Origin of the sequence: Leptospira ilyithenensis (assembly GCF_004771005.1) — a bacterium.
Taxonomy (GTDB): domain Bacteria; phylum Spirochaetota; class Leptospiria; order Leptospirales; family Leptospiraceae; genus Leptospira_A; species Leptospira_A ilyithenensis.
In genome coordinates this window covers 173,015-229,007 of the sequence record NZ_RQHV01000061.1, presented here as the reverse complement: position 1 = coordinate 229,007, position 55,993 = coordinate 173,015, and the positions used below count along the sequence as shown (strand labels likewise).

Genomic DNA, 55,993 nt, shown 5'->3' with positions numbered 1-55,993 from the left:
AGATCGGGGACAAGGAATATCCGGAGATCCTTTGGGGAAAAGACCAGGAATTCGACACTTCCGATTTTCCGAACGGTTCCTTTATCTACCACAAAGAAGATTTTATTTTAGCCAGAGGAAAACTATTTCAAGGCGCTCCTCCTCCTTCCATAGGCAGTTTTACCTACGGTGACCGTACAATCACAAACTCGGGCGAATGGAATAACGAAGCGATCGGGCTTATCTTGAGCGGAAAGGAGAAAGAAAAAACGGAAGGAAAGAAGATGCTGGCTGCCGGTGTCCGTTTTGATCCCCAATTTTTTCCATTTCGTTACAATCTGGGTAGAATGTATTCTTTGGATTTCAATTACGAAGGTGCGCTTGTCCAATTTGAATATGCAAAAGCGGAAGTGCCGGAATATTTCAAAACCTATCTCCATATTGCGATTCTTTCCGAACTGACAAGACAAGTATATTATGCAATTATGAATTACAAACTTGCTGCGGAAAAAAATCCGTACGATACGGAAGCATTGATTCGGATGAGCGATCATTATCTGGCGACAGGATTGAAAAACAGAGCACTTATCTATTTAAACAGGGCGCTTATCATTGATGAAGAGAGTCCGAATGTCAGACTCGGATTCGGAAGACTTGAGATGGAAAAAGGAAATTATCATATAGCTTATAAAATTTTCAATAAGACATCACTTACAACGGGAGAAGGAAAACAAAAACCTTACGATAAAAAATTTCATTATTATTTTGCAGAGACTGCCTCGAAAATTACTGACTACGAGACCGCAGAACAAGAGTATACGAAGATGTTGCAATTCAAGAACGATCCTTTTTTTGCAAGCATCTCCGCAAAAGTAATTATGAGAAGAAGAGATATTGCACGCAAATTTGCAGAAGCCAAACGAACTCAGTTGGACGATACGGAAGAAGTCACTCCGGAAAATTCCGAATAAGCCGACAGTATCAATCCATATCTGAAGAATTTAGGGGTTGTGTGGTATAGATGGGATTCAGGTATCCCCGCCCGATTTGGGAGGGGAACTACACCCGCCGCCCAATGTGTTCCTCTCTATCACACCACCTTTTTCTTGTAAAATGAAGTCGAAGTTTCCCGAATTTTTTTTGAAAAAAAGTTCACCTTTTTGCCATATTTAGCACTACTTTCTATGAATAAAAAAGTCCTGATTCATTTTTATAAACGGAAGATTTTGCTAATAAAAACGATTGCATTCTTATTTAAAATACTTTGAATCGAATCTATGGACAACCAGGTTCAATATTTAAACCAAATCATTGAGATCATCGATACGAAAGCAAGTGTTTTCAAAAAGAACAAAAACAAAATTCCTCAAGCAGCATACCAAGCTGAAAAACAAGTATTGACAAAGACGATTCAAGATGCGATCGCTCTTGCGGAATCAATCAAACCCACACCTTTTTCATTAATCAACGATCTGAAGTCTCTTATCAAACAGTTATAAATATAAATCTTTATGAAACTGCGGATGGATCAGAATTCGATTGTCCCAATCCGCTTTGTTTTCATTACTTAGTTCCGCCGGATAACGCGCGTCACTCCTTTCCCAACGCCCAAGCCATTCCTTTCCAAGGAGTCCCTCTTTTTCTTCGATTCCTTCAGGACATTTTGAATAGGCGATTGTGGTTTCGGATTTCGGTCCGGAACCAACCCCTCTTCCTACCCAAAAACCCACAGAGAGAAGAGCAGCCCGGACTCCAGTTGCGGCAGAATAAGTATAAAGACTTACCGTTTTTTCCCTTGTTTGAAAATAAGAAAATAGCATACTGAAAAATTCAGGTTTCCATAAAATAGAATCCGTTTTAAAAGAAAAAGGATCGTAAAAAACAACATCGGGAGACTCTTCCCGGGAAAAGGTCGTCGCAAAATCACCTAACACGAGTTTCCAGGTAAAGTTCTCCGAATCGGATTTCCAAAATGATTTTTCCAAAACTTCTTTCGGAGCTTTGTGAAACAAGTGAGGAAAACGTCCGTTGTTTTTTAAAGCAAGTCGCAATGGATCCAAATCGGATTCAAAACTGATCAAACGCATCGGTTTAGGATTCGCAAGTTCTTCGAAACAGCCTAATGCCGCCATCGCATTGGTGGCAGCCCCCAAACCGACATCCCAAATAACAATAGGATCTGTTTCATCATTGTATAAAAAAGCAGATTTCTCCGGATCACTCGAATCAGAAGAAATTCGCTGCCTTAGATTTGATTGGTCAATATAAAGCTTCTTCGCTTCTTCAACAGGGGAATTTACTGAATGCATCACTTCACCGGAACTTTTCTGGCGGACACTCCAATATCCCTTTTCTTCATTCTCTATGATTTCATAATCTCCCAAACTTCTTTTGCGAACTGCCTTGGAAGGTTTTAAAATATGATGGGAAGGATTGACATTATCGCTTTGACTTAAGCTATCTTTTTTCTCAGTATAATAAGAAAGAAACTTGCCGTTAAAAATTGAACTTCTCATCTCACTCATCAATCTGTGATAAAAATATAGGTTATGAATGGCAAGCAGCTGCCAACCGAGAACTTCATCTGACTTTATTAGGTGGTGAAGATAGGCTTTGGAATAATCTTTACAACAAATGCAATCACAGTTTTCATCCAGAACGGAATCTTCAAACTTATAAACGGCTCTGTGCAATTGTAATTTTCCGATGCTGGTAAAAGCTACTCCTCTCTGGGCAAGTTCCGTGGGGATGGTGCAGTCAAACATATCCACACCTCGATGTACCGCTTCCAATAAATCCAAAGGTGTACCCACTCCCATCAAGTACCGAGGTAGGTTTTTCGGAAGAAAGGATGCGGACAATTCGCAGAAATCATTTCTTTCTTCTTTTGTTTCGCCGACTGCAAGTCCCCCTATGGCGAAACCATCAAATGGCAATTGAGTCAAAACCTCCGCACTTTGTTTGCGAAGATCTTCAAAACAAGCACCTTGAACAATTCCGAACATAGACTGAAGTGAATCCCCCCTTGCATTCAGACTTCGTTTCGCCCAACGATGTGTGACTTCCATCGCGCGTTTTGCTTCCCAGTGCTCTACGGTGGAAGGAACACATTCATCCAACACCATCATGATATCGGAGCCGATTGCTTTTTGCATTTCAATGCTAATTTCAGGCGAAAGCATCACATTCTGCCCATCCACATAACTTCGAAAAACGGCACCTTCCTCAGTCATCTTTCTCGCGTTGGGAAGACTGAAAATCTGAAATCCGCCGGAGTCGGTGAGAACCGGCCCATCCCAATTCATAAATCTATGAATTCCACCTAACTTTCGAAATACTTCCGCTCCTGGTCGAAGTAGCAAATGATAGGTATTTGCAAGTAAGACCCGGGAGCCTACCGATTTTAAAGTTTCCACATTCTGTGCTTTGACTGTGGCTTGGGTTCCCACTGGCATAAAGATAGGAGTGGATACTTCTCCGTGTAAGGTGGTGAACCTGCCCGCACGTGCTTTGGTCCCCGGCGCTTCGGCTTCTAAGATAAAATTCAATCTGGACATGAATAAAACAAATCCGGGTCGGAGGATTTTTAATTCCTACTCATCCTCGTCCGACCAACCGATATCGGAAAGAAAATCATCATAGGAACCGTCATAGACGGTGATCTGATTATTGTCGAATATGATCAGTTTGGTGGCAACGCTCTTCAAGTGCATCTCATTATGTGTGACCATGACAACAGAACCGTCAAATTCATCAATCGCTTCAATCAATGAGTCGCAAGACTGCATGTCCAAATGGTTTGTAGGTTCATCTAAAAACAAAAGATGGGAAGGAGTCACAAGAATTTTGCCGAGCATCACCCTGCTTTTTTCACCGCCGGACAAAAATTTGATCTTTTTCAGACCGGTATCTCCGGAAAACATAAGTCCACCGGCGATATTTCTTGCCTTACCTTCCGTACAAGATTTGTCAGCACTCATGATCTCTTCCACAACTGTGGCAGTCTCGTTCATACTGAGTTTATTTGTCTGACCGAAATAACCTTCTTTGAGGATAGGATGTTTTGTAACGGTTCCCTTGGTAGTAGCAAGTTCGCCCGCTAGCAGCTTTAACAGAGTGGATTTACCCTTTCCGTTCTTACCGATGATACAGATTCTATCTCTTTTCCCCACACTGATGGAGAAATCATTGATCAGAAGGGGTTCTTTTCCGTCATAAGAAAAGGAAAGGTTCTCGGCAGATAACATCTGATTGGCGCCGAAACCCGCACTGTTAAAATATAATTCCAAATCTTCTATATTTTCCAGCGCCTTCATTTCACCTTGTTTTTCCAGCTTTTTCACTCTGGATTGGGTGCGGCTCGCAAAACTAGCCTTAGCTTTAAATTTTGCTATAAAGATCTCTTCCTGTTTACGCTTTTTAGCTTCATTCAAACGGGTTTTTTCGTAGATCTCTTCTTCCTGATTGATTTGAGTATAAAGTTTTTCAGTATCGCCTTCCACTTTGATGGCTTTGGTTCTATGTATCGCAACGACATGGGTCACAACGCTGTCCATAAAACTTCTATCATGAGTGATGAGTACAATCTCGCCTTCCCAGGTTCTTAAAAAATCTTCAAGCCAACGAATCGTTACAATATCAAGATAATTGTTCGGCTCATCTAACATTAGCATATCGGGACTGGAAACAAGCAGTTTGGCCAGGTTCATCCTGATCTGGTATCCCCCGGAAAACTCGGAAGGATGTCTTTCCATATCCTTTTCGGTAAAGCCCAATCCGAATAAAATCTTTTCCACTTTCCAGGTTTCGTATTCTTCGTCTTCGGGAAGACCAAGTGCACATTCTTCCAGAACTGTATTTTGTGTGAATTGAAGATGTTGTTGTAAATGTCCTATCTTATAATTTTTAGGAACAGACACTGTTCCCGAATCCGCTTCCACGGATCCCAAGATGATTTGAAAAAGACTGGATTTACCATGTCCGTTTCTTCCTACGATTCCGATCTTTTCCCCTCGATTGATGCTTAAATTCAAGTCATCGAAAAGTACTTGTTTCCCATAAGATTTATTTAGGCCTAAAATCTTGATCATCTACTTTGTCCTTACTTCTAATCCAAAGTTTTATATAGGTATGGGAATACTACAAAATTTGTTTCGAATGATTTGTGATTCCGGTTTGTTTTTATAAATCGCTCAGGTTCCTCGCTTCGATCAAAGCCCTTGTGAAATTTTCTTTCGGATTCATAAACACTTCTTTCGCATTTCCGAACTCGATGATTTTTCCCTTTTCCAAAATGTACAAATCATCACATAGATTCTTAACAAGTCCCAGGTCATGCGATACCAATACAAATCCCAAATTATCTTTTTCATTCAACTCTTTGATAAGAGATACGATTTTGATTTGGACAAGAACATCCAAAGCGGTGACTGGTTCATCCAACAAAACTAGTTCCGGTCCGGAAAGTATGGCACGCAGAATTGCAAATCTTTGGAGCTGTCCTCCGCTCAATTCTTTAGTTTTTTTGTTTAGGAGTGATCCATCCAATTGGAAACGATTCAAATAAGATTCGATGTTTTCCAATGCCATCTTACGAGCAGAAGGCGAAAGTAAGATTCCTTTTTTAATTTTAGTCGGTTCCAAAAGAGATTCCAAAATGGAATGGAATGGAGAAAAAAAGGAATAAGGATCTTGAAAGACCGGCTGTATGGGAGGATTCGATTTAAACTTTTTCGATTGTAATGGCTCGCCGTCCCAGAGAATTTCCCCTTCGCATCTGTAGGATTTGACTAACTCGCGGACACCCAAAATGCTTCGAAATAATGTGGATTTCCCTGAGCCCGAACGGCCGACGATCCCCGTGATTTTTCCCCTATTTGCAGTTAGATGAATCCCGGAAAGAATTTCCGATTTCCCAAAATGAACGCGTAAATTTCGAATTTGCAACATTGTATTTTTGATACGAAAAACTATTGCGTTTTGTTTCCCAAAGAAAGATGTTACAGAGAAAGGTCTAAAGGCAAGTGAATTTCGTAAAAATCACAGAAGTTGGTCCGCGAGACGGACTTCAGAATGAAAAGGCGATCGTTCCCACAGACGCCAAATTTGAATTTATCCAAGCATTGGCAAAGACGGGCCTGCAACATATTGAAGCCACTTCTTTCGTAAAAAAAGAATGGGTTCCCCAAATGGGAGATGCGGAAGAACTCACCAAACTAATATTTGGTGGAAATCCGATTGACCCTGAGATTCAGTTATCCTGCCTCACTCCCAATATCAAAGGTTACGAAAAAGCGGTCTCACTCGGATTCAAAGAGGTGGCGGTATTCACGGCTTCCTCCGAATCTTTTACAAAAAAAAATATAAATAAGACGATAGATGAGTCGATCACTGCTTTCCTGGAAATCTTCCAAAGAGCCAAAGAAGACAATGTGAAAGTAAGGGGTTATATTTCCACTGTCATCGCATGTCCTTACGAAGGAAAAATTTCTCCTGACAAAACTCTTACCGTAGCAAAAAAACTTTTGGATGCAGGTGTTTACGAAATTTCTCTCGGAGAAACCATCGGAGTTGCCGTCCCTAGCGAAGTAGAATCCCTTTTAAACGTTCTCTTAAAAGAAATTCCGTCACGCCTGTTGGCTGGCCATTTTCATGATACTTACGGAATGGCGATTTCCAATGTAAAACAATCTTTGAATATGGGACTTAGATCTTTCGATTCCTCCGCGGGGGGACTAGGAGGATGCCCTTATGCCAAAGGAGCTTCGGGAAATTTAGCGACGGAAGATCTGGTTTATTTCCTGGAAAGAGAAGGTTATCATACAGGAGTCGATTTGGATGCGCTTGTAAATGCATCTTCACTTATGGAAAAAGCATTAAACCGTCCTCTTCTTTCCAGAACCTATGTTGCCAAATCCAAAGCAAAAGAATCTTCCTAAGGAATTAAAATCCTCTCTAGACGAAGCAATCCGGGAATACAGTGATATAAAGTATCTCTCTACCGATCCCATTATCTTTGCTCACGGATACAAAGATGCGAAGGACAAAGAAATCATCTCCCTCTTCTCCGCTTTGTATGCATATGGCAACGTAAAGGCGATCAAACAGTTTTTAACTCCCTTGTTTGAAAATCTGGGTCCGCATCCTTACGACTCCATAGACCGGGAAGATTCCTATTTCGAAGATTGCATCAGGAAAATGGGATATTACAGATTCCAAACAAAAGAAGACAACCGGAACTTTCTTAGAGCCATCGCAAAGTTAATCCATAAATTTAAACCATCTAACAGAGACATGGATTCCGGAATTTTAGAAGGATACTTTTTAGATTCGGAAAACAGATTTGATCCGATACCCGGGATCGCCCGGTTCCAAGAGACGTTGCAGAACGAGGTAATTTCCCTTAACAAAACAAATAAGATCGCAAGCGGACTGAAATTTTTAATCGGCGAACCGAATTCCGTATCTGCAAAAAAAAGAATCTGTTTGTTTCTTCGTTGGATGGTAAGATCGCAATTTCCTGACTTTGCAATCTACAAGATCATCCGTGCAAATGAACTCCCCTTTCCTTTGGATGTGCATATCCAAAGACTGATTAAGATTCTGGGGATTTCGGAAAGAAAAACATTCGGGATGAAAGAAGCAATTGATGTTCGGAATTTTTTTAAAAATCTAAATCCGGAAGATCCTCTCTTGTATGATTTTTACCTGACCCGAATCGGGATGATTCAAAAATGCAAAGGAGTAAAGATAGAATCCATATGCTCAGGGTGTAAAATCAGAAAGGTTTGTAAGATTGGTAGTGCCACGGGGAATTGAACCCCGATTGCAAGGATGAAAACCTTGTGTCCTAACCATTAGACGATGGCACCATTACAGGACTAAAACTTGTGAGTCGTCGGGGATTCGAACCCCGGACCCATTCCTTAAAAGGGAATTGCTCTACCAGCTGAGCTAACGACTCGTGCTCTGTTGCCAAGAATAATCGCATAGGGTACTCGGTCAATCAATACTACATAAAATAATCGAAATCCCAAAAGAATTTATTTCATTATAATCGTGTGTTCTCGATCTGGCCCTGTAGAAACAATACCTATTTTTGTTCCCACCAGTTCCTGCAGTTTGTTAATATAACTCTGGCAAGTTGGTGGTAATTTGGCAAAATCACAAATCCCGGAAATATCATCCTTCCAGCCTTTAAAGTCAGCAAACACCGGTTTAACGTCTTCCAGTCCTTGGGATGGAAAATGATCCAATCTTTTGCCTTTTAACTCATAGCCGATCACAACCGGAATAGACTCATAATGAGATAATACGTCGATCTTCGTAAGAACCAAAGAATTGATTCCGTTTACAGTAATGGAATGTTTGATCATTTCTACATCAAACCAACCGCAACGTCTGGGCCTGCCCGTTGTAGAACCGTATTCTCCACCGAGCTTACGAAGCACATCCCCTGCCTCTCCCAAGATCTCGGAAGGAAAAGGCCCTTCCCCCACTCTGGTAGCATAGGCTTTGGTGATCCCAATAACATCTTTTAGGTGACGAAAATTCACCCCCGAACCTGCCAATGCCCCGCCCGTTGTGGGATTGGAGCTTGTTACGTAAGGATAGGTTCCGAAATCAATATCAAGTCCGGTCCCTTGCGCTCCTTCCAAAAGAATTCGTTTCCCTTTTTCCAATTCGGAATTGAGATAATAGATGGTATTGATTATATTTTTACCCATCCTTTCCGCGAAATGGAGCAAATTAGGATAAATTTCATCAAAACGAACCGGTTCCAAATCGTAGTATTTTACCAATTCCTGGTTTTTTACATCAAGAATATGTTCTAATTTTTTCTTGAGTCCTTCTTTATCGAGAAGATCTCCGGCGCGAAGGCCCATACGGAGCATTTTGTCCGCATAACACATACCTATTCCCTTTTTTGTAGTACCAATCTTTCTTTCCGGACTGGAACCAAGCTCTCTTGCTTCATCGATCATTCTATGATAAGGAAGTAAAATATGGCAGGAATCGCTGATTAGAATTTTTTCAGAAACTCTAAATCCACTTTTTTCCAATTCAGCGCATTCTTGTAAAAAATAATCGGGATCAAGCACAACCCCGTTACCAATCACACAAACTGTGTTATCATAAATAATTCCGGAAGGAACCAAGTGAAAAACATATTTTTTTCCACCGACGACAACCGTATGACCCGCGTTAGCGCCACCTTGATAACGTACAATGATATCAGTATCTTTTGATAGATAATCTATTACCTTTGCTTTCCCTTCATCGCCCCATTGGGCACCGACCACTAAATTTGCGGGCATAATCTACCTTACCTTTGCGAAAATACTTCTTCTATTGGATCTATATGTAATGCGAAGCCGCAGGCCTCTTTTTTCAATTCGGTATAAGTTTCATAAAGCCCGTCATAAACTCCCCCGGCAAATACCGGTTCCGAATGACCTTCCCTATATCCTTGAAAAACAATTCCGGTATAGTAATTTACATCCCGAATCAATGCCGGGTCCCAGACCCCAAAAAAGCTAACACTTGCTTTTTGCCATTCCGTAATTAAAGAGGAGACTTCTTTAAGATAATCCTCCGCTTTCCTTTTTTGATCCGAAGGAAAATCAAAGGATAAAATTGTTTTTTTGAACTCTTCAAACCCGGAAAAAGGGACAGGCTTTAAAAATATTTTCAAAATTTCAATGGAATGGGGATCTGTATTCTTACGACTCGCCAAGTTGATGAGTTCCGTATGATTTTTTGTAAATAATAGCTGAGCTGTTATTTCTTCCCATTCTTCTTCCCAACTCAAAATCTCAGTGACAAGAGATAGTAACCCTGCATGACCTAAAGCGAAACTAACAGCTTCTTTTCCGGCAGTGAATGACCAAAGTTTTTCTAAAATTTGAATTTGAGAGATGATGTTTTGAATGCTGCTGTTTCCGATGGACTCCCCTCCGATTTGGAGGATCTCCCTTCTGGAAGCATTTCTTTTTTTATGATCTCGGATCTTACGACCTACGTAATATACGTTCTGATTCTCTTCCCAATGGGAACGGGCAGCCATGCCCTTTACCACCTGCAAGGTGAGATCCACGCTAGGAGAAAGTTCATATCCGTCCCAATCGCGAGCGCGCAAAATAGAGGCGGATTCGGAAGCTCCCAGATGAGAATGAAAGGAGGATGAATAATCAAAAGAGGGTAAAGTAATTTCGGAATAATTATTATTTTCGAATATTTGCATGAGTCCTGCGAGTAGAACTCTTCTATTCTTTGTTTCTTCCGGTCCTAAAAAATGGAATCCGTCCGGAATCCATCTTCTTTCTGCAAGTTTTGATTTTTTTGCTGAATTCATGATTGGGAACTATGCCCAAGAAGACAGATTAGAGAAATACATGATTTATGCAATCACTTGTAAAAATCGGATAGACAAATCAATATCTTTCGTTACATTAATGTCGGTTTAGGGGCAAACATGACAGAAAAAGAAGCCACATTGGGGCGATGGCACAAAGAATTTTTTGAAAATATTCACTTATTTATGAAATCCGGCCTTTCGCAAGCGGAAGCAAAATCCATCTTAGAAGAATTTTTAGTTCTTTCCCAAGCGACTCCAAAGCCTCAGGTGATGGAGATTTTCCAGGAACCGGACAGATTGGAGGAAATCGGAGTCTACACTGACATCAAAAAGGAACCCAGAGATTTTATGCTGAAATTTCTGGATCCGATCATGAAAAAGTTTACCGTAGAAGGAGTCGAAAACCTAAAATTATTGAACGGAGTGATTGGAAAGTTCCCTGTCACGCTCATTTCCAACCACCTGAGCCATCTCGATGCCCCGGCCATTTTTACCCTTCTTTACAACACGGGAGAAGAAGGTAGAAAAATCGCCGAATCCCTGGTTTTCATCGCAGGGCGTCTTGCTTTCGAACCAGACTTCACCCGACTTGGTCTCTATATGTTTGGAACCCTTCTCGTATGTTCCAAAAAGGATATGGCTGACAATCCTTCCCTATCGGACGTGATGACCAAAATCAATATGCGCGCCTTCCGCCATTCTCAAAAACTCAAATCGGAAGGGAAAATCATCTCCATCTTCCCGGAAGGGACCCGTTCCAGAGACGGAAGACTGATGCCATTTGTAGATACGGTATACCATTATGTGGCAAACCAAATAATCCTTCCCATCTCACTGGAAGGCACTGATAAAATCCTACCTATTGAAGGTTTATTATTCAATCAGGCTGTAGGAAAACTGGTAATCGGAAAGCCGGTGTTAGTTGGTGAACTTACAAAAAAGGAAATGGAACATTTTCCGAAACACATCGAACAAATTCAATTTCCGGGTGTAGGTGACAAAAAACAGTTCATCATTGACAATCTCGCGCTTCTCGTCGGTTCCAATTTAAACAAACACAAACATGGAACATATCGGAACTTATACAAAGGAAGCGGAAAATCAAATTCACTGATCAGCCTACCGAAGACACCGGAAGAAAACATTGTGATCATCGGTTCATCCAATATGTCCGTGGCGGTTGCTTGCGTACTTGCCAACAAAAACGTAAAAGTTACAATCTATGATCCGAATTCGGAATTTGTAAAACAAAGTAATGAGGAAAAAAGAGATATCATCCACTACCCGATTTACAAACTGCCGCCAAACATAGATTTTTCGGATGATCCGTCCGTTTTCGAAAAAGCAACTCTTTTCGTTCAGGGAACGAACCCTTGGGAATTCGATTCTATTTTCCCAAAGATCAAACCGTATCTTCAAAACAATAAATCACCCATTGCCAACGTGATCAAAGGATTCACCGGTTCGAAAAAAGGACTCATCTTGGAAGACCTGACTGATTTGTTGGGAATTGAAAGAGATAGATTGGCTGTTGTATCGGGAGCATGTTATCCGGATCAGATTATGGAAAGAAAAATTTCCGGATTCGAAGTTTCGGCTTCGAGCGATGCCCTGATCGAAAAGATACAGTTACTTTTCAATACCAGCTATGTTTTTACAAGGCCAGCCATCAATCCCCACGATACAAAAGGGGTTCAGTTGGGCGGTGCCTTAAAAACAATCTACGCCGTAGCAATGGGGCTTGTGGAAGGTTACTTCAAACGAGAATTAGGTGGGAACGTAGACAATACTTTATTCCATCTTTCAAATCGTTTTTTCAATGAAATGGTATCCATCGGAGTGACTCTTGGTGGCGACCAAGCCACTTTCAACGGACTCTCAGGAATGACAGATTTTATGTTAGCTTGTTTCGGATCGGACACAAGAGACAGAAAATACGGATACGATCTTGCCCATGGAACCAGACCGGAAAAAATCACCAATGGTTTTTACGGCTTAAAGGTTTTACCAAACCTGATTCATTTGGATGAGAGGAAACATCCTATCGTCGCCTCCTCCTATAAAGCAGTGATTCAAAATGAGGATTTTGATAAAATCGCAGAACACCTCCAGTTGCAACTTGCGAGATTGTAACAGTGGTTCGAATCCGAAATTTATTGACTACGCTGTTAAGTGGTAAGAAAAAAAAGTCCGCCATAAAGCGGACTTTTTAGAAAGGAATCAAATAAAGATTTAAATCTTATTTAGTTTTCTTTTCCTTTTTAGGTTTTGCATCTGCTTTTGCTTTCGGAGCTGCCGCCTTTGCACGTTTAGCTACTCTTTCTTCTTTCAATTCATCAGCAGTTTTACGTTCAACTAACTCTAAAATTGCCATTTCTGTATTGTCAGACTGACGATTCACAAGGCGAACAATTCTAGTATATCCCCCCAAACGAGTTGCGTATCGGTTGGAAAGGTCGGTAAGAAGTTTGCTCACGATCTCTTGACTACCTAGATGACTGTAGAGATAACGAGTGTTATGCAGGATTTTCTCCGCTTTTTGTTTCTCATCAAGAGTTCCCAAAGCAGAATCTAAATTTCTTTTTGCACGAGAAATCATTCTCTCTGCATAAGAACGAGCAACTTTCAATTTTGCTACTGAAGACTCAATTCTTTCATAACGAAAGAGAGAGATTACCATATTTTGAATCATAGCTTTTCTATGATCCGCTGATCTATTTAGTTGGCTTACTTTATTACGTTTTCTCATTTTAAAAATCTCTCATTCCGAAAGACAAACCAAGCGATTGTAGTTTGATCTTTAATTCTTGCAAACTTTGTTCACTAAAATGTTTGGATTTTGTCATTTCCTCTTCGCTACGTTTTACAAGCTCGCCGATGAAATCAATTTCAAGGCTTCGTAAAACGTTTGTTGCGCGAACAGACAATTCCAATTCTTCCACATGTTTAGAAAGGGATGCTTTTAATTTTTCGTCTGCTTCATCTAACTCTTCTTCTTCTTCTTCGATTTCTTCTTCGAAGTTGATGAATACGGTTAAATGGTCTTTTAGAATTTTTGCAGCTTGAGCTACCGCATCTTCGGGAGATACGGAACCGTCTGTCCAAACTTCTAAAGTTAATTTTTCATAATCGGATCTTTGCGCTACACGAGTCTCAGACACTTCAAAAAGAACTTTTTGAATCGGTGAAAAGATAGAGTCGATAGGAATCGTTCCCAAAACTTCGATATCTTTCTTTTTGTCTTCTGCAGGAACATACCCTCTTCCTCTTTGGATTTCCAAATCAAGGATAAGGTTTGCGTCTTCATTCAAAGTAGCGATATGAAGATCAGGATTCATGATTTCTATGGAAGAATCAATCGCCAAATCCCCGGCACGGAAATAACCCGCACCTTTCAATTCGATATGAATGACTTTGCTTGCTTCTTTGTCCTCAGGCTCGTATTTGATACGAACTTGTTTGAGGTTGAGGATGATACGAGTCACGTCTTCCGCAACTCCCTCAATATAAGCGAACTCGTGCGTCACACCTTCGATTCGGATCGCGGAAATAGCCGCTCCCTCGATCGAAGACATAAGAGTTCTTCTTAAAGAATTCCCTATGGTTGTACCGATCCCTCTTTCGAAAGGCTCGGCTACAAACTTACCATAATTAGGAGTATTCACATCAGTAGTGAATTCGATTTTTTTTGGTCTTTTAAAACCTTTTAGTAAATTCTTTGGGGACAATGTCGTATCCTTCTTCTCTAGATTCCGTTAGCTTACTTAGAGTACAACTCTACGATTACCTGTTCTTTCACTGGGATATCGATATGATCTCTTGTTGGAAGAGATAAAATTTCCCCGGAAAATTGTGCGTAATCAACCGATACCCAAGATGCGGTTCTGTTGATCGCTTGCGCCAATCTGATATTTTCTTCAATGAAACTGGATTTTTGAAATTTTTCTCGAATTTCAACCTTATCGCCAATATTCACTCTGTAAGAAGGAATATCTACACGAATTCCATTTACGATAACATGTCTGTGAGCGACAAAGTTACGCGCTTGTCTTCTTGTTACCGCATAACCCATGCGGTATAGAACATTGTCCAACCTTCTTTCCAAGAATTGGAGTAAGTTCTCTCCAGGAATCCCTGGAGTATGAGATGCTTCTTCAAAATAACGACGGAATTGTTTTTCTAAAACTCCATACGCTCTTTTTACTTTTTGTTTCTCACGAAGCTGCGCACCGTATTCAGTTATCTTTCCTTTTTTCTTAGGAGGTAAACCCGGTGGGTATTTTCTTTTTTCTAATGATGATTTCTCTTTGTGAAGAGTATGACTGTTTTTAAGAAAGAGGTTTAAACCCTCTCTTCTCATTAACTTTACAACTGGTCCTCTATAACGTGCCATATGTTTTCCTTATCCCCTAACTAAACTCTTCTTCTCTTACGTGGACGGCATCCATTGTGTGGAAGAGGGGTAACATCTTTTATCAATTTAATGAGTAATCCCTTTGTAGTAAGGGAACGAATCGCAGATTCTCTTCCGATACCAGGACCTGAAACCATAACGTCTACTTCGGAAAGTCCGGCAGCTTCAATTGCTTTCTCTGCCGCACTTGTAGCAGCAATTTGTGCCGCATAAGGGGTGGATTTTTTAGAACCACGGAATCCCATCATTCCGGAAGAAGACCAGGAAAGAACATTCCCCGCCATATCTGTAATCGATACGATGGTATTGTTAAAGGAAGCTTGAATGTAAACCTTTCCTCTCGGAACGTTTTTCTTTTCCTTTTTTTTAACTTTCTTGGTATCTTTTTTGCCTTTTGCTTCTTTCTCAGCCATGAATGATTCCTCTATTTACCTGGGGCTTTTTTCTTATTCGCCACTGTCTTTTTAATACCTTTTCTGGTACGAGCATTTGTGCGGGTTCTTTGCCCATTCACTGGAAGTCCTCTTCTGTGACGAAGACCTCTATAACAACCAACATCCATCAAACGTTTGATGTTTAGATTCACTTCAGAACGAAGATCCCCTTCTACTTGGTATCCTTCTTCAATGACCCGACGGATCGCAGCTTCATGTTCGTCCGTTAGATCTTTCACTCTAATGCTTTCATCGATCCCAGCTTTTTTCAGGATCTCTTGAGAAGACGTCTTACCTATTCCGAAGACATAAGTGAGACCGATCACAATTCTTTTGTTTGATGGTAAATCAACACCGGAGATACGTGCCATATATTCTTATCGTTGCCTTTGTTTGTGTTTAGGGTTTGTGCAAATCACTCGGATCACACCTTTTCTGCGAATGACTTTGCACTCAGGACAGATTTTTTTAACTGATGCTCTAACTTTCATTTTCTTTCCTATTTCTTTCTGTAGGTAATTCGGCCTTTCGTTAAATCATACGGAGAAAGTTCCACTGTAACTTTATCACCTGGAAGAATCCGAATATAGTGCATTCTCATCTTACCAGAGATATGCGCTAATACCTTGTGACCATTTTCCAACTCTACACGAAACATAGCGTTCGGTAGTGGTTCCAAAACGGTTCCATCAATGGTTATTGCTTCTTCCTTTGCCAGGGTGATTCTCCTATTGAATCGATTTTAAAATAGAATCGGTGATTTGTTCCATACTTCCCAAGCCATTGATCTGCCGAAGGATACCTGTTCCCTTGTAAAAATCGATCAGGGGCAGAGTCTTTGTGTTGTAAGTATGCAGACGGTTTTTGATGGTCTCTTCGTTGTCATCCGAGCGTCCTTCTTTGATCGCTCTACCTAGCAACCGTTTCACCAACTCTTCATCGGGAACGTCTAGGTTGACAACGGAGTCGAGCTCCATATGAAGCTCTTTGAGGATTTCCGAGAGAGCCTTTGCTTGCTCCACCGTCCTAGGAAATCCATCCAGTATGAATCCATTCGCACAATCAGGTTCGACCAAACGATCCCGGATTATGCCTATAACGACAGCATCCGGAACGAGGTCTCCCGCGTCCATATATTTTTTTGCTTCTACACCCATAGCAGTACCATTTTTTACAGCACTTCTAAGAATATCACCAGTGGAGATTTGGGGAATTTTAAATTTTTCTTTAACGATATCTGCTTGGGTACCTTTTCCAGCTCCTGGAGGTCCCATAAAGATGAGTCTCTTCATTACTATGCCCTACCCTTAATCTTGGTCTTTTTCATGAATCCTTCATAATTTCTCATAAGAAGTTGGGCTTCAATTTGTTTCAATGTTTCCAGAGCCACACCCACCATAATGAGAAGCGAAGTTCCCCCAAAAGTATATACAAGAGTTCCACCACCTGTGTTTGAACCTAGGTTGAGAAATTTGATAATCAAATAGGGAGCAAGAGCAAGACCCGCGAGAAATAACGCGCCGGGTAGAGTGATCCGATTTAATATCTTTTCAATCATTTCTTTTGTTTGTGAACCTGGACGAACACCGGGAATAAACCCGCCGTATTTCTTTAAATTGTCAGCTAACTCTTGTGGGTTGAACTGAATGGCAGTATAGAAATAAGCGAAGAAAATTATGAGAGATGTATAAATGATAAAATAGAATAGTGCGTGATACCAGATTTGAGAGAACGGGTTGAAAAAATCCATAATCACTGCCCAGCCAGCCCATTGACCGCCCTTAGACGATAACCATTGAATGATGGTTTGGGGAAATAAGATCAAAGAAGATGCAAAGATGATAGGCATTACGTTTGCGCTATTCACTTTGAAAGGAATGGACTGGCTACGTGCCTGAACCATCTTTCTTCCTACCATTTGTTTTCCGTAGTTCAACGGAACTCGTCTCACTCCTTGTGTAAGGATGACTGTAAGAGCAATGAGTAAGATAAAAATAATCAAAAGAATCAATACGGAAAGTGCGTCCGAAGTATCGGAAGTAAACATAGAAATCAATGCTTCCGGCATACGGCCGATGATACCTGCAAAAATGATAAGAGAAATTCCGTTACCAATTCCACGCTCAGTAATTTGTTCACCTAACCAAATCAGTAATACCGTTCCGGTTGTAATGGAAAGCATCGCCAAAGGCAAAAAATACGCTTCTACCGAAGGGTTAATGAGACCAGGGTATTTTGCAGGAGAATTTCCCGATCCTGTGGACCAGGAATTTGCAAGTTGAATCACTGCAAGGGATTGAACCGCACATAGAATCAAAGTTCCGTACTTAGTATACTGTTGGATCTTCTTTCTTCCTTCTTCTCCTTCCTTTTGCATCTTTTGCAAAGAAGGAATGAGAACCATCACTAGTTGCATAATGATGGAAGAAGAAATATAAGGCATAATCCCTAAGGCGAAAATAGAAAATTTGAGAAGAGCACCACCCGCAAACAAATCCACCATCCCAAGAAAACCTTCGCTTGGATCTGCTGTAATTCCTGTAACGATCAAACTATTAATTCCAGGAATGGAAACATGAGTTCCCATCCTGAAAAGTAATAACATACCGATTGTAAAAAAAATCTTGGAGCGTAGTTCAGGAATTCTAAAGATGTTTGCTATTGTTTGAAACATTGGTTATGCTTTTTTCTTCTCTTCTTTTTTCTTTTCACGAATCACAACTTTTCCACCTGCTTTTTCAATCTTTGCTTTCGCAGATTCTGAAAAGCCATCAGCAGTGATTGTGATCGCCGCAGTGATTTCTCCCGTTCCAAGAACTTTGATCAGATCAGTTTCGCTTTTGATCAAATTTTTCGCTTTTAGAGCAGCAGGAGTCACTTCACCGGAAAGACCAGCTTTTGTTAGAGCAAGCAGATTGACCGGTTGGAATTCTTCTTTGAAAATATTTGTAAATCCGCGTTTCGGCAAACGTTTGTGAAGTGGCATCTGACCACCTTCAAACCCTCTTTTCATAGAGGACGCACGAGCTCTTTGTCCTTTCGAACCACGAGCAGATGTTTTACCAAGTCCGGAACCAGGACCTTGACCTACTCTTTTCTTAGAGGTCTTAGCACCTTTAGGGATCGGGATTAGGTTTTTATTTCCTAAAGAAGTGGATTTTTTGGCTCTTTTTTTGCCAAATCCTCTTCCTTGTTCAATTTTTTCTGTTTGAGCCATTCAATTATACCTTATCTACTTTCAGTAGGTATCCTACCTGACGAAGCATTCCCTTCAATTGAGGAGTTACTTTGTGCTTTCTAGTTTGGCCTTTTTTCTTAAGACCGAGAGCAATCAAAGTTTTTTTGTGCATCGGAATGATACCGATAGAACTTTTTTCTTGGGTTACCAATACTTCTTCCATATCAATCTTTCCTTTATAGATCTTGACCGAACAAGTGTTTAAGGCTCACACCACGGCGTTTTACCGCCATAGAAGGAGTTTCCAATTGTTGGAGTGCATCCATCGTCGCCTTAACAATGTTCATCGGATTTGAGGATCCCCAGGACTTTGTAAGAACATCTTGGATTCCCGCTCTTTCCAATACGGAACGAACGGATGCTCCGGCAATGATCCCGGTTCCCGGAGTCGCAGGCTTTAAAATCACTCGTGCTGATTTAAAACTTCCGATCGCATCGTGCGGAACGGTATGTCCGATGTAATGAATGGATTTTAAATTCTTTTTAGCTGATTCGATGGATTTGCGGATCGCATCCGGAACTTCGTTAGCTTTTCCAAATCCGATTCCTACTTTTCCTTTGGAATCCCCTACTACAGAAAGTGCGTTGAAGGAGAAACGACGTCCCCCTTTTACTACTTTTGCAACACGGTCGATCTTTACTACTTTCTCAGTAAATTCTTTTGTTTCTTCTTCTAGGATCATATTAGAACTCCAAACCACCTTCACGAGCGGAATCTGCGAAGGCAGCGATACGGCCATGGTAAACCATACCAGAACGATCCAAAACTACCTGGGAAACTCCGGCGGTTTTAGCTTTTTCTGCGATCAGTTTTCCCAATTGCACTGCTGCGGCTTTGCTCTTTTTAGAATTTTCATGTTTCGGAAAATCCTTACTTTGTGTAGTAACAAAAGCAACCGTAACACCTTTCGTGTCATCAATCACTTGAGCAGTCAGATAACGATTGGATTTATTAAAAACCAAACGAGGACGACCAGAGTTTGCTTGCAGTTTATAACGTACTCTTTCTGCCCGTCTTTCTCTTTTAATGTATTTTGCTGTCTTGTTAATCATAACGATTTACTACTTCTTACCAGTTTTTCCAGCTTTTCTACGGATGTATTCATTGCTGTATTTCACACCCTTACCTTTGTAAGGCTCCGGTGGTCTTTTAGAACGAATATCAGCGGCAACTTGGCCAACTAATTGACGATCAATTCCTGAAATTTTAATTTTCAACTGATCAGCAACATCGATTTTGATACCTTCAGGCTCGGGGAAAACCACTTCATGAGAATAACCCAAGCTCATCACTAAATCTTTACCTTTCTTCTGAGCTCGGTAACCGACCCCAGTGATCTCAAGGTTTTTTTCCCAACCGGTGGTTACACCTTTGACATTATTCATCGCAAGAGATCTTACAAGCCCGTGCAATGAAACTGTCTTTTGGTCTTCACTTGTTCGTGTAAAAACCAGTTCACCATTTTCCACTTTCGCAACTACGCCTTCATAAAGAGGTGATTTCAGCTCACCTAATGGGCCTTTTACGGTAATAAAATTTGATTCTGCTTTTACTTCTACCTTTGCAGGCAATTTAATAATACTTTTACCAACTCGAGACATGATGATTCAATATCCTTTCTAAGGTTAGAATACCTTACAAAGAACTTCTCCTCCTACTCTGAGTTTGCGCGCACGTTTCCCAGTCATCACTCCTTTCGAAGTGGAAAGGATGAGAGTTCCAATGTTGTTTTTGAACGGACGAATCTCTTCCGACTGAATGTAGACTCTTCTACCTGGGGTAGAAACTCTTTCAATCATACGAATGACAGGTCTTTTGTCCGGATCATATTTCAATTTTACTTGAAAATCATCAAAACTACCGTTCTTTACCGTTTGAATCTCATCCACAAAACCTTCTTCTTTTAGAAGTTCTAGGATGGATTTCTTAATTTTACTTCCCGGAATCACACACAACTCGTGTTTCGCTTGTTGTGCGTTTCTGATGCGGGTTAGCATATCTGCTATAGGATCTGAAAGACTCATTTATAATAACCTTTCCTATATTCTACCAGGAGGATTTTTTCACGCCAGGGATCTGAGCTTTACTAGCCAAATCACGGAAGCATAGACGACACATATCAAAGCGGCGCAAATATGCGCGCGAACGACCGCAAAGAGGGCAACGATTATACTCTCTCACTTTGAATTTTTGCTTTTTGGCGTGGCGTTCCATCATCGATTTTTTCGCCATAATCTGCCTCCTACTTATTTGCCGTTCGGTAAGGCATACCGAAGGCGTGAAATAATTCGTACGCTTCTTTGTCTTCTTCAGTGTTCGTGACAAAGGTGATATTGATTCCATAGATCGTATTGATTTTATCAAAATGGATCTCAGGGAAAATGATTTGTTCTTTTACGGATAAGTTGTAATTACCACGTCCATCAAATCCTTTCGGATTGACTCCGCGAAAGTCACGAACCCTTGGAAGAGCGATGTTGATGAATCTGTCTAAGAATTCATACATGTAATTTCCACGAAGAGTAACTTTACAACCGAGGACCATGCCTTCTCTCACTTTAAAACCAGCGATTGACTTTTTAGCAAAAGTTTTAACCGGTTTTTGGCCGGTAATCTGACCGATCTCCACAAGACAAGCTTCCATTGCTTTCGGATTGGTATGAGCTTCACCCATACCGACGTTGATCACAATTTTTTCTAATTTGGGAACTCGCATCACACTTTCAAAACCGAGCTGCTTTTGCAGATTCGGGCGAATGTCCTTTTCGTATCTTTGTTTAAGTCTAGGTACCATAATTATACTTCTTTACCTTCCGGACGTGTCACGCGGATCGTTTTACCATCCTTTTTGGAAAAACCAAGGCGTACAGCCTTAATTTTCTTCTTAGGCTTCGCTTTGTTATCAGCCTTAGGATCGCTAAACATTACATTGGAAATATGGATCGGAAATTCGATCTCAATCGCCCCACCTTGTGGGTTCTCTTGAGTCGGTCTCACGTACCGGCGTCTCTTGTTTACACCTTCGATGTAAACACGGTCTTTTCTTTTATCAACCGCGAGAACCTTTCCTTTCTTTCCTTTCTCTTTTCCGGAAATAACCAAAACTTCATCATCTTTTTTGATTTTAGTTTTTTTGAATTTCGTAGGTTCTGAACCACGATAAGCTAATTTTACTGGCATATTATAAAACCTCCGGAGCGAGTGATATGATTTTCATATATTTCTTATCACGGAGTTCACGGGCCACCGGCCCAAAAATACGAGTTCCTTTAGGATTGCCTTTATCATCAATGATGGCAACTGCGTTGTCATCAAAACGGATGTAAGTTCCGTCAGCACGGCGAACTTCTTTTTTAGTTCGCACAACAACCGCTCTTTGAACCGCTTTGCTGTGTACTTTTTTACCTTGCCCGTCACGAAGACCGTAAGCAGGTTGTGCATCTTTTACAGCGACAATGATTTCATCGCCGAGACTAGCGTATCGTTTCTTAGATCCACCAAGAACTTTTACGCACATGACTTTTTTTACACCCGAGTTATCGGCAACTTGTAAAATAGTTTCTTGCTGAATCATACTAGTTTCGCCTTCTCAACAACCTTTAAAAGTTTGTGATGTTTCTGTTTGGATAGAGGACGAGTTTCAATTGCGATCACTTTGTCCCCTACTTGACATTCGTTTTTTTCATCGTGAATTTTCACACGTGAAGTTCTTGTCATAATCTTCTTGAAACGAGGGTGAGTTTTTCTAGTGATCACTTCAATGATCACAGTTTTTTCCATCGCATCACTAACTACAACACCTTGAATGGTTAAAGATTTCTTTAAATTCTTTGCTTCCATAACCTACTTCTTCTTGCCCTTGGTCGCTTTCGCAACCGGTGCCGCTTTACCAGCTTTAGGTGGGATTTGTTTGAGTTTTCCCGCCGCCGCTAATTCCTTCTCTCGTTGGATAGTAAGCGCTTGTGCAATTCTCTTCTTTTGGTTGTGAATCAGCTTTGGGTTTTCAAGGGATCTGGTAACCCCAAATTGAAAACGGGCTTTTCTCACTTCTTCGGAAGCGGATTGTACTTCTTTTTTTAATTCGTCTACAGATAAGGAACGAAAGTTGTCTTTCATAGTATGTTCCTCTTCACAAATACAGTCTCCATAGGAAGCTTAAATGATGCCAGGTGAAGTGCCTTTCTTGCTGTTTCTTCATCAATACCTGCCATTTCAAATAGAACACGTCCGGGACGGATTTCAGCAATCCAGAACTCCGGATTTCCTTTTCCTTTACCCATACGAGTTTCCGCAGGTTTTTTAGTGATTGGTAAATGTGGAAAAATCCTGATCCAGAGTTTCCCACCACGTTTCACTTGGCGGTTGATAGTAATCCTTGCAGCTTCAATTTGACGAGCAGTCATTCTGCCCGACTCAACTGCTTTTAAACCATACTCTCCGAAAGCAACGTAAGAACCTCTTTCGTCCTTACCTTTCAGGCGTCCTCTTTGGCGCTTTCTAAATTTAACTCGCTTTGGTGCTAACATCTTAGTATCTCTTTAAAAGTTCTTAACTTGTTCTTCTTTTTACAGCGTATTTGTCTTCTTCGGATTCTTCTTTATTAGTTGGGAAGAAATCTCCAGTATAAGTCCATACTTTCACACCGATTTGACCGAAAGTGGTAAGGGCTTCTTTGAAACCGAAATCGATCTTCGCGCGAAGTGTATGAAGTGGAACCCGGCCTTCCATATATTTTTCAGTTCGAGCCATATCCGCACCATTCAAACGACCGGAGATTTGGATTTTTACACCCTCTACTCCACCTCGCATAGCGCGTCTAAGTTCAGCCTTCATAACTCTTCTAAAAGGCATCCTTTGTTCGATTTGCAAAGCTACTGTTTCGGCAATTGCCTGAGCAATGATCTCCGGCTTTTTAACTTCAATGATGTTCATGCCGATCGGTTTATCAGCCATCTTCTTCAGTTCTTGTTTCACTGCTTCGATGTTCTGACCTTTTTGACCGATCACCATACCTGGCTTGGATGTATGAAGATTGATGTTGATTTTTTCCGGAAATCTTTCTACTACAACTTTCACGACAGAAGCATTCTTAAATTTCTTTAAAAGAAATCTACGAATCTTAATATCTTCGTGAAGGTTTTTAATATAATCTTGTTTAGAATACCATATGGAATCCCAATTTCTTGTGATTCCGATTCGAAGTCCGATTGGATTTACTTTTTGACCCATATCTTATTTTGCCTTCTTTTCTGTCTCTGCAACTACCACAGTGATGTGGCTTAAACGTTTACGAATTCTGGACGCACGTCCTCGTGCTCTCGGTCTGTATCTTTTCATGATAGGACCGTCATCTATGTAAATCTTCTTAACAAAAAGACTCGCCGGATCCAATCCTTCATTCATTTGAATGGCATTGGCAACAGCCGAATTGAGTAAGTTAATAATCATCGGGCTCGCGGCTTTATTGGTAAAACGAAGAATATCAATAGCTTCTTTGTAATCATAACCACGAATTTCATCAGCAACTAACCTTGCTTTTCTGGCTGAAATTCTTACGTGTTTTGCGACTGCTTTAGCTTCCATTTCCTTACCTATTTCTTCGCTACTTTCTTGTCTCCACCGTGACCTCGGAAGGTACGGGTTGGAGCAAATTCGCCAAGTTTATGACCAATCATATTGTCATTGATGTAAACTGGAACAAATGACTTTCCATTGTGAATCATTACTGTGTGCCCGATCATATCAGGATAGATCGTACTTCTGCGAGACCAAGACTTGAAAGGAGTCTTTTTGCCTTCAGAGTTGAGTGCAGTGATTTTTTTCATGAGGTGGTCGTCTATGAACGGACCTTTTTTTAAGCTTCTAGCCATGGTATCCTAGATCCTACCTATTCCTATTTTTCTTACGTCTTTGTACGATGAAACGTTCGCTTGGTCTCGTTTTACGAGTTTTGAAACCTTTTGTCGGTTTACCCCAAGGAGTCACCGGGTGGCGACCTCCGGAAGTTCTACCTTCCCCACCACCGAGTGGGTGATCCACCGGGTTCATTACCACCCCGCGAACCTTTGGACGTTTTCCTAACCAACGATTTCTTCCCGCTTTTCCAATGATGACCTGGTTGTGGTCTTTGTTGGAAAGCTCTCCGATCGTTGCTACACATTCTTTGCGAATTTTACGAACTTCCGAAGAAGGAAGTCTTAAACTTACATAGTCACCGTCTTTCGCAGCAATCACTGCAAAAGAACCTGCGGTTCTTGCGATCTGACCGCCTTTTCCGATATGTAATTCGATATTATGAACGTTCGTTCCTGCAGGGATCTTATCCAAAGGAAGAGTGTTTCCCAATTTGATTTCCGCTGTTGGACCGGAAATCACTTTGTCCCCTACTTTGAGACCGTTCGGAGCCAGAATGTATCTGTATTCTCCATCCGCATAACAAACAAGTGCGATAAACGCAGAACGATTCGGATCGTATTCGATTGTTTTAACAGTCGCTTGGATTCCGACTTTGTTTCTTTTGAAATCGATAATACGGAACTTTCTTTTGTTTCTTCCGCCCTTTCTACGAACCGCAATTCTACCTTTGTTATCTCTACCAGCCTTGTAGCTGATATTGAGTGTCAAAGCTTTGTGCGGAGTCGCTTCTGTGATTTCTTTGAAATCTAATACAGAATAAAAACGTGAAGACTGGGTAGTTGGTTTTAATTTTCTAATTCCCATTTTTAAACCTTAGCGAAGTCCAAATTTGCGCCATCAGCGAAAGTCACGACCGCTTTCTTATAATGTGGTCGTGGAGCCGGCATATTTCTAAACTTTTTCATTTTACCGCGAAAAACAGAAACGTTTACTGCGCTTGGAACAACACCATACATTTTCTTTAATGCTTGTTTGATGAGTGTCTTGTTCGCATCGGAATGAACTTTAAAAGTATACTTTACGGTTCTTTTTCCTAAACGTTCTCCGATAGTTTGAAGATCTTGCGACTTTTCAGTCACAACCGGAGAGAGGATTACATTTTCTAAATTCACGAATCTATCCCTGCTTTTTTGAGTATTGCGAAAGTAATTCTTTCAAAGCACTTTCGGAAATTACAAGATTGTTATTGTAAAGGATGTCGCGGCAAACAATACGTTTGCTGTTTACATACTTTAAGTTTTCGATATTGCGAGTTGATTTTTTGAGGAATTGGTTTTCACCAGCCACTACAAAGCCTACATTTCCTTTTTCCGCAATCTCCATCTTTTTCAAAATATTGAAAATGGATTTTGTCGAATAGGAAGCAGGTTCCACATCCTCAATGATAGAAATCCTGTTCTCTTCCGCTTTCTTGTTTAAGATGGAAAGAACTGCTTTTCTTTTTACACTTCGGGAAAGATTAGAAGAATAATCTCTTGGTTTTGGTCCATGAATGATACCACCACCTACGAAATGAGGAGCTCTGATGGAACCTTGTCTCGCACGACCCGTTCCTTTTTGTGCCCAAGGTTTTTTACCACCACCGCGCACTTCAGAACGATCTTTTGTAGAGTGAGTTCCCTGACGAAGGTTTGCATTTTCTGCTTTCACTGCGTCATAAATAGCACCTTGGCTGATTCCTGTTTCGAAAAGTGCGCTAGGAAGCTCCACTTCACTTAGGAACACGCCTTCTTTATTATATTTACGTGCTTTCATATATTTACCTAGTTACCAATTTTCTCGATTGTAACAATAGAAGTGTCGCGGCCAGGAACTGATCCTGATACGAAGATTAAATTTTGATCGGCTTCTATTTTAACAACTTTCAGATTTCTAACAGTGCTTTGTGCATTTCCCATACGCCCACCCATCTTCAAACCTTTGAAAACGCGGCCAGGAGTTGTGTTGGAACCAATGGAACCGGGATGTCTTTGGAATCTGGAACCGTGGCCTGCTGGACCACCTGCGAAACCATGTCTTTTGATAACACCTTGTGTTCCCTTCCCTTTGGAAGTTCCTGAAACTTTAACAGTATCATTTAAAGCGAAAATGTCGGATGCTTTCAGTTCTGCACCGACTGCAACGGAATCAAACCCTTTGAATTCCGCTAAGTGTCGTTTTGCTCCGATACTTGCTTTTTTCAAGTGGCCTAGTTCTGCTTTGGAAAGATTTTTTTCTTTCGCTTCAGCAAACGCAAGTTGAACAGCTTCGTAACCGTCATTTGCTGTCGTCTTGATTTGTGAAACAAAACAAGGACCCACGCGCAAAACGGTTACAGTAACCATTTTACCTTCGTTGTTAAAGATGTGGGCCATGCCCAATTTTTCTGCGAGTAAACCTTTTGCCATGGATCCTATCCCTTAGGATTTGATATCTACTGAAACTCCGGCGGGGAGTTGAAGCTTCATCAGAGCTTCTACAGTATCTTCATTAGTATTTAAAATATCTATGAGTCTCTTGTGAGTTCTCATTTCGAATTGTTCTCTAGCTTTTTTATTCACGTGGGGAGAACGTAATACAGTATAGATTTCTTTTTTAGTAGGAAGCGGGATGGGACCGGAAACTGTTGCTCCGGTCCTTTTCGCTGTCGCTACGATTTCATAGGTCGATTGGTCAATCAGTCTATGATCGAAAGCTTTTAATTTAACGCGAATTCTTTGTCCAGCCATTTGGATTACTCAACGATCTCCGCTACGACACCCGATCCGATGGTTCTTCCACCTTCACGAATTGCAAACTTGAGTCCTTGGTCCATCGCAATCGGATGAATCAATTCAATTGACATCGTTACGTTGTCACCAGGCATAACCATTTCCATTCCACCAGGAAGGTTACAAACACCAGTGATGTCAGTAGTTCGGAAGTAGAATTGTGGACGATAGTTATTGAAGAAAGGAGTGTGACGTCCGCCTTCATCTTTGGTAAGAACGTAAACTTCCGCTTTGAATTTTCTGTGCGGAGTGATAGTCCCCGGTTTCGCAAGAACCTGACCTCTTTCGATGTCTTCTTTTTTAGTCCCGCGAAGTAGAGCACCGATGTTGTCACCAGCTTCTGCCTGGTCTAATAGTTTACGGAACATTTCAATTCCGGTAACAACAGACTTGGTAGTATCACGGATTCCAACGATTTCGATCTCGTCGTTGATTTTAAGAATACCTTGCTCCACACGACCGGTTGCAACAGTTCCACGACCAGTGATCGAGAAAACGTCTTCAACAGGCATAAGGAAAGGTTTGTCAATAATACGGGTAGGGTTTGGAACGTAAGTATCAACCGCTTCCATAAGTTTGATGATGGATTTCATTCCAAGATCAGTGTCCTCGCCTTCAAGTGCTTTCAGAGCAGAACCTGAAACGAAAGGAGTTTTGTCACCTGGGAAGTTGTATTTGTTAAGAAGGTCTTTAATCTCTTCTTTCACCATCTCAATCATGTCTTCTCTTTCATCAGCAGCTAGCATGTCTGCTTTGTTAAGATAAACTACGATGTATGGAACACCAACTTGGCGAGCAAGAAGGATGTGCTCTTTTGTCTGAGGCATAGCGCCATCAGTTGCAGAAACCACAAGGATCGCTGCGTCCATTTGAGCTGCGCCAGTGATCATGTTTTTCACATAGTCAGCGTGACCTGGACAATCCACATGTGCATAATGGCGATTAGGAGTTTCATATTCTTGGTGGGAAGTAGCAATAGTAATCCCACGAGCCTTTTCTTCTGGTGCGTTATCGATTTGGTCGTAAGCAATTGCTTTGTTCTTTCCACCGACTACTTTTGCTAATGTTGTAGTAATAGCGGCAGTTAGAGTGGTCTTACCATGGTCGACGTGACCAATTGTTCCGATGTTTAAATGTGGTTTTGAACGGTCAAATTTTTCTTTAGCCATTGTTAAAATCTACTCCTCAATCGTGGTTCAAAGACCCGATTCGGGTTCTTTACTCCTTTAAAACTGCGTAAAATTCAGAGGTAAAAGCAGTCCTTTCCCAAGAAATGCCTATCCCTTTGGTCATATTTCTAAGAGACCCTGAAAAGCCAAGCAGGTTTTCTGCCGATGCTGTGGCTTTTAAGCGACTCTTACCCGCTCGTTCCTCATCCACAGAATGGATTTTCGCAGAACGGCGATTTAGCTCAGAAAGAACTACACCAAGTTGTGTTGTATCGACTGAAACTTCGATCTCAGTCATAGGACCAACCAAAATGGTGTTCTCACGAAACAGATCCTTCATTCCTGAATGGATCGCAACCTTTAGTAAAGAGGACAAATGTTCTTTGTCTTTACCAGGAAACTCAAAACCAAGGACAACCAGCCTTAAGCCGATGACCTCTCTTCCATAGAACCCAAATAATGTGGATTCAAAGAAAGCCGCTTCGATAGAATTTTTTACTTCTTCCGGAAGACTTACCTCAAAGGCAATTTGCTTTGAAAAGTCGGCAGTATCTTCCAGGACTGCGATGAGCGTGCCACTCGACTTTGAATCTTCAAAGGCACGGTGCTCTAGTGCAACCTTATGAGCCATTTTTTTCAAACGCTCAAATCTAGCAATGTTTATAGATCCTGTTTGTATTTTTTTTTGTGAATTCTCTTGAATTCTACGGAGCCCGATCTCAATATGAAGTTCTCCTCTCCCCCAAAGATGAATCTGTCCCGTATCAGGATCCTCTTCAAAATGGTATCCGGGGTCTTCCCAGGAAAGATTCGCAAGAGCCTTCAGCCAATCCGGTTTGTCTGATTCCGATTCCGGTTCGATCGTAACAGAGAAGGGACTAACGGACATTATGTCTCCTAACTCTCTTTTTTTGCCCGAAAAGGAGGGGGACAAATAGTTTCCAGGAGTTGTATCCAATTCCCTGGTTTCCCGAATGTAATACAACATTCCCCCCGAAATCTTGGAGATTTCAACCCACTCCCCGTTTTCTTCCTGATACGCCTCTTGGATCTTGGCTTCCCTTTTTCCCTCTTTCAAAAGAAAAGGCAAACTGATCTCTTTTTCGCCAAAGATAATAGCATAACGTCCGTATTGTGGATGCACTCTACGAAAAAGAGTGTATTGCGATAAGCTCAAATCGGTTTTCTTTTCCTTCGGACGAATCCAGGCAATCAGATTGAGAAGCTCTTTCACTCCCTGACCTGTCTTTGCGGATCCGCCATAGATAGGAAAAATAAAATTGTCTCTAGTTCCTTGGGACAACCCGATCATATTCCATTTGGTATTGCTCTCGGGGTCATTCCACTGGGATAACAACAACTCGTCGGACCATTTGAGTAAATTTTCATGAACAGAAGGAGGGAAGGAATGCTCCGATTCCAAATAATAGACCCATTCCCCCGGTTTTTCCTTATTTTCTTCAAAAAGAACTTCGGGAGCCTTTCCCAGGATTTCTTCCAGAGAAATCAAAGAATCCAAATAATCATCTTGAAAGCGATCCAGTTTATTGATAAAAAAAACAATGGGAATCCGGCTTTCCCGTAACTCTTCAATGACAAGTCTCGCCTGGGACTGGACGGAAGAGCCTCCCTCCAAGATCACAATCGCAATTTGGATGGCAGGTAGAATGTCTGTGATTTGGTTTTTAAAATCGATATGACCCGGGGTGTCTACAATCTGAAGACAATATTCTCCAAAACCGGTTTTCCATTGAATGGAATGGAACGTGGTTCGGATGGAAATCCCCCGCTCTATCTCTTCTTTTAGTGTGTCGGATTCTGTAGTTCCGTCTTCGATCGAGCCTACGGCAGAAATCTTACCTGCCTCAAATAAGATCCGTTCGGTGAGGGTGGTTTTCCCAGAATCGATATGAGCGAATATTCCAACGGTTCTGTAGTCCATAAAAACAAAAAGCCGGGTTCTGAACTCGGCTTTTTCCTCAAATTTAGAATCGAATCTATCTTGCTACCAGCGGTAATGAGAGAATGCTTTGTTTGCATCTGCCATTTTTCTGATATCTTCTTTCTTCTTAATTGCAGATCCGGTGCCTTTTTGAGCTTCCATAAATTCTGCAGCTAATTTGTTCTTCATTGATTTTTCGTTTCTGTCACGGCTGTAACGGATAAGCCATCTGATTCCAAGAGCAAGTCTTCTTTCCGGACGAACTTCGATAGGAACCTGATAAGTCACCCCGCCCACTCTTCTGGATTTCACTTCCACTTGTGGTTTTACATTCTCCAACGCTTCTTGGAAAACTTGGAATGGATCAGCGCCGGTCTTTTTATTAATAACTTCCAAAGCATCATAAAACACGGATTCTGCGACGCTTTTCTTTCCATCAACCATAAGGCAATTGATGAACTTAGTAACCACCTTATCATTGTATTTCGGATCTCCAATGATTTCGCGGGGCTCTACTTTTCCTCTTCTTCTTGACATATAATCTTTCCCTTACTTAAGCCTTAGGTTTTTTCGCACCGTATTTAGAACGGCTTTTGCGGCGTTTGTCCACACCGAGAGTATCCAGTGTTCCGCGAATGATATGATAACGAACCCCTGGTAAATCCTTTACTCTTCCACCACGGATCAGTACCACGTTGTGCTCTTGTAAATTATGACCTTCGCCAGGAATGTAAGCAGTCACTTCAATCCCGGTAGTCAATCGAACCCTTGCTACCTTTCGAAGGGCAGAGTTCGGCTTTTTAGGAGTAAATGTCATTACTCTAGTGCAAACACCTCTTCTTTGAGGACATGCCTTTAGAGCGGGAGATTTAGTTCTTTTCTTTTGTGCGTCTCTTCCATGGCGGATGAGCTGATTGATTGTAGGCATTCGATTCCTTCTTACTCTCTATCTACTTAAAAATATATGACGGTTTTGTCCAAAATCCTGGAAATGGCTATTTTGTAAACGAAAACCCAAAAAATCCTGTAGGTGACAACGACGATCTATTCGTCGTCCTCTTCTTCCGAATCATCATCGTCAGATTCCAATTCGTCTTCATCTTCATCCTCTTCTTCTACCAGACGGGAAAGTGTGGCGGTAGAAACAGGAGTGGATTCCGGAAGTTCGGAAACTTCTTCTTCATCTTCTTCCGAATCCAGATCCCAATCCAAGTCTCCCGGAATGTCTCTGAAAACTTCAACATCACGGTATTTTTTCATACCAGTTCCTGCAGGGATCATATGACCGATGATCACGTTTTCCTTGAGACCAGCAAGCACGTCTGTTTTTCCTTTGATCGCTGCATCGGTAAGAACCTTTGTAGTTTCCTGGAAAGAAGCCGCAGAGAAATAAGATTCCGTGTTAAGAGATGCTTTTGTCAGACCAAGTAAAATCGGTTGGCATTGCGCAGGGCTTCCCCCTTCTCCGATCACTCGATCGTTTTCCTCTTGGAATTGAAATTTATCCACTTGCTGTTGGTTTACAAAAGATGTATCCCCACTATCAGTGATTGTCACCTTACGAAGCATTTGGCGAACAACTACTTCGATGTGTTTGTCATTGATATGAACCCCTTGCAAACGATAAACTTCCTGAACTTCGGAAACCAGATAGTTGTGAAGTGCATTCGGTCCTTTGATGCTAAGGATATCATGCGGGTCAAAGTTTCCTTCGTCGATTTGATCACCGGTTTTAACAAAGTCTCCGTGACGAACACGAAGTTGTTTACCGATCGGGATCGCTACTTTTACTTTTTCCACATCAGCAGATTCGGAAATGATATAAAGGATACGTTTTTCTTTTACGATTTCACCACGGTCTTCGATCTTACCGTCGATTTCTGCAAGTGTGCAGGCATCTTTCGGACGACGAGCTTCGAAAAGTTCGTCTACCCTAGGAAGACCCCCGGTGATATCTCTTGTTTTTTCAGCAACGGAAGGAATCTTGAATAGAATGTCTCCGTCTTTTACTTTATCACCGGATTGGTATTGCAATAATGCATCGATTGGAACCGCGTAAGCTTCTCCGCCCACTATGATTTGCGGGAAGAGTCTGTCTTTTTTCTGTTCCACTACTTTCAGGATGATATTTGAAGTTTTAGGGTCTACGTCTCTTCTTACGTTTTTACCGACTTCCAAATCTTCCCAATGAACAGTTCCTTCTATCTCGGCAACGATGACTTCGTTGTATGGATCAAACTCTGCAAGAGGTTTGTTCTCATCTACAATTTCGTCTTCTTTGCATTTCACAATGGTTCCGATTTTTACAGGGATAACTACTTCTTCCCCGAGAACTCTAAGTCTTGTTCCTTGTAAGGAAACAGTTCCCGGTTGGTCTGCTGTCACCATTTGCTCACCGTTTTCCGTGAGCTGAGTTCCGAACACTTCCCCTTTTTCCAAACGTTGCGCGTCTATTACGCGAACATTGGAAAGATCGGTTGTTTGGAATTCCTGAACTAATCTTTGGATGACGATTGTTCCGCGGCGGGCAAATACGGTTGCACCCGATTGGTTTTTCACCAAACGGCCGTTTACTGATTTAACCAAAGAGCGGTATGGAACTTTATGTTCTTTCTCTTGAATCGTTGCGGAAGCGGCTCCACCTACGTGGAAAGTTCTCATTGTAAGCTGAGTTCCCGGTTGACCGATGGACTGAGCTGCAATGGTTCCCACTGCTTCTCCGATCTCTGCCGGCACAAGGCGCGCCATATCCATACCGTAACATTTTGTACAGATACCGTGACGTGAACGGCAAGTCAGAGGAGAACGAACTTTGATTTTATCGTAACCTAGATTTTCAATCTTTTGACCGATTGCTCTTGTGATTACGGTATCTTTTGGAAATACTACTTTTTCTGTAACAGGGTCGATCAAATCTTCTGCCGTATAACGACCGAATACGCGATCTGCAAGGGAAACGATAATGTTTTCCCCTTCTTTTACAAGTCCGAGAGTGATATTGTCTTTTGTTCCGCAATCTTCTTCAGAAACGATTACGTCTTGGGAAATATCCACCAAACGACGAGTCAAATAACCCGCATCGGCTGTTTTCAAGGCAGTATCGGCAAGACCTTTCCTCGCACCATGAGTAGAGATAAAAAATTCGAGAACGCCCAAACCTTCACGGAAGTTGGAACGAATGGCAAGTTCGATGATCTCGCCACTTGGCTTCGCCATAAGTCCCCTCATCCCTGCAAGCTGACGAATCTGTTGTTTTGATCCGCGGGCTCCGGAAGCAGCCATGACGAAAACAGGATTGAATCCGCCTTGGTCTTTTTCCAATTCTTTAAACATCCCGTCGGTAATCTTGTCATTGGTTTTGGTCCAAATCTCGATTACCTTTTTACGGCGTTCTTCGTTAGTGATAATACCTTTACGATACTCCATATCGGCTTTTTCCACTTCTCTGTTGGCATCGTTCACAAGTCCCTCTTTATGTGGAGAAACCCGGATGTCTTCGATGGAGATAGTCGGCGCAAAATAAGTCGCGTATTTATAACCCAGACGTTTTACTTCGTCGAGCATAACCACAGTTTGGCCAGGACCGAATTTTTCATAAACGTCTGCGATGATTTTGTTTGTTTCTTTGTCACCTAGGACTCTGTTTACGTAAACATAACCTTTCGGCATCACTTGGTTGAAAATAAGTCTACCAGGTGTTGTCTCGATGATTTTACCTTCGTGAAGAACTGAAATTTTTGTTCGAATCTCAATGGTTTTGGATTCGATCGCATACATCACTTCGTCAAGACCGGTGAAAAATTTTCCCTGGCCTTTTGCGTCTTTCACTTCGGAAGTGAGGTAGTAAATCCCAAGTACGATATCTTGAGTCGGTCCGCAGATCGGTTGGCCGTTCGCAGGGTTCAGGATATTATGAGGAGAAAGCATCAGCATCCAAGTTTCCAATTGCGCCTTCGGAGCAAGTGGAACATGAATCGCCATCTGATCCCCGTCGAAGTCGGCGTTGAACGCATGACATACGAGTGGGTGAAGTTTGATTGCTTTTCCTTCTACAAGGATAGGTAAAAATGCCTGAATACCGAGTCTGTGCAGAGTCGGAGCTCTGTTCAACATAACAGGGTGTTCTTTAACAACAGTGTCCAAAACATCGAAAACTTCTTTGTCTTCCGTCTCGATTTTTTTCTTCGCAGACTTGATGTTTGGTGCAAGTTCCAAGTCAACCAAACGTTTCATGATGAAAGGTTTGAACAACTCGAGGGCCATCTTTTTAGGAAGACCCATTTGATGATATTTGAGTTCGGGACCGACAACGATTACGGAACGACCGGAGTAATCCACCCGTTTACCAAGTAGGTTTTGGCGGAATCGGCCTTGTTTTCCTTTCAACATGTCGGAAATGGATTTCAAAGGCCGGTTTCCCTTTCCTTTCACAGTTCTTTTACGACGACTGTTATCGAAAAGTGCATCCACTGCTTCCTGTAACATCCGTTTTTCGTTACGAACAATGATTTCCGGTGCTTTCAAAGCAAGAAGGCGTTTCAAACGGTTGTTACGGTTGATCACTCTTCTGTACAAATCGTTCAAATCGGAAGTTGCAAATCTTCCCCCTTCCAATTGAACCATAGGGCGAAGTTCCGGCGGAATCACCGGAACTACATCCAATACCATCCATTCCGGACGGTTTCCGGAATCACGGAATGCTTCCAGAACTTCTAATCTTTTGTAAATACGTTTGTCAGAAATTTTATTTCTGTCTTGGATCTTTTGACGGATCACTCTTGCTTCAGCATCTACATCGATACGTGCAAGTAGTTCCTTAATGGCGTCCCCGCCGATACCTGCGATGAATTTGTCGCCATATTCGTCCAGGTAGTTGTGATATTCGTCTTCATCAATGAGTTCCCCTCTGTTTCTACCGGAATCAGCAGGATCGATGATTACATATTTTTCAAAATAGAGAACGCTCTTCAATTGGTTGATGGTCATATCCAAAAGAAGACCCATACGGGAAGGAACGGATCTGTAATACCAGATATGAGAAACCGGAGCTGCAAGTTCGATATGCCCCATTCTTTCTCTACGAACTTTGGAGTGAGTTACTTCCACTCCGCATTTGTCGCAGACAACACCCTTGTAACGAATGGATTTGAATTTACCGCAGTAACATTCCCAATCCTTAGTCGTTCCAAAAATCTTCTCACAGAACAGACCATCTCTTTCCGGTTTTAGAGTACGGTAATTGATGGTTTCCGGTTTTTTAACTTCGCCAAACGACCATTCTTTGATTCGTTCGGGTGAAGCCAAACGAATCGTGATTGATTCAAAAGTATTGTAATTTCTCATGTTTGTCCGTTTTTCCCCTACGCGTTTTCGATGGTCTCGAATTTGATTTTCTTTTTGTTTTTCGAGAATTCATCTTCGTAATCAGAAATATCCACTTCCGATCCTTCGGAGTCTTTGATGATGATGTCAAGAGCCAGACCGCGTAATTCTTGAACGAGAACGTTAAAGGACTCAGGAATTCCAGGTTTAATGGAATGGATCCCTTTAACGATCGCTTCGTAAATACGAGCGCGACCCAACATATCATCCGACTTGATTGTAAGTAATTCTTGTAAGGTATGAGAAGCACCGTATGCTTCCAATGCCCAAACTTCCATCTCCCCTAATCTTTGACCACCGAACTGTGCTTTACCACCAAGAGGTTGTTGCGTCACAAGTGAGTATGGTCCAGTAGAACGGGCATGGATTTTATCATCTACCAAGTGAGCCAGTTTCAACATGTAGATATAACCACAGAATACCTGGTTGATAAAACTATCACCGGTTCTTCCGTCGTATAACTTAAATTTGCTGTTGCCGGGAAGTCCTGCTTGGCGGCAAAATTCCTGAACGTCATCTTCCGTTGCACCGTCAAATACAGGTGTTTCGAAATTCAGTCCCAGTTTTTTTGCGGCAAAACCGAGCTGGGTCTCAAAAATCTGACCCAAGTTCATACGAGAAGGAACCCCAAGTGGGTTCAGCACGATGTCAACAGGAGTGCCGTCTTCCATATAAGGCATGTCTTCTTGTGCCATTACACGAGCGACAACCCCTTTGTTTCCGTGACGTCCCGCCATCTTGTCCCCAACGAGTAACTTACGTTTGCGGGCAACATAAACTTTTACCATTTCTTCCACGCCGGCAGCGAGTTCGTCGCCGTTGTCCCGTGAAAATCTTTTAATATCGATCACTGTTCCTTCGAAACCGTTTGGCATGCGAAGAGAAGAATCTCTTACTTCTTTTGCTTTTTCGCCAAAAATGGAATGAAGTAGTTTGTATTCCGGAGTAAGATCGGTTTCTCCTTTTGGAGTCACCATCCCTACCAGAATATCTCCCGGTTTCACTTCGGCACCAATTCGAATCACACCGGATTCGTCGAGGTCGCGGAAAGCTTTGTCGGAAAGGTTTGGAATATCACGGGTGATTTGTTCTTGTCCCAATTTCGTTTCGCGAGCTTGGATTTCGAACTCTTCAATGTGAATGGATGAAAATACATCTTCTTTGATAATACGTTCTGAAATTAGAATCGCATCCTCAAAATTGTATCCTTCCCAAGGCATGAATGCAACCAGAACGTTACGTCCCAACGCAAGATAACCTTCGTCAGTGGATGGGCCGTTGGCAAGCACGGTTCCTTTTTGAAGGATGGCACCGTATTCCCCTACTTTCTCACCTTTGATGACTTGACCTGCAATTGCAAATCCGGAAGGAACTTCTTGTCCTTCTTTCACAACGGGCGCGTATTGCAATTCGTCGGAGATGAGGAGATCGTAAGGGACCTTTTCACCGTTGTTCAGTGTGATTTCAATTTTTTCCTTGGAAACTTTTGAAACCTTACCACCTTCCAAATTGTGAAGCATACTTACGTTTGGTTTTTGATTGAAACAAGTTCCCTGGTTGGTTTTTTTGAACTTAATCAAAGAATAATTTACGATTTCTTTGGAAGCGTCTTCTTTGATCCAAATTCCGGAAGCGTCCACTTTGGAAACAACCCCATCCTTTTTCGCAACGATACAAACTCCCGCATCATAAGCCGCTCTGGATTCGATTCCTGTTCCGACAAACGGAGCTTCTTCGATCAGTAGAGGTACAGCTTGGCGTTGCATGTTGGAACCCATAAGTGCGCGGTTCGCATCGTCATGCTCCAGGAACGGAATGAGTGCCGTAGAAACGGATACTACTTGCAAAGGAGCCAAGTCCATGTATTGGATTTCGCTCGGGCTTCTGAAAGGGAAATCCCCTCTGTGGCGAGTGGAGATAAGTTTGGATTGGAAATCCCCTTTTTCATCCACAGCGGAAGAAGCTTGCGCCATGTAATGGTATTCTTCTTTATCGGCTGTTAAATACTCGATTTGTTTGATTACTTTTCCGTTTTTAACCACTCGGTAAGGAGTTTCGAGAAAACCGTAATCGTTCACCCGGGCAAAACTGGACATGGAAAGAATAAGTCCGATATTCGGGCCTTCCGGAGTTTCAATCGGGCACATTCTTCCATAATGCGAATAATGAACGTCACGCACTTCGAAACCAGCGCGGTCACGGGAAAGTCCTCCCGGTCCAAGTGCATTTAATCTTCGTTTGTGGGTCAATTCCGCAAGAGGATTTGTTTGATCCATAAACTGAGATAGCTGGGAAGATCCGAAAAATTCATTGATTACAGCAGTGATCGGCTTAATGGAAATCAAAAGTTGAGGAGTTTGTTGTTCCGGTTCCTGAACCGTCATTCTCTCTTTGATCACTCTTTCCACTCTGGAAAAACCAAGTTTCAATTGGTTGGAGATAAGCTCTCCCACGGAACGAATCCTTCTGTTTCCCAAATGGTCAATATCATCCGGATAGAAGTTTTCCGCGTCGGACATAAGCATCACAAGATAACGTACTGTTTCTATGATGTCTTCCTTACGAAGAACTCTATCTTCCACTTTATTGAAATCTTTCGGATTATTGAATTCGAATTTGCTATTGATTTTGTAACGACCGACTATCCCTAAATCAAAAGTTTTTGGGGAAAAGAAAAGTCTCCTGAGCTCGGACTCTGCATTTTCAATCGTAGAGGGTTCGCCGGGACGCATGATCGTATGAAATTTTTTGATCGCATCTTCGTAATCGTTCACTCCGTCTTTTTCAAGACAGTTGATAAGAACAGGATTGTCTTTTCCTTTCGGAAATTCGATGACATCCACTTCTTTTACTTTCATCTCGCGAAGGATGGAAATATTGTCTTCGTTGATCTTGGAACCTGCATCGAGCATTACCTCGCCAGTTTCCATATTGATGATATCCGCGATGGTTCTTCTGCCGATGAGTCGTTTGAGTTCTTTCGGACCCGCACCTGCGATCTTCATTTTGGAAGAGCCGTAGAACAAACGTAATACTTCTTCGTTTGTTCCCATTCCCATGGATTTTACAAGTAATGTAGCCGGGAATTTTTTCTTACGGTCGATTTTGGCAACAAGGATACCCTTATTGTCCATTTCAAATTCGAGCCAGGATCCGCGATAAGGAATCACACGCGCTGAAAATGTATCTCTTGCTTGGTCGTAAGAAAAGAAAATACCGGGGGATCTGTGCAATTGGCTTACCACAACGCGCTCAGCGCCATTGATGATAAAAGTCCCGTGGTCCGTCATAACAGGAAGGTCTCCCATATAAACCACTTGCTCTCTGATCTCACCCGTTTCTTTGATAATTAATCGTATAACTGCTTTTAACGGAGCGGCATAAGAGGAATCTGTATCTTTGGATTCTTGAGGGTTTCTTTTTGCATCCCCCAAAATATAATGACCGTATTCCATAACCATGTCATTGTTTGGACTTTCAATAGGAAAGGATTCACGAAATACAGCTTCCAAGCCTTGGTTGGCTCGTTTGGTTGGATCTTTGGCTTCTGCCTGTAAAAACCAATCAAAGGATTTTTTCTGTACATAAATTAGATTCGGAAGTAAATTGAGGTCGGTAATTTTACCGAAATTTACCCGCTTTCTAGATTGTATCCGGGTATTCATGGAACATTCTCCCTAGGAACGACAAAAGTATAGGTGTAAAAATAAATAACAAAATAGAGGTGGGAAAGCCTATGGCCTCCCTGCCTCTATCAATTTGAAGAAAGGGGATGGAATATCCTGCAAGCTGGTGATTAACCGGCAGCAGCAACTTCTACTTGAGCCCCAGCACCTTCGAGTTTTTTCTTAAGATCAGCAGCCTCATCTTTAGAAACGCCCTCTTTTACCGGTTTTCCACCAGCTTCAACAAGAGTTTTAGCGTCAGCTAAACCAAGACCAGTGATTTCTCTTACGAGTTTAATCACGTCGATTTTTTTATCTCCGTGTGCTTTCAAGATTACATTGAAAGTTGCAGGTTCTTCAGCGGCAGCCGCAGCTCCACCAGCAACAGCAGCAACCGCAACAGGTGCAGCAGCCGAAATCCCGAATTTGTCCTCCATCTTTTTCACGAGTTCAGCAGCCTGAACCAGTGTAAGACTTCCAATTTGTTCTAATAGCGCGTCAACAGCCATCCTATATTCTCCTTAAACTAAATCACTATTCAATTGTTGTAAAATTAACCGTTTTTCTCACCGACAGCATTGATTGCTCTTGCGAGGCTTGCCATAATTTGGTTTACCCCGGATGCAATTTGTGTTGCTGGTGCGTTTAGACCGCGAGCTATCTGAGACAGAAGCTCTTGCTTGGAAGGAAGACCGGCAATTGCTTCCACTCCAGTTTTGTCTAAAACTTGGCCATCCATAAAGCCGGTTTTCACTTCTAATTCTTTTTTGTCTTTTGCGAAGTCTTTGCAAACTTTCGCAACGGCAGGAAGAGACTCAGTTGAAAAAATCGCCGCAAGCGGTCCTTTATAAATATCACCAAATTCGATTGTTTTGTCTTTATGCGCAGAAGACTCTTTTAGAGCGCGAAGGAAGAGATTGTTTTTAATCACCTTCATAGTCGAACCTTCTTTACGAAGTTTCGCTCTCAAGTTTGTCATGTCTTCTACCGTCAAACCACTGTAAGAAGCCAAAATAAAATTCGGCCCTTTTTCCAGTTTTTCTTTTAAATCCGCTACTGCTTCTATTTTTGCTGCATTTGCCATTTTAATACTCGTTATATATTAGCGTTTACTAATTCTTTCACATCAACCTTTACACCGATTCCCATAGTAGCGGAAACGGAGAAAGAACGAAGGTAGTCACCCTTTGCATCGGATGGTTTGTCTTTCATAAGAGTGGCAACGACTGCATTGATATTTTCTTGAAGTTTGTCATCAGGGAAGGAAACTTTTCCAACACCTAAGTGAACCACTCCCCCTTTGTCAGGGCGGTATTCAATACGTCCTGCTTTTAGTTCTTTTACGGCACGGGTAACATCCGTAGTTACCGTTCCTGCTTTCGGTTTTGGCATAAGACCTTTACGTCCGAGAACTGGTCCCAGTTTTCCCACTTCCTTCATCATATCAGGAGTAGCAACGCAAGCATCAAAATCAGTCCAACCACCGGCAACTTTTTCAATCAAGTCCATATCACCAACGAAGTCAGCACCAGCGGCACGGGCTTCGTTTTGTTTGTCTCCTTTGCAGAAAACCAAAACTTTGATCGTCTTGCCTGTTCCATGCGGAAGAGAAATCGTTCCTCTTACGTTTTGAAGGGATTTATAATTGATTTTAGTCGAAATTTCCAATGTTCCATCGAACTTGGAATAAGAAACACTCTTCGCAAGACTGACTGCCTCAGGAAGTGCATAAGCCTTTACGCGATCGACTTTTTCTTTCAGTTGAATGTATTTTTTACCGTGTTTCATTTTATGATTACCAGAATCCTTAGAGCTCTACGTTTACGCCCATAGAACGGCATGTTCCTGCAATGATTTGCACGGCTGCGTTCAGGTCGTTTGCGTTTAGATCTTCCATTTTTGTTTTAGCAATTTCTTCTAATTGTGCGCGTTTGATGGTTCCCACCTTCACTAAGTGAGGTGTTGCGGAACCGGATGGAATTCCCAATGTCTTGAGAACCAAAAGCGCCGCAGGAGGTGATTTTGTAACAAAAGTAAAACTTCTATCTGTATATACGGTGATAACAACAGGAAGTTTAAGTCCGATTTGAGCTTTGGTTCTTTCATTGAATTGTTTGCAAAATTCCATGATATTCAAACCAGCTTGTCCAAGTGCGGGACCAACTGGAGGAGCTGGGTTTGCTTTTCCTGCTTCCACTTGGAGTTTAATTTGTTTTACTACTTTTTTTGCAGCCATCTCGCTAAAAATCCTTAATTAACAACTATCTATTACGGTTCTGATTTTACTTGTAAGTAATCTAGTTCGACAGGGGTTGAACGCCCGAAGATCTCTACTCTTACACGTAATCTTCCCTTGTCAGGAAAAATTTCATCCACAAGCCCACTGAAATTGGCAAACGGACCATCGATGATTTTTAAAGTTTCACCAACTTTGAAAAGGAAACGAGGGCGGGAGACTTCTTCCGATTCCACATCACCTACGTCGCTGAATAGATTTTTGATCTCATCCAAAGACAAAGGTTCAGGGCCTTTTCCTTTTCCACCAACAAACGTTGAAACCGACGGAAGATTTTGAATTTTGAATCTCAAATCGTCAGTCATGTTCATTTCAACTAACACGTAACCAGGCATAAGTTTTTTCTTGGTTACTTTCTTTTTACCGTTCTTCATCTCAGCAACGTCCATCGAAGGAATCTTTACTGAGAAAATCTGATCCTCCAACTTTTGTTGTTGAACCATTTTTTCAATATTGGTTTTGACCTTATTTTCATGACCCGAATAGGTCTGAAGGACATACCATTTTTTTTCCGCAGACTCGCTCATTGGTGACTGAATCCCGTTCCCTACGCCGCTACCGACCAAAACCATTTCAAAAGTTTTAGAAAAAGATAATCTGATGTAGATAAAAATACTGAAAATATAATAACTGTTACAAGGACTACAATTGTAGAACTAACTACTTCTTGGCGAGTTGGCCAATGAACTTTTTCTAGTTCTGCTTTGCATTCTTGAATGAAACTTGTAGCTTTCATCGTGATCCTAAAATTCTCTTTTTCTTTGAAATTCCGTCGTTCTTTGGCAGGGCTGGAGAGAATCGAACTCCCACCAAGGACTTTGGAGATCCTAGTTCTACCACTAAACTACAGCCCTATTACAAGCCCTCTACCAGGCTTGAACTGGTGACCCCTTCCTTACCATGGAAGTGCTCTACCACTGAGCTAAGAGGGCAATTTCTAATTCCCACCCAAAGCGCAGGGCTCCCAAGCAGGGCTAGGTTTTTTACACTATTTTAAATGAGCCTGTTTGGTCAATGGAAATTGCTTTTATTTCCAATAGATTGGTAAATTTTAGAAAATGGTGAGTGAATTTCCCTTAAACTCAGTTTTAAGGATTGCAAGTTCGATAATCATAATGCATCCATAGATATTTGAGCAGGATTTCCTAGTGGCAAAACCCTTTTTAGAATTAGAAGCACAGATCCCGGAATTGGTAAAGGCAAATTCCAAAATTTCTGTCCGTTCCTCACGGATGAACCGCCCATTGGAACAATACGTTCTCGCCCTACTTACCAAAATCCTGGTAGAAATGGACCAGGAGCGGTTTGTAGAGATGCTCTACACCATTACCAAAGAACTTACCATCAATGGAATCAAAGCTAACCAAAAGCGGGTTTTCTTTGAGGATGAGGGGCTCGACATCACAAATACCGAAGATTATGAAAAAGGGATCAAAGATTATTCCAAAAAGTTCTCGGAAAAGATGGCGGACCAGTATGGAAGACGTTGTCTCGCGCGCGGTGTCTACATTCACCTGAAATTCAATTACTGCAAAGACGGACTGATGGTGGAAGTCACGAACAATACCCCTGTCATCAAAGCGGAAGAGACCAGAATGCGGGAAAAAATGAAAAAGTCCATGGGATACAGTGATATTGCAGAGTTCTACATGGACAATATGGACAATACCGAAGGCGCGGGCTTGGGAATTGCTCTCATCATGATTCTTTTGAAAAACGAAGGGGTCGATCCGAATCTATTTAGAATTATCACCTATCCGGACAAAACCATCGCCAGGGTGGAGATTCCGTTTACGGAAAACTATGTTTCCATCCGCAGCGGTGAGCTCGCCGATCTGAACTAACTTGCAGTGTTTAGATGGGATTCTGGTATCCCCGCCCCTTCTTTTTACGCCAATAGAAGTAAAAAGAAGTATTCGAAGAATCATCAGCAAAGCTGATCTTTTTGGGTGGGGAACTACACCCGCCCCACCCAATGCGTCCTACTTACCACACCGCCTTTTAGCTGTAAATCGAAGCGGTTGCTTTTTAGAATTTTCTTCCAATAAGTTCGCCTTTTTGCCAAAGCCCCCTACTCCCGTTGTAACGATTTTCGCTAGAAACCTTTGCTTGGAAACACCGAACGTCTAATTTCCTAGACTTTTCATGATAGTCTTTCTAGTTTGGAGGGCATGGAATTAAAAGGTTTAAGTGTTTTAGTAACCGGTTCTGCCGGTGGGCTTGGAAAAGCAATGGCGCATCGTTTGGGAAAACAAGGTGCCAAGATTATATTATCCGACATTCAAAAGGAAAAATTGGATGCAACTGTTTCCGAATTTCAAAAAGAAGGAATCGAAACGATCGGCATTGTTGCCAATGTGGCGCGAGAAGAAGATAGCGTCCGTTTGATTGCGGAGTCCGTCTCCCAGTTTGGAAGACTGGACGTCGCTATTTTAAATGCAGGTATCTTACGCGACGGATTACTCATTCGAGTGGATAAAGAAACAGGCAAAGTCAAAGCAAAGATGGGGGTCGACCAATGGCAATCCGTAATCGATGTCAACTTAACAGGTGTTTTTTTAACAGCAAGGGAAGCAGCCGCTCATATGGCTGAACAAAAGAAAGGAGTGATCATTCCGATTGCTTCGATCGCAATGCATGGCAATTCAGGTCAAACCAATTATAGCGCCGCAAAAGCCGGTGTAGCCGCAATGACTATAACATGGTCGAAAGAACTTTCCCGATTCGGAATCAGAGTGGCAGGGATTGCACCTGGTTTTATCGGAACGGAAATGGTTTTGAAAGATATGAATCCCGAAGCTTTGGAAAAATGGAAATCCGTGATCCCGATCGGAAGACTGGGAGAACCTGATGAAATTGCACAAACTGCTCAATTTATCATCGAAAATGATTTGGTAACAGGCGTGGTTCTAGAAATTTCCGGCGGTGTTAGGATTTAACATATTCTATATTAGAAATTATGATTCTACTCACAAAGATACCATTTTAGTTGGGGATTTGTACGATTTATACTTAATTTAGTAAATTTTTTTCCAAACTAAAAAAAAATGCGTAGTCCCTTTGCGGGTATATTCGTCATAAGAGAATATTGGAATTCGCCAAAGATGAAAATAAAAACAGAATTAACAAAACAACAATTGGATCTTGCTATCAAGGGGATCCAAGGTATCGCTCACCCCATAAGACTTCTTATCCTTTACACACTCGCAAAGGAAGAAAAGTCAGTGGGTCAACTTGTAGAATTGTTAGGGACAAGCCAATCAGCTGCGTCTCAACACCTAAGCAAAATGAAAAACAATGGAATTTTGGATTCAAGAAAGTCTTCAAACCAAGTTTATTATTCTTTGAAAGACCCTAAATTCAAAGAACTAATCAACACCATTGTAAAGATTTACAAAAAATAAAAAACTCATTCAGGTCCTTCTTTTCCGAGAAGGACCACGTAATCCGTGACAGCATCCTTCAAACTAGTAAAACCTTGATCGTAACCGGTGCTCATCAATTTATTGGTGTTTGCGCAAGTATAGTATTGGTATTTTGCCTTTAATGTTTCGGGCATCTCCACATATTCGATTTGAATCGGTTTTCCCATAGCACCGAAGAGTGAAGCGGCCAGATCGTTCCAGGTTTCAGCGATCCCTCTTCCCAGATTATAAATCCCTGTTTTCCTTTCCCATAACAGGAATAAAGTGATCTTGCTCGCGTCCTTTACATACAGAAAATCCCTTTTTTGTTCTCCGTCTTTGTATTCGGGCTTATAGGATTTGAAAAGATTCAGCTTGCCCGTATTTTTAATTTGTTCATAACCTTTTAACACAAGGCTGCGCATATCACCTTTATGTTCTTCTCCGAAACCGAATACATTGAAGTATTTGATCCCGGTGATCTCGCTCATAAGTCCGGTCCTCTGTGCATATAAATCAAATAAATGTTTGGAATAACCGTACATATTCAAAGGTTTTAAAAATTCGAGAGAAATGATCTCATCATAACCAAACTCGCCGTCGCCATAGGTTGCCGCACTGGATGCATAAACAAAAGAAGTTTTATTTTTAACTGCAATATGCGCCAGATCTTTCGTAAAAGTATAATTGTTGTGAACCAAATAACTTGAATCCTTTTCCGTAGTTGCGGAACAAGCGCCCAAGTGAATGATATGTGATATATTTTTGAAAAAATCTTTGGGATCGTTTATGTACTTTTGCAATGTATCTTTTTCAATATAATCCAGATATTGGTTTCGTCTCAGATTTTTCCATTTTTCGGAAGTGCCTAAATGATCGCATACGATGATGTCGTACAAACCTTGTTCGTTTAAGTCTTGAATGACTTGGGAGCCGATGAGGCCTGCTCCGCCTGTAACTAATATTTTATTTTTTTTCATATATCAGAAATTTTATTCCTGGGGTTTGATTTTGTTGTACATTTCCATAAATTTTTGATTGGGAACTTTTCCTTCCGCATCACGAGCCAGATCAGGTTTGATTCTTTCCACAAAGAACATATCGATTGTGCCTTTGTTTTTTGCCTCCACTTTGCCACGGTATTCACAATCAAAAAAATCCTTTACCAACTCATAAGTGGCGCGGGAAATATTTACCTTTCCTATTTCACCGGAAGATTCCATTCGGCTTGCTGTGTTTACAGTATCACCCCACATATCATAGGCAAATTTTTTATTACCAATTACACCGGCAACAACGGGGCCCGAATGAATTCCGATTCTAAGTTCCCAATAAGGCAACCCTTGGTTGATTCGAATGGATTTCGTTGTATCCATAAAATCTTTAATCTCGAGAGCTGCGCGAACCGTGTCGACCGGATGTGTAAAATTGATTTCGGGGAGTCCTCCCGCCGCCATATAAGAATCGCCGATTGTCTTTAATTTTTCCAAATTGTACATCTCGGTGATTGCATCAAACTGGGCAAAACACAAATCCAATTGTTCAACAAGTTCCTTCGGAGAAAGAAATTCCGCCACATCCGTAAAACCTTTAAAATCGGTAAATAATACGGATACGCTTGAAAATGATTCAGGCTCGTCATAACCGTGGTGTTTCAAACGATCCGCAATCTTAACCGGTAAAATATTTTTCAATAAACGTTCCGACTCATCCAAACTTTTTTCCAAGGCTTGGGCTTTCTGAGTGATCTCGATTTGCGCGGCCATAAGTTCTTTGTTCTGTTTGATCGTATTTTCATAAATGGAAAGAAGCATCTGCAAAATATGCATCTTATCCGCAGTGATCTGATATTCCCTACCGGCATAATTGATGTTAACCGGTGCTTCCTCTTCAGAATCCCCGATCGGATTGTTTAATAAAGCATTGATCCTATACATCAGAAACGTTTCTTCGTAAGGTTTGGTGACATACCCGTTGGCACCTACTTCGATTCCGCGAATGATATCTTCCGGTTCGGAAAGCGATGAGCAAATGATCAAAGGGATTTTTTTATCTTCAGGATGGGATTTGACTACCTGGCAGAACTCGAATCCATCCATCTCCGGCATCTCAACATCGGTGATGATCAAATCCGGTTTGAATGTTTCCAGAAGATGTAACGCTTCTTTTCCGTTTTTTCCCCAAGCGATTGTAAAACCCTGCGCTGTCAACAACCGTTTTAATACTACGCCTTGTATGGAGTTGTCTTCGGCAAATAGAATCTTTTTAGACATGGCATAACTCCAATAACCTACGTGTTATCTGATTCAAAGGAAGGATTTCCTTTGTAGCGCCTATTTCCAAAGCAACTCTTGGCATTCCGTACACTACGGAACTGGATTCATCCTGGGCGATCGTATAACCGCCATGGTCTTTTATCTCTTTCAATCCTTGAGCTCCGTCATCGCCCATTCCTGTCAGCAAAACACCTAACACTTGATTATGGAACGATTGGGATGCGGATTTGAATAAAACATCCACGGAAGGTCTGTGTCCTTTGAAACTGGGATCCTGATTGACATATAAATTTTCGGAATCAATCACCAAATGATGATCATCCAAAGGAAAGTATATCTTTCCTTTTTCCAAACTTGTCTTTTCTTTTACAATTTCCACTTTAAGTTTTGAAACCTGTTTTAACCAATCCACAAGACTTTCGGAAAAACCGGTACTTATATGTTGAATGCATACGATAGGTAGAGGAAATCCCGCAGGTATGTCCTTCAGGATTTCCAAATAGGCTTGCGGGCCGCCGGTGGAAGCACCGATGACAAGCAGTTTGAATTTTTGATTGATATTGAATGTTTCCGGATTGTGAGCGGTTATGATTTCTTCCGGTTTTCTTTTTTTAAAGACGATCACTCCGCTTAATATTTTTACCCTACGCCCCAATTCTTCCGCAAGCAAAGATATATCACCGCCTACTCTAGGTTTGGGTAATACTTCGACCGCGCCCAACTGCAATACTTTGAATATATTCACTTCATCTTCTTTTTGTACCAGGTCGGATATAATTAAGATAGGTTTTGGATTTTCCTCCATAACGATCTTTGTAAATTCGAATCCGTCCATCACAGGCATATTCAAATCACATATAATTACATCCGGATTGGCAGAGTGAACGAATTGAACACCTTCCTTTCCGTTGGAAGCAGTTGCTACGACTTCAATTCCGCCTACTGATGAAAGTGCTTTTTTATAAGCCGCTTGGATGAGCAGGTTGTCTTCGACTATTAATACTTTGATGGTTTCAGTCATTTGCTTATTCTGCGAGTAGTCTTTCTACTGTATGTAAGAGCACGTTTTGATCAAATTGGGATTTAATTAAATAGCTATTTGCACCGGCGTTTTTTCCATTTTGAATTTGTTCCTCGGAACCAAGACTAGTTAAAACGATGATTGGAGTATCTTTTGTTTCTCTTATATTTCTGACAAGAGTGATTCCGTCTTTTTTGGGCATCTCCACATCGGTAATGACCAGAGAAAAATCCGATTTCAGAAATTTTTCGAATGCATCTTGCCCGTCAACCGCAGTAACAACCTGATATCCGTTTTCTTCCAATATCCTTTGTATCTGCGCCCTTGTGATCAAACTGTCTTCCGCAATCAAAATGGTTTTTGCCGTTTTTGATTGCGTTTCATCGAAGACCCGGGAATGATCCGCAGATTTTCCTTTTACATCGTTCAAGAGTTCGGGAACCTGAATCATATAGCATATCTCACCTGACTCAAGTATGGTGGTTCCCGCAAGTTTGGGAACGTTTTCCAGGATCCCTGTGAACGGTTTCAAAAGAATTTCCTGCTTATCCAAAATGGAATCGATGATAATCGCAAGCTTTTCCCCATTATAACGAAGAACCATACAGGATAAATTTTTGTTTGATTTGGAATTTGTTTCTTTCGGATATCTGAGTGGAAGATAATCATTCAGATAAACCAATCTGATCGGTTCGTCTCCCAATGATATCGCGGGTTTGCCTTCTACGGATAGAATTTGTTCCGGTCTGATGAATAAACTTTGATCAATGTGTTCGGTTGGAATTCCGTATTTCCATCCGTTCAGATGGATGATCAAAACATGATTTGTACTGAAATTGATCGGAAGTTTTAATGTAAACTTGGTTCCCAAATGAAATGTGGAATCAATCGTGATGGATCCTTTGAATTTTTCCACAAAGGACTTAACCACATCCATCCCCACTCCACGCCCGGAAACATTTGTTACTTGCTCTCTTGTGGAAAAACCGGGGTGAAAGATGATTTCCTGTATTTCCGTCTCGGAAAAAGAATTCACTTCTTCTTCCGTATAAATTTCCTTTTGTATGGCACGGGCTTTGATTTTATTTACATCCAAACCATGACCGTCATCTTCTATCTCGATCCAGATTGCATTGTTGACTTGTTTTCCTCCCACTCGGATACGAGCAGGGTTCGGTTTGTTTTCCTTTTCTCTTTCTTCTCTCGTTTCAATTCCATGATCCAAGGAATTTCTAAGTAGATGCATCAAAGGATCTTTCAATTCTTCGATCACCAATTTGTCCGCAGTGACATTTCCGCCTTCCAGCGTTAGGTAAACTTCCTTCCCCAATTCACGACTCATATCCCGAACGGTTCTTGGAAAAATATCAAACACGGAAGACAGAGGAAGAAGCCGTACATTTTGTATCCCCTCTTCCATTTTTTGTGCGATCAAATCCAGCTTGGCGGAGTCTTGGATGGATTTTACTTTTAAGGAGGAGAGTTTTTGAGCAAATCCGTCCCATTTTCTTTTTTCGTCCGCATGAAGAGAACGGATGGATTCTAAAAAACTGGGAGGGAGTTGAAACTGTTTTGCATATCTTTCCCATTCCGAAAATAATTTCTTTTTATCATTCCATTGTTTCGTCTGATCTTCCGCAAGAAAAAGCAGATCGAAAATCTCTGTGGCTCTTTTTTGGATTCGGTTCTTGCTAACGGTAAGTTCTCCCGCATAACTGAGCAAAGAATCCAGTTTGACGGGATCCACCCGCATCGTATCAATTTTGAATTTGGAAGGTTCTATTTTTTTAACGGAAGGTTTGGTTTCTTTTTTTTCGGCCTCCTTCGCATCCGAATGTTTTTCCGATGAAGGTTCATTTTTCAATGGGGAAGCGATTTCCTTATGGGAAGCCGTATTATCCGCAGAACGAACTTGAGATTGTACTGATGAAGTAGCAAGTTGTTCCGTACCATTCAAAACGGCGATGGTCTTCGCCAAATCAACATTCGCTTTCTTGCCGGTCACAGCTTCTTCAACAAGAAGCTTCAGCATATCCAATGTATAATAAATCCGATCCGCATCACTTGCCCGGTACTCCGTGAGACCTTTGGTGAGTTTACCAAGCTGATCTTCCAATACGTGAGTGATACCCTCGATTTCCTTCAGACCGAGAAGTCCTGCAGCACCTTTCATGCTATGGGCTTCTCTGAAAATGGTCTTTAATACATCTGCGTTTTTGGGATCAGATTCGAGTTCTAAAACACCAGATTCTATTTTCTGAATATGTTCATCACTATCAATCTGAAAGAGTTCGCGGAACTCTGCATCTTCGATCATCATATAACCGTTGTTTTGTTACCATCAACCGTATGTTTCAAACTTAAAGTCGCTTCCTTCATTTGCTGGATTCCCTGTTTTGTTTGGGTGATTCCTGTCGAAGTTTCCTGCGAACCGCGATTCAAACTGGTCATCGCTTGTACAACTTCGTTAATAGCAATGGATTGTTGTTTCACATTCAAAGTGATTTGTTCGGTGCTCGTAAATACGCCGTTGATAGATTGATACACTCCGTCGAACGCGCGCACTACTTCCTGGCCGAGCGTTGCAGAGCGATCCACTTTTTTATTTCCTTCCTCTGCTGCCATTACAGTCGAGTCTGTTGCTTTTTTGATTTCAGAAAGTATGTCTTGGATTTTTTCCGCAGATCTCTTCGATTCGTCCGCGAGTTTGCGGATCTCTCCCGCTACCACGGCAAAACCTTTTCCATATTCCCCCGCCCTCGCAGCTTCCACAGCAGCATTCAAAGCAAGCATATTGGTTTGGTTGGCGATATCGGAGACAAGTCCTATGATATTTCCAATTTGGTTGTTTTTTTCGGACAATTGAAGGATCTGATCACTGATGACAAGAACCTTGTCTTTCAGGTCTTCCATCGAATGAACCATTTCCGTAATCTTATGAGTTCCGTCTTTCGCGGATTCCTGTGCATCTCTTGATTTTTCGGAAACCGTCTGTGACTGTTCTGCGGTGTGTTTGGCACTGGAACCGAGTTCTGCCATCGTAGTACTGGTTTGGTTGACGGATGCGGATTGCATCTGTGCCGTTTTCTCCTGTTGTTCGATGGTTGCTGCGATTTCGCGTGTGGAAGAAGACAGAATCGTCACTGCCTGAACGATCGGATTGGAAATAGCACGCGATACAAAAAATGTAATCACTACGATGACTCCGATCAGAATGAGAAAGGCGGAAAGTATTTTCACTTTGATCTCTCTCAATAATACCAGGGCCGCGTCCGCTTCATATTCGGAAATCAATGCATACTTTGTTCCCATAATTTCAATCGGCATATAGGAAGTGAAAACTTCTTCGCCACGATAATTTAATTCTTGTTTAACACCGATTTGGTCGCTAAATGCCAAATCAATCACTGGAGAATCATTTCTTTTTCTTAAGATAAATTCCTCATTCGGATATCTGTAATCGTAAGTTCTGAACAATTTATCTTTTCCTACCAGATAAACTGCACCATTCTGGCCGAGGAAACTGTCTTTCATGGATTCATTGATTTCGTCGATCGGCATTTGCGCCATAAGAACGGCTTCCGTTCTACCGTTAATAACGATCGGCATAGCAATAAAAGAAGCGGGATCTCCGTTGGAAGGAGCATAGTTTTCAAAATCCACGTATAATACTTCACCCGGATCATGGGATGTGCGCGCTTTGCGAAATAATGTTCCGATATTCGTATCTTTGTATTTCCCATCTAACAGATTTGTGGCGTAATCGTTTTCTTTAAAAACAGTATATAATAAAGTTCCGTCATTATCCACAATGAACAGGTCGTAAAAGTATTTTTGTTTGATATAACTTCTGAAAAAAGGCTGAAACTTTTTATGAACTTTGCTGTATTCCGATCCGTCCAAAGCATCTTCCAGTTGATCTTTTTTTCCGATCGGATTCGGATTTTGAAAAATATATTTTTCCTGCAAGTAGGCCTCGGCACCCGCACGAGATGATTGTGCGCGAAGAGTCTGGTATGCAGCTTTAAATTCATTATAAGCAATGATGATGTCCAAAGAACCGTCAAATGCAGTCAGATCGGATCTTTTGTTTTTAAAATAAGTCTCAATCTGAAGTTTTTTGGCCTCTCGGATGCTGTTCATTTGGAGTTCAAAGTTTTCTACGATTGCGTTTTTTGCAATATAAAGATACATGAAAGACAAACTAACAGAAACGAGAACTACGGAACCTATGGAAAAAATAAGTAACCGTATCTTTAGGCTTAAGCCTTGCATTCTTTTCATTAGTAAATTACCATCCATACTCATCCCTGCCCTAACTTAATTCTTGTTTTATTTTTTTTAATATGGTGGGAATACTCAACAGATTGATAAATCCGTTACCATGTTGGTAGGAAGATTCCAATACCCCGCCATAATCTTTCGTTCCGAGAGGAGGAGTCCTCTTTTCATCTTCTTTCTTATAAACAACATCCACCAACTCATCCACAAGTAGTCCGAATTGGCTGGTTTCCGATTTAATAATCACTACTTTCCCAAACCCGAACGGTTTTTTGATTTGGTTTCCCAAAATTTCATCCAAACCGAGAACGGGTAAAACTTCGCCTCGCAGATTCATACAACCTTTCAATATGGGAGACATTCCCGGAACAGGTGTTAAATGACTTGGGTCGGAAAATTCCAGGACACAGTCCAAAGAGATTCCGTAACTTTCGTCCGCCACTTTTACAATGGAGATCGGTTCCAAACCACCGTGATCAATCGGGGTCAGGGAGTCGGCATAGGAGATGGCTCGAAATTCCAATTCGCTGATTTCATCTTCATGAATCTTTCCGTAAGACTCTTCATACCAGGCAAGTTTGGCTCTTTCTTCGCCTTTTATAAAAAATTCGTCCCAGGATTTTTCCGGTTCCGAATCCGATCCTTGCACTTCATCTTCCGTCAGATCAAAATCCTTTTTACCGCCGGGATAAAAATGATCCACATCGAGCAAGGTCACCACTTTGTTTTTCCAAACCCTTTCTTCCCAAACTCCGCTGGAATCCGGATCGGATTTTCTTTTAGGATTTTCCCAAGAGATCACTTCGGATACTTTCATAATGGGAATGGCTGTACCTGAATTTAATAACAATAACTGATACGAAGTCTCGTAAGGTGAAGGTTTTGTTCCCCAATAAAAAAACGGATCAAGGACGGGAACTATCTCTCCCCGCAAAGGGAACGTGGCAAAAAATCCCGCTCCTCCCATTGTGGTAGGAGTCAAAGGAAGTAACCATAAAATCTCTCTTACAACTTGGGCTCCCACCGCAAATTGTCTGTCTCGCATTTCGAATAAAAGCCAGTCTGAGATTTCAGTCATAATTTTTAAAGAGAGTGATTCAAAAATTCATCCCATTCCGAGACCCAATTCCCACTCTTCTTTATAAAATCGACCCGCAGAGGGTCATTCTTGAGAACAGTCTGCGCTTGTGCCTGATAAGACCTCGCAGTTTTGCGGTCTCCTTTTTCCCAAAAGTAGTTCGCCAGCTCATAATAGGCTGAAATAGCGTAAGGATCTTCGTACAAGGCCTGTTTCCAAAAAAAATGGGCCTCTTCCCAATTTCCCTTCTCCTTCTCCCGGAACGCTAAAAAGAGGGAATTCCCATTTCCCGCCGCAACCCTAGCGTTTTCTTTGGAATCACGGGAAATGACCGGCACACCGGAAAAAGACGAACCACTCAGATTCCCGGAAGAGCTGCTTTCACGAAGTGCGGTTCCTTTTTCCGAAACAATGGAATGTTTCGAATGATTTGTTTCTTCAGGACGAACGGAGGATTCCTTCGGAGGATTTTCCTCTTTTCCTATTTTTTGAAAATAGGAAGTTTCAGATGCAATCGAAATCACCTTTAGATCATTAGGTGGAATATTGGAATACTCTGCATGTCCGAGAATGATATTTCCCCAAGGAAGGATGGAATTGGAAAAATGAGTGAGTATCGTTTGTTTGGAAATCTCGTCCAAATAAATAAATACATTTCTACATACGATCAAATCGAAAGTGGCAGGCATCGGGTCGAGCAAGTTTCCTTCCCGAAACTCAACTTTAGATTGGATGTCAGAGTGAATATGAACCGAGTTGCCGGAAATGATCAAAAAATCGGAAAAACCTTTCGGGAGTTCGTTTCTGACGGAATAAGGATAATATTCTCCCTTAACCGCGATATCCACCGATTTTTTTTGTAAGTCGGTGCCTGTCACATGATAATCTTCAATCTCTCCCTCTTCCTTCATCACTTGCAAAAACAAGGCAAGAGTGTATGCTTCTTCTCCCGTAGAAGAACCGGCGCTCCAAACGGATAATATCCGTTTGTTGGTTTTTTGGATATATTCGGGCAAAATCTGACGGAAGATCGATCCCAGCTGGATGGGATCCCGGTTAAAATAGGTTTCCGAAATATTTAATACGTTGAATAACTTGTCCCAAAGCGGATGATTCGGATCTTCCAAAAGGGGAATCAATTGGAATTCCTGAAAATGATTTCGAATGAGATCCCATTTTTCTTTTGCGTCGATCCGAATTCCGGTTTTTTGCAAAAGTGATTCGCTCAGTGCCTGGTGGTAGGATTCAATCATATCAGCAAAGTCTTAATAAAATCTATCGGAATATAGAATCTATAATACTTCCGAATTTTTCATCCACATTTTTTACAGTTTGCGGATCGGGAACGAGCACTCCCGGAATCCAGGGCTTCATCCTGCAATCGAATACAAGAGGAACCAAAAAGCGAATATGATTGTTTTCTACGATTTGTTTGGAGTAAAAGTCAGATGCAGGTTCCATTCTTGTAAACATAGTCCAAATAAAATCATGATCCGTTTTCACGGCGTCGTCCGAGTCATCTACCAGAAATACAAACCGGAATCCTCCCAAGTTTTCTTCCAGAAGCGAAAGTGCCAATCTATCGTCTTTCAAAAAAGAACTTCCTTGAACCACAAGCACTCCCGGCATAAATACCCGGGGGTTTGTAAATCTTTTGTCTTTAAAACTTCCGTTAAACGAAGTAGGAAGATCTTTGAACTTGGGTTCTCCGAGTCCCATAAGCAACATCTTGCTGCCTTTGTTTACCTTACCGCTGGTGTAATCCAAAGTATCCTGGCTGATATGATTGAAAACGTGAATGTCCGTTTCAGGATCGCATCTTTCCACGATCGTTTTGAATGTTTCCGAAAAGTTTTTCAACTCCACTCTTTCGTTTGTAACAAGTAAACATTTCGTAAGCGAGAGTTGTCCTTCTCCCAAAATCCTAAGTGCTCCCATAAACGCTTCCCGGAAATAACGTTCTTTGACGATCGCGGCGGCAAGAGAATGAACACCCGATTCTTCATAGGCCCAAACACCTAACACCTGTGGCATGACCAGAGGAAACATGGGGGATAACAAATCCTGCAAAAATTCTGCGATATAATGATCTTCCTGAGGTGGTCTTCCCACGACAGTGGCAGCCCAGATCGCATCCTTTCGATGATAAACGTTTGTTACATCCAGATAGGGATAATCGTGCTGCAAGGAATAATAACCGTAATGATCTCCGAAAGGTCCTTCCGGTTTTCTTTTATAAGGAGGAATATTTCCGATGATGGCAAAGTCGGCATCTGCCACGAGAGGGTAAGGTGAAATTTTTTCGTTTCTAGTGATTCTTAATTTTTCTCCCATAAGAAAGGAAGCAAACACCAGTTCGGGGATCTCTTCCGGGAGAGGTGCAACTGCTG

Annotated in this window: 63 protein-coding genes and 4 tRNA genes (2 of these 67 cut by a window edge); 8 read left to right on the top strand and 59 right to left on the bottom strand. The window is 41.6% G+C overall.

All coding sequences use genetic code 11. The features are described from left to right. Positions 1-950: the 3' portion of a tetratricopeptide repeat protein gene (locus tag EHS11_RS14365; protein WP_135765081.1), read on the top strand. 67 nt of this gene lie to the left of the window's left edge; 950 of the gene's 1,017 nt are visible here — the last part of the coding sequence; the start codon falls outside the window, past its left edge; its stop codon occupies positions 948-950. Positions 951-1,256: 306 nt separating this feature from the next. Further along, entirely contained in the window at positions 1,257-1,478 is a 222-nt protein-coding gene (locus EHS11_RS14360) for a hypothetical protein (RefSeq protein WP_135765080.1), read from the top strand. Here EHS11_RS14360 and tgt read toward each other — a convergent pair. The 3 genes from tgt to EHS11_RS14345 all read right to left on the bottom strand — a co-directional run bounded on the left by tgt (position 1,473) and on the right by EHS11_RS14345 (position 5,928). Continuing rightward, positions 1,473-3,536: a tRNA guanosine(34) transglycosylase Tgt gene (gene tgt / locus EHS11_RS14355; protein ID WP_135765079.1), complete on the bottom strand. Its 2,064-nt coding sequence runs from the start codon at positions 3,534-3,536 to the stop codon at positions 1,473-1,475. The two genes, EHS11_RS14360 and tgt, sit on opposite strands and share 6 nt — an antisense overlap. Before the next feature lie 36 nt (positions 3,537-3,572). Continuing rightward, on the bottom strand, positions 3,573-5,069 hold the full coding sequence (locus EHS11_RS14350; protein ID WP_135765078.1) for an ABC-F family ATP-binding cassette domain-containing protein: 1,497 nt from the start codon (positions 5,067-5,069) through the stop codon (positions 3,573-3,575). Positions 5,070-5,160: 91 nt separating this feature from the next. Next, a complete protein-coding gene (locus tag EHS11_RS14345) occupies positions 5,161-5,928 on the bottom strand; it encodes an ABC transporter ATP-binding protein (RefSeq protein ID WP_135765077.1) in 768 nt (255 codons plus the stop codon). 74 nt (positions 5,929-6,002) lie between these two features. Between EHS11_RS14345 and EHS11_RS14340 the strand changes: the two genes are divergently transcribed. Both EHS11_RS14340 and EHS11_RS14335 read left to right on the top strand, forming a co-directional pair. Then, the gene (locus tag EHS11_RS14340) at positions 6,003-6,917 is read left to right on the top strand and encodes a hydroxymethylglutaryl-CoA lyase (RefSeq protein WP_135765076.1); all 915 of its coding nucleotides are present in this window, start codon (positions 6,003-6,005) and stop codon (positions 6,915-6,917) included. Beyond that, positions 6,883-7,797, top strand: a complete 915-nt coding sequence (locus EHS11_RS14335) for a TIGR02757 family protein (protein ID WP_135765075.1) — start codon at positions 6,883-6,885, stop codon at positions 7,795-7,797. Before EHS11_RS14340 ends, EHS11_RS14335 begins: the two co-directional genes overlap by 35 nt. On the opposite strand, the gene EHS11_RS14330 is transcribed toward EHS11_RS14335, so the two are convergent. The 4 genes from EHS11_RS14330 to EHS11_RS14315 form a co-directional block, all read right to left on the bottom strand. Further along, positions 7,776-7,850 (bottom strand) — tRNA-Glu (locus tag EHS11_RS14330). The two genes, EHS11_RS14335 and EHS11_RS14330, sit on opposite strands and share 22 nt — an antisense overlap. A 19-nt stretch (positions 7,851-7,869) precedes the next feature. Continuing rightward, positions 7,870-7,942: transfer RNA gene (locus EHS11_RS14325), tRNA-Lys, on the bottom strand. A 79-nt stretch (positions 7,943-8,021) separates the two neighbouring features. Then, positions 8,022-9,296, bottom strand: a complete 1,275-nt coding sequence (locus EHS11_RS14320; RefSeq protein ID WP_135765074.1) for an adenylosuccinate synthase — start codon at positions 9,294-9,296, stop codon at positions 8,022-8,024. An 8-nt stretch (positions 9,297-9,304) separates the two neighbouring features. After that, positions 9,305-10,333 (bottom strand): ATP phosphoribosyltransferase regulatory subunit, encoded by a 1,029-nt coding sequence (locus EHS11_RS14315; RefSeq protein ID WP_135765073.1) that lies wholly within the window; start codon positions 10,331-10,333, stop codon positions 9,305-9,307. Between the two features lie 120 nt (positions 10,334-10,453). On the opposite strand from EHS11_RS14315, the gene EHS11_RS14310 reads away from it, so the two are divergent. Continuing rightward, a complete protein-coding gene (locus EHS11_RS14310; protein WP_135765072.1) occupies positions 10,454-12,469 on the top strand; it encodes a 1-acyl-sn-glycerol-3-phosphate acyltransferase in 2,016 nt (671 codons plus the stop codon). A 106-nt stretch (positions 12,470-12,575) separates the two neighbouring features. Here the strand turns inward: EHS11_RS14310 and rplQ are convergent, their stop codons facing one another. The 44 genes from rplQ to EHS11_RS14090 form a co-directional block, all read right to left on the bottom strand. Continuing rightward, positions 12,576-13,085 carry a 50S ribosomal protein L17 gene (rplQ, locus tag EHS11_RS14305; RefSeq protein WP_135765071.1) on the bottom strand — a complete coding sequence of 170 codons (510 nt, stop codon included), beginning with the start codon at positions 13,083-13,085 and terminating at the stop codon, positions 12,576-12,578. Between the two features lies 1 nt (position 13,086). Then, complete coding sequence (locus tag EHS11_RS14300) at positions 13,087-14,064, bottom strand: DNA-directed RNA polymerase subunit alpha (RefSeq protein WP_109019477.1); 978 nt, start codon at positions 14,062-14,064, stop codon at positions 13,087-13,089. 32 nt (positions 14,065-14,096) lie between these two features. Next, positions 14,097-14,729, bottom strand: coding sequence for a 30S ribosomal protein S4 (gene rpsD, locus EHS11_RS14295; RefSeq protein ID WP_135765070.1), 633 nt, complete (start codon positions 14,727-14,729; stop codon positions 14,097-14,099). A gap of 20 nt (positions 14,730-14,749) precedes the next feature. Then, positions 14,750-15,163 carry a 30S ribosomal protein S11 gene (rpsK, locus tag EHS11_RS14290; protein ID WP_109019475.1) on the bottom strand — a complete coding sequence of 138 codons (414 nt, stop codon included), beginning with the start codon at positions 15,161-15,163 and terminating at the stop codon, positions 14,750-14,752. Positions 15,164-15,174: 11 nt separating this feature from the next. Continuing rightward, a complete protein-coding gene (gene rpsM / locus EHS11_RS14285; protein ID WP_135765069.1) occupies positions 15,175-15,555 on the bottom strand; it encodes a 30S ribosomal protein S13 in 381 nt (126 codons plus the stop codon). A 6-nt stretch (positions 15,556-15,561) separates the two neighbouring features. Then, complete coding sequence (gene rpmJ / locus EHS11_RS14280; protein WP_002974084.1) at positions 15,562-15,675, bottom strand: 50S ribosomal protein L36; 114 nt, start codon at positions 15,673-15,675, stop codon at positions 15,562-15,564. 8 nt (positions 15,676-15,683) lie between these two features. Beyond that, a complete protein-coding gene (gene infA, locus EHS11_RS14275) occupies positions 15,684-15,902 on the bottom strand; it encodes a translation initiation factor IF-1 (RefSeq protein WP_012476295.1) in 219 nt (72 codons plus the stop codon). Positions 15,903-15,912: 10 nt separating this feature from the next. After that, on the bottom strand, positions 15,913-16,476 hold the full coding sequence (locus EHS11_RS14270) for an adenylate kinase (RefSeq protein ID WP_135765068.1): 564 nt from the start codon (positions 16,474-16,476) through the stop codon (positions 15,913-15,915). A gap of 2 nt (positions 16,477-16,478) precedes the next feature. Further along, positions 16,479-17,858 carry a preprotein translocase subunit SecY gene (gene secY, locus EHS11_RS14265; RefSeq protein ID WP_135765067.1) on the bottom strand — a complete coding sequence of 460 codons (1,380 nt, stop codon included), beginning with the start codon at positions 17,856-17,858 and terminating at the stop codon, positions 16,479-16,481. A gap of 3 nt (positions 17,859-17,861) precedes the next feature. Further along, entirely contained in the window at positions 17,862-18,401 is a 540-nt protein-coding gene (gene rplO, locus EHS11_RS14260; RefSeq protein WP_135765066.1) for a 50S ribosomal protein L15, read from the bottom strand. A 4-nt stretch (positions 18,402-18,405) separates the two neighbouring features. Then, complete coding sequence (rpmD, locus tag EHS11_RS14255) at positions 18,406-18,585, bottom strand: 50S ribosomal protein L30 (RefSeq protein WP_109019470.1); 180 nt, start codon at positions 18,583-18,585, stop codon at positions 18,406-18,408. A 13-nt stretch (positions 18,586-18,598) separates the two neighbouring features. Further along, the gene (gene rpsE / locus EHS11_RS14250; RefSeq protein WP_109019469.1) at positions 18,599-19,105 is read right to left on the bottom strand and encodes a 30S ribosomal protein S5; all 507 of its coding nucleotides are present in this window, start codon (positions 19,103-19,105) and stop codon (positions 18,599-18,601) included. Position 19,106: 1 nt separating this feature from the next. Continuing rightward, positions 19,107-19,475 carry a 50S ribosomal protein L18 gene (gene rplR / locus EHS11_RS14245; protein ID WP_109019468.1) on the bottom strand — a complete coding sequence of 123 codons (369 nt, stop codon included), beginning with the start codon at positions 19,473-19,475 and terminating at the stop codon, positions 19,107-19,109. 9 nt (positions 19,476-19,484) lie between these two features. Further along, entirely contained in the window at positions 19,485-20,024 is a 540-nt protein-coding gene (gene rplF, locus EHS11_RS14240; RefSeq protein ID WP_135765065.1) for a 50S ribosomal protein L6, read from the bottom strand. A 24-nt stretch (positions 20,025-20,048) separates the two neighbouring features. Continuing rightward, positions 20,049-20,447: a 30S ribosomal protein S8 gene (rpsH, locus tag EHS11_RS14235; RefSeq protein WP_109019466.1), complete on the bottom strand. Its 399-nt coding sequence runs from the start codon at positions 20,445-20,447 to the stop codon at positions 20,049-20,051. A 22-nt stretch (positions 20,448-20,469) separates the two neighbouring features. Then, entirely contained in the window at positions 20,470-20,655 is a 186-nt protein-coding gene (locus tag EHS11_RS14230; protein ID WP_108973195.1) for a type Z 30S ribosomal protein S14, read from the bottom strand. A 10-nt stretch (positions 20,656-20,665) separates the two neighbouring features. Further along, entirely contained in the window at positions 20,666-21,217 is a 552-nt protein-coding gene (gene rplE, locus EHS11_RS14225; protein WP_135765064.1) for a 50S ribosomal protein L5, read from the bottom strand. A gap of 2 nt (positions 21,218-21,219) precedes the next feature. After that, positions 21,220-21,603, bottom strand: a complete 384-nt coding sequence (gene rplX / locus EHS11_RS14220; protein WP_135765063.1) for a 50S ribosomal protein L24 — start codon at positions 21,601-21,603, stop codon at positions 21,220-21,222. A gap of 1 nt (position 21,604) precedes the next feature. Beyond that, on the bottom strand, positions 21,605-21,997 hold the full coding sequence (rplN, locus tag EHS11_RS14215; protein ID WP_135765062.1) for a 50S ribosomal protein L14: 393 nt from the start codon (positions 21,995-21,997) through the stop codon (positions 21,605-21,607). Beyond that, the gene (gene rpsQ / locus EHS11_RS14210; RefSeq protein WP_109019462.1) at positions 21,994-22,263 is read right to left on the bottom strand and encodes a 30S ribosomal protein S17; all 270 of its coding nucleotides are present in this window, start codon (positions 22,261-22,263) and stop codon (positions 21,994-21,996) included. Before rpsQ ends, rplN begins: the two co-directional genes overlap by 4 nt. A 3-nt stretch (positions 22,264-22,266) precedes the next feature. Further along, positions 22,267-22,539 (bottom strand): 50S ribosomal protein L29, encoded by a 273-nt coding sequence (gene rpmC, locus EHS11_RS14205; RefSeq protein WP_135765061.1) that lies wholly within the window; start codon positions 22,537-22,539, stop codon positions 22,267-22,269. After that, on the bottom strand, positions 22,536-22,949 hold the full coding sequence (rplP, locus tag EHS11_RS14200; RefSeq protein ID WP_109019460.1) for a 50S ribosomal protein L16: 414 nt from the start codon (positions 22,947-22,949) through the stop codon (positions 22,536-22,538). The genes rpmC and rplP overlap by 4 nt, the downstream gene beginning before the upstream one ends. 22 nt (positions 22,950-22,971) lie before the next feature. Further along, positions 22,972-23,652: a 30S ribosomal protein S3 gene (gene rpsC / locus EHS11_RS14195; protein ID WP_135765060.1), complete on the bottom strand. Its 681-nt coding sequence runs from the start codon at positions 23,650-23,652 to the stop codon at positions 22,972-22,974. A 3-nt stretch (positions 23,653-23,655) separates the two neighbouring features. Continuing rightward, positions 23,656-24,006 (bottom strand): 50S ribosomal protein L22, encoded by a 351-nt coding sequence (rplV, locus tag EHS11_RS14190; RefSeq protein WP_109019458.1) that lies wholly within the window; start codon positions 24,004-24,006, stop codon positions 23,656-23,658. An 8-nt stretch (positions 24,007-24,014) separates the two neighbouring features. Further along, the gene (gene rpsS, locus EHS11_RS14185; protein WP_109019457.1) at positions 24,015-24,293 is read right to left on the bottom strand and encodes a 30S ribosomal protein S19; all 279 of its coding nucleotides are present in this window, start codon (positions 24,291-24,293) and stop codon (positions 24,015-24,017) included. Positions 24,294-24,306: 13 nt separating this feature from the next. After that, positions 24,307-25,143 carry a 50S ribosomal protein L2 gene (gene rplB / locus EHS11_RS14180; RefSeq protein ID WP_135765059.1) on the bottom strand — a complete coding sequence of 279 codons (837 nt, stop codon included), beginning with the start codon at positions 25,141-25,143 and terminating at the stop codon, positions 24,307-24,309. Positions 25,144-25,145: 2 nt separating this feature from the next. Further along, positions 25,146-25,451, bottom strand: a complete 306-nt coding sequence (locus EHS11_RS14175) for a 50S ribosomal protein L23 (protein WP_135765058.1) — start codon at positions 25,449-25,451, stop codon at positions 25,146-25,148. A 4-nt stretch (positions 25,452-25,455) separates the two neighbouring features. Continuing rightward, on the bottom strand, positions 25,456-26,094 hold the full coding sequence (rplD, locus tag EHS11_RS14170; protein WP_135765057.1) for a 50S ribosomal protein L4: 639 nt from the start codon (positions 26,092-26,094) through the stop codon (positions 25,456-25,458). Between the two features lie 8 nt (positions 26,095-26,102). Continuing rightward, positions 26,103-26,726, bottom strand: a complete 624-nt coding sequence (gene rplC, locus EHS11_RS14165; RefSeq protein WP_135765056.1) for a 50S ribosomal protein L3 — start codon at positions 26,724-26,726, stop codon at positions 26,103-26,105. Between the two features lie 12 nt (positions 26,727-26,738). Further along, positions 26,739-27,047: a 30S ribosomal protein S10 gene (gene rpsJ / locus EHS11_RS14160; RefSeq protein WP_108973166.1), complete on the bottom strand. Its 309-nt coding sequence runs from the start codon at positions 27,045-27,047 to the stop codon at positions 26,739-26,741. A 5-nt stretch (positions 27,048-27,052) separates the two neighbouring features. After that, on the bottom strand, positions 27,053-28,258 hold the full coding sequence (gene tuf / locus EHS11_RS14155) for an elongation factor Tu (RefSeq protein ID WP_135765055.1): 1,206 nt from the start codon (positions 28,256-28,258) through the stop codon (positions 27,053-27,055). Positions 28,259-28,307: 49 nt separating this feature from the next. Then, positions 28,308-30,200 (bottom strand): elongation factor G-like protein, encoded by a 1,893-nt coding sequence (locus EHS11_RS14150; protein WP_135765054.1) that lies wholly within the window; start codon positions 30,198-30,200, stop codon positions 28,308-28,310. A 63-nt stretch (positions 30,201-30,263) separates the two neighbouring features. Then, positions 30,264-30,737, bottom strand: coding sequence for a 30S ribosomal protein S7 (gene rpsG / locus EHS11_RS14145; RefSeq protein WP_135765053.1), 474 nt, complete (start codon positions 30,735-30,737; stop codon positions 30,264-30,266). A gap of 16 nt (positions 30,738-30,753) precedes the next feature. Beyond that, positions 30,754-31,128 (bottom strand): 30S ribosomal protein S12, encoded by a 375-nt coding sequence (gene rpsL / locus EHS11_RS14140; RefSeq protein WP_109019449.1) that lies wholly within the window; start codon positions 31,126-31,128, stop codon positions 30,754-30,756. Between the two features lie 116 nt (positions 31,129-31,244). Beyond that, entirely contained in the window at positions 31,245-35,543 is a 4,299-nt protein-coding gene (gene rpoC, locus EHS11_RS14135; protein WP_135765052.1) for a DNA-directed RNA polymerase subunit beta', read from the bottom strand. 17 nt (positions 35,544-35,560) lie between these two features. Beyond that, positions 35,561-39,247 (bottom strand): DNA-directed RNA polymerase subunit beta, encoded by a 3,687-nt coding sequence (gene rpoB / locus EHS11_RS14130; RefSeq protein WP_135765051.1) that lies wholly within the window; start codon positions 39,245-39,247, stop codon positions 35,561-35,563. Between the two features lie 131 nt (positions 39,248-39,378). Next, a complete protein-coding gene (rplL, locus tag EHS11_RS14125; RefSeq protein ID WP_135765050.1) occupies positions 39,379-39,756 on the bottom strand; it encodes a 50S ribosomal protein L7/L12 in 378 nt (125 codons plus the stop codon). Between the two features lie 44 nt (positions 39,757-39,800). Then, the gene (rplJ, locus tag EHS11_RS14120; protein ID WP_135765049.1) at positions 39,801-40,331 is read right to left on the bottom strand and encodes a 50S ribosomal protein L10; all 531 of its coding nucleotides are present in this window, start codon (positions 40,329-40,331) and stop codon (positions 39,801-39,803) included. A gap of 11 nt (positions 40,332-40,342) precedes the next feature. Then, complete coding sequence (gene rplA / locus EHS11_RS14115; RefSeq protein WP_135765048.1) at positions 40,343-41,035, bottom strand: 50S ribosomal protein L1; 693 nt, start codon at positions 41,033-41,035, stop codon at positions 40,343-40,345. A 19-nt stretch (positions 41,036-41,054) separates the two neighbouring features. Beyond that, positions 41,055-41,483 carry a 50S ribosomal protein L11 gene (rplK, locus tag EHS11_RS14110; RefSeq protein WP_109019443.1) on the bottom strand — a complete coding sequence of 143 codons (429 nt, stop codon included), beginning with the start codon at positions 41,481-41,483 and terminating at the stop codon, positions 41,055-41,057. A 32-nt stretch (positions 41,484-41,515) separates the two neighbouring features. Further along, positions 41,516-42,070 carry a transcription termination/antitermination protein NusG gene (nusG, locus tag EHS11_RS14105; RefSeq protein ID WP_109019442.1) on the bottom strand — a complete coding sequence of 185 codons (555 nt, stop codon included), beginning with the start codon at positions 42,068-42,070 and terminating at the stop codon, positions 41,516-41,518. Positions 42,071-42,090: 20 nt separating this feature from the next. Then, a complete protein-coding gene (gene secE, locus EHS11_RS14100; RefSeq protein WP_109019441.1) occupies positions 42,091-42,279 on the bottom strand; it encodes a preprotein translocase subunit SecE in 189 nt (62 codons plus the stop codon). A 44-nt stretch (positions 42,280-42,323) separates the two neighbouring features. Then, positions 42,324-42,397, bottom strand: a tRNA-Trp gene (locus EHS11_RS14095). A gap of 6 nt (positions 42,398-42,403) precedes the next feature. Continuing rightward, a tRNA-Thr gene (locus EHS11_RS14090) sits at positions 42,404-42,475 on the bottom strand. A gap of 216 nt (positions 42,476-42,691) precedes the next feature. On the opposite strand from EHS11_RS14090, the gene EHS11_RS14085 reads away from it, so the two are divergent. The 3 genes from EHS11_RS14085 (at position 42,692) to EHS11_RS14075 (ending at position 44,947) form a co-directional block, all read left to right on the top strand. Further along, complete coding sequence (locus EHS11_RS14085) at positions 42,692-43,387, top strand: histidine kinase (RefSeq protein WP_135765047.1); 696 nt, start codon at positions 42,692-42,694, stop codon at positions 43,385-43,387. Between the two features lie 327 nt (positions 43,388-43,714). Next, complete coding sequence (locus tag EHS11_RS14080) at positions 43,715-44,482, top strand: SDR family NAD(P)-dependent oxidoreductase (protein WP_135765046.1); 768 nt, start codon at positions 43,715-43,717, stop codon at positions 44,480-44,482. A 165-nt stretch (positions 44,483-44,647) separates the two neighbouring features. Beyond that, entirely contained in the window at positions 44,648-44,947 is a 300-nt protein-coding gene (locus tag EHS11_RS14075) for an ArsR/SmtB family transcription factor (protein ID WP_109019439.1), read from the top strand. Between the two features lie 5 nt (positions 44,948-44,952). Here EHS11_RS14075 and rfaD read toward each other — a convergent pair whose 3' ends face one another. The 8 genes in view from rfaD to EHS11_RS14035 are tightly spaced (at most 22 nt apart) and all read right to left on the bottom strand, a layout consistent with a single transcriptional unit that may run on beyond the window. Beyond that, positions 44,953-45,927, bottom strand: coding sequence for an ADP-glyceromanno-heptose 6-epimerase (gene rfaD, locus EHS11_RS14070; RefSeq protein WP_135765045.1), 975 nt, complete (start codon positions 45,925-45,927; stop codon positions 44,953-44,955). A 12-nt stretch (positions 45,928-45,939) separates the two neighbouring features. Then, positions 45,940-47,220 (bottom strand): adenylate/guanylate cyclase domain-containing protein, encoded by a 1,281-nt coding sequence (locus EHS11_RS14065; protein WP_135765044.1) that lies wholly within the window; start codon positions 47,218-47,220, stop codon positions 45,940-45,942. Further along, positions 47,213-48,244 (bottom strand): chemotaxis-specific protein-glutamate methyltransferase CheB, encoded by a 1,032-nt coding sequence (gene cheB, locus EHS11_RS14060; protein ID WP_135765043.1) that lies wholly within the window; start codon positions 48,242-48,244, stop codon positions 47,213-47,215. The genes EHS11_RS14065 and cheB overlap by 8 nt, the downstream gene beginning before the upstream one ends. A gap of 4 nt (positions 48,245-48,248) precedes the next feature. Beyond that, on the bottom strand, positions 48,249-50,564 hold the full coding sequence (locus tag EHS11_RS14055) for a hybrid sensor histidine kinase/response regulator (protein ID WP_135765042.1): 2,316 nt from the start codon (positions 50,562-50,564) through the stop codon (positions 48,249-48,251). After that, positions 50,561-52,546: a methyl-accepting chemotaxis protein gene (locus EHS11_RS14050; protein WP_167884457.1), complete on the bottom strand. Its 1,986-nt coding sequence runs from the start codon at positions 52,544-52,546 to the stop codon at positions 50,561-50,563. Before EHS11_RS14050 ends, EHS11_RS14055 begins: the two co-directional genes overlap by 4 nt. Before the next feature lie 13 nt (positions 52,547-52,559). Further along, positions 52,560-53,603, bottom strand: coding sequence for a chemotaxis protein CheW (locus EHS11_RS14045; protein WP_135765040.1), 1,044 nt, complete (start codon positions 53,601-53,603; stop codon positions 52,560-52,562). 5 nt (positions 53,604-53,608) lie between these two features. Further along, positions 53,609-54,856, bottom strand: a complete 1,248-nt coding sequence (locus tag EHS11_RS14040) for a CheR family methyltransferase (protein ID WP_135765039.1) — start codon at positions 54,854-54,856, stop codon at positions 53,609-53,611. Between the two features lie 22 nt (positions 54,857-54,878). Further along, a protein-coding gene (locus EHS11_RS14035) for a UbiD family decarboxylase (protein ID WP_135765038.1) crosses the window boundary here: on the bottom strand, positions 54,879-55,993 show its 3' portion. 658 nt of this gene lie beyond the right edge of the window; only the last 1,115 of its 1,773 coding nucleotides appear in the window; the start codon falls outside the window, past its right edge — the gene reads right to left on this strand; the stop codon is at positions 54,879-54,881.

Coding starts and splice junctions, on each gene's coding strand:
- rpsH (WP_109019466.1), bottom strand. CDS start 20,447: ATGAGTCTTTCAGATCCTATAGCAGATATGCTAACCCGCATCAGAAAC.
- rpsD (WP_135765070.1), bottom strand. CDS start 14,729: ATGGCACGTTATAGAGGACCAGTTGTAAAGTTAATGAGAAGAGAGGGT.
- EHS11_RS14045 (WP_135765040.1), bottom strand. CDS start 53,603: ATGACTGAAATCTCAGACTGGCTTTTATTCGAAATGCGAGACAGACAA.
- rplL (WP_135765050.1), bottom strand. CDS start 39,756: ATGGCTGTTGACGCGCTATTAGAACAAATTGGAAGTCTTACACTGGTT.
- EHS11_RS14050 (WP_167884457.1), bottom strand. CDS start 52,546: ATGGATGGTAATTTACTAATGAAAAGAATGCAAGGCTTAAGCCTAAAG.
- rpoC (WP_135765052.1), bottom strand. CDS start 35,543: ATGAGAAATTACAATACTTTTGAATCAATCACGATTCGTTTGGCTTCA.
- rplR (WP_109019468.1), bottom strand. CDS start 19,475: ATGATTAACAAGACAGCAAAATACATTAAAAGAGAAAGACGGGCAGAA.
- rplF (WP_135765065.1), bottom strand. CDS start 20,024: ATGTCTCGAGTTGGTAAAAGTATTATTAAATTGCCTGCAAAGGTAGAA.
- EHS11_RS14320 (WP_135765074.1), bottom strand. CDS start 9,296: ATGCCCGCAAATTTAGTGGTCGGTGCCCAATGGGGCGATGAAGGGAAA.
- rpsG (WP_135765053.1), bottom strand. CDS start 30,737: ATGTCAAGAAGAAGAGGAAAAGTAGAGCCCCGCGAAATCATTGGAGAT.
- rplA (WP_135765048.1), bottom strand. CDS start 41,035: ATGAAACACGGTAAAAAATACATTCAACTGAAAGAAAAAGTCGATCGC.
- EHS11_RS14055 (WP_135765042.1), bottom strand. CDS start 50,564: ATGATGATCGAAGATGCAGAGTTCCGCGAACTCTTTCAGATTGATAGT.
- EHS11_RS14360 (WP_135765080.1), top strand. CDS start 1,257: ATGGACAACCAGGTTCAATATTTAAACCAAATCATTGAGATCATCGAT.
- EHS11_RS14335 (WP_135765075.1), top strand. CDS start 6,883: ATGTTGCCAAATCCAAAGCAAAAGAATCTTCCTAAGGAATTAAAATCC.
- EHS11_RS14315 (WP_135765073.1), bottom strand. CDS start 10,333: ATGAATTCAGCAAAAAAATCAAAACTTGCAGAAAGAAGATGGATTCCG.
- rplV (WP_109019458.1), bottom strand. CDS start 24,006: ATGGAAGCTAAAGCAGTCGCAAAACACGTAAGAATTTCAGCCAGAAAA.
- rpmJ (WP_002974084.1), bottom strand. CDS start 15,675: ATGAAAGTTAGAGCATCAGTTAAAAAAATCTGTCCTGAGTGCAAAGTC.
- rpmC (WP_135765061.1), bottom strand. CDS start 22,539: ATGAAAGACAACTTTCGTTCCTTATCTGTAGACGAATTAAAAAAAGAA.
- EHS11_RS14075 (WP_109019439.1), top strand. CDS start 44,648: ATGAAAATAAAAACAGAATTAACAAAACAACAATTGGATCTTGCTATC.
- rplN (WP_135765062.1), bottom strand. CDS start 21,997: ATGATTCAGCAAGAAACTATTTTACAAGTTGCCGATAACTCGGGTGTA.
- tgt (WP_135765079.1), bottom strand. CDS start 3,536: ATGTCCAGATTGAATTTTATCTTAGAAGCCGAAGCGCCGGGGACCAAA.
- rpoB (WP_135765051.1), bottom strand. CDS start 39,247: ATGAATACCCGGATACAATCTAGAAAGCGGGTAAATTTCGGTAAAATT.
- EHS11_RS14230 (WP_108973195.1), bottom strand. CDS start 20,655: ATGGCGAAAAAATCGATGATGGAACGCCACGCCAAAAAGCAAAAATTC.
- rpsS (WP_109019457.1), bottom strand. CDS start 24,293: ATGGCTAGAAGCTTAAAAAAAGGTCCGTTCATAGACGACCACCTCATG.
- rplD (WP_135765057.1), bottom strand. CDS start 26,094: ATGAAAGCACGTAAATATAATAAAGAAGGCGTGTTCCTAAGTGAAGTG.
- rpsK (WP_109019475.1), bottom strand. CDS start 15,163: ATGGCTGAGAAAGAAGCAAAAGGCAAAAAAGATACCAAGAAAGTTAAA.
- rpsJ (WP_108973166.1), bottom strand. CDS start 27,047: ATGGCTGGACAAAGAATTCGCGTTAAATTAAAAGCTTTCGATCATAGA.
- rplK (WP_109019443.1), bottom strand. CDS start 41,483: ATGGCTGCAAAAAAAGTAGTAAAACAAATTAAACTCCAAGTGGAAGCA.
- rfaD (WP_135765045.1), bottom strand. CDS start 45,927: ATGAAAAAAAATAAAATATTAGTTACAGGCGGAGCAGGCCTCATCGGC.
- EHS11_RS14150 (WP_135765054.1), bottom strand. CDS start 30,200: ATGGACTACAGAACCGTTGGAATATTCGCTCATATCGATTCTGGGAAA.
- rplQ (WP_135765071.1), bottom strand. CDS start 13,085: ATGAGAAAACGTAATAAAGTAAGCCAACTAAATAGATCAGCGGATCAT.
- EHS11_RS14310 (WP_135765072.1), top strand. CDS start 10,454: ATGACAGAAAAAGAAGCCACATTGGGGCGATGGCACAAAGAATTTTTT.
- rplO (WP_135765066.1), bottom strand. CDS start 18,401: ATGGCTCAAACAGAAAAAATTGAACAAGGAAGAGGATTTGGCAAAAAA.
- tuf (WP_135765055.1), bottom strand. CDS start 28,258: ATGGCTAAAGAAAAATTTGACCGTTCAAAACCACATTTAAACATCGGA.
- rplJ (WP_135765049.1), bottom strand. CDS start 40,331: ATGGCAAATGCAGCAAAAATAGAAGCAGTAGCGGATTTAAAAGAAAAA.
- EHS11_RS14345 (WP_135765077.1), bottom strand. CDS start 5,928: ATGTTGCAAATTCGAAATTTACGCGTTCATTTTGGGAAATCGGAAATT.
- rpsE (WP_109019469.1), bottom strand. CDS start 19,105: ATGATCCTAGAAGAAGAAACAAAAGAATTTACTGAGAAAGTAGTAAAG.
- secE (WP_109019441.1), bottom strand. CDS start 42,279: ATGAAAGCTACAAGTTTCATTCAAGAATGCAAAGCAGAACTAGAAAAA.
- secY (WP_135765067.1), bottom strand. CDS start 17,858: ATGTTTCAAACAATAGCAAACATCTTTAGAATTCCTGAACTACGCTCC.
- rplB (WP_135765059.1), bottom strand. CDS start 25,143: ATGGGAATTAGAAAATTAAAACCAACTACCCAGTCTTCACGTTTTTAT.
- rplP (WP_109019460.1), bottom strand. CDS start 22,949: ATGTTAGCACCAAAGCGAGTTAAATTTAGAAAGCGCCAAAGAGGACGC.
- EHS11_RS14270 (WP_135765068.1), bottom strand. CDS start 16,476: ATGAAGAGACTCATCTTTATGGGACCTCCAGGAGCTGGAAAAGGTACC.
- EHS11_RS14080 (WP_135765046.1), top strand. CDS start 43,715: ATGGAATTAAAAGGTTTAAGTGTTTTAGTAACCGGTTCTGCCGGTGGG.
- rpsQ (WP_109019462.1), bottom strand. CDS start 22,263: ATGGAAGCAAAGAATTTAAAGAAATCTTTAACCATTCAAGGTGTTGTA.
- rpsC (WP_135765060.1), bottom strand. CDS start 23,652: ATGGGTCAAAAAGTAAATCCAATCGGACTTCGAATCGGAATCACAAGA.
- rpsL (WP_109019449.1), bottom strand. CDS start 31,128: ATGCCTACAATCAATCAGCTCATCCGCCATGGAAGAGACGCACAAAAG.
- rplE (WP_135765064.1), bottom strand. CDS start 21,217: ATGGTACCTAGACTTAAACAAAGATACGAAAAGGACATTCGCCCGAAT.
- EHS11_RS14040 (WP_135765039.1), bottom strand. CDS start 54,856: ATGATTGAATCCTACCACCAGGCACTGAGCGAATCACTTTTGCAAAAA.
- rplX (WP_135765063.1), bottom strand. CDS start 21,603: ATGCCAGTAAAATTAGCTTATCGTGGTTCAGAACCTACGAAATTCAAA.
- rpsM (WP_135765069.1), bottom strand. CDS start 15,555: ATGGCACGTATCTCCGGTGTTGATTTACCATCAAACAAAAGAATTGTG.
- EHS11_RS14065 (WP_135765044.1), bottom strand. CDS start 47,220: ATGTCTAAAAAGATTCTATTTGCCGAAGACAACTCCATACAAGGCGTA.
- nusG (WP_109019442.1), bottom strand. CDS start 42,070: ATGAGCGAGTCTGCGGAAAAAAAATGGTATGTCCTTCAGACCTATTCG.
- rplC (WP_135765056.1), bottom strand. CDS start 26,726: ATGGCAAAAGGTTTACTCGCAGAAAAATTGGGCATGGCCCACATCTTT.
- EHS11_RS14350 (WP_135765078.1), bottom strand. CDS start 5,069: ATGATCAAGATTTTAGGCCTAAATAAATCTTATGGGAAACAAGTACTT.
- cheB (WP_135765043.1), bottom strand. CDS start 48,244: ATGACTGAAACCATCAAAGTATTAATAGTCGAAGACAACCTGCTCATC.
- rpmD (WP_109019470.1), bottom strand. CDS start 18,585: ATGGAAGAAGTATTGGTAACCCAAGAAAAAAGTTCTATCGGTATCATT.